50 protein-coding genes (1 of these 50 cut by a window edge) are annotated in these 56,115 nt (G+C 73.5%); 16 read left to right on the forward strand and 34 right to left on the reverse strand.

Going from position 1 to position 56,115, the window contains the following annotated elements:
• Positions 1-137: 137 nt before the first annotated feature.
• The 5 genes from moaA to HS045_RS22095 all read right to left on the reverse strand — a co-directional run bounded on the left by moaA (position 138) and on the right by HS045_RS22095 (position 5,066).
• On the reverse strand, positions 138-1,127 hold the full coding sequence (gene moaA, locus HS045_RS22075; RefSeq protein WP_196453336.1) for a GTP 3',8-cyclase MoaA: 990 nt from the start codon (positions 1,125-1,127) through the stop codon (positions 138-140).
• A gap of 109 nt (positions 1,128-1,236) precedes the next feature.
• On the reverse strand, positions 1,237-1,836 hold the full coding sequence (locus HS045_RS22080) for an NADAR family protein (RefSeq protein WP_196453337.1): 600 nt from the start codon (positions 1,834-1,836) through the stop codon (positions 1,237-1,239).
• Between the two features lie 225 nt (positions 1,837-2,061).
• Positions 2,062-2,328, reverse strand: coding sequence for a hypothetical protein (locus HS045_RS22085; protein WP_196453338.1), 267 nt, complete (start codon positions 2,326-2,328; stop codon positions 2,062-2,064).
• 482 nt (positions 2,329-2,810) lie between these two features.
• Complete coding sequence (locus tag HS045_RS22090; RefSeq protein WP_196453781.1) at positions 2,811-3,998, reverse strand: RtcB family protein; 1,188 nt, start codon at positions 3,996-3,998, stop codon at positions 2,811-2,813.
• 201 nt (positions 3,999-4,199) lie between these two features.
• Positions 4,200-5,066 carry a UbiA family prenyltransferase gene (locus HS045_RS22095; protein ID WP_307827644.1) on the reverse strand — a complete coding sequence of 289 codons (867 nt, stop codon included), beginning with the start codon at positions 5,064-5,066 and terminating at the stop codon, positions 4,200-4,202.
• A gap of 93 nt (positions 5,067-5,159) precedes the next feature.
• Between HS045_RS22095 and HS045_RS22100 the strand changes: the two genes are divergently transcribed.
• From HS045_RS22100 to HS045_RS22110, 3 genes are read left to right on the forward strand one after another with little or no spacing between them, the layout of a single operon-like run.
• Entirely contained in the window at positions 5,160-6,224 is a 1,065-nt protein-coding gene (locus HS045_RS22100) for a 3-oxoacyl-[acyl-carrier-protein] synthase III C-terminal domain-containing protein (protein ID WP_307827645.1), read from the forward strand.
• Positions 6,225-6,236: 12 nt separating this feature from the next.
• Positions 6,237-6,785, forward strand: coding sequence for an isoprenylcysteine carboxyl methyltransferase family protein (locus HS045_RS22105; protein ID WP_196453340.1), 549 nt, complete (start codon positions 6,237-6,239; stop codon positions 6,783-6,785).
• Positions 6,782-7,795, forward strand: a complete 1,014-nt coding sequence (locus tag HS045_RS22110; RefSeq protein ID WP_196453341.1) for an NAD(P)/FAD-dependent oxidoreductase — start codon at positions 6,782-6,784, stop codon at positions 7,793-7,795. Before HS045_RS22105 ends, HS045_RS22110 begins: the two co-directional genes overlap by 4 nt.
• Positions 7,796-7,888: 93 nt before the next feature.
• On the opposite strand, the gene HS045_RS22115 is transcribed toward HS045_RS22110, so the two are convergent.
• Together HS045_RS22115 and HS045_RS22120 are read right to left on the reverse strand one after the other, a co-directional pair.
• Positions 7,889-8,662 (reverse strand): hypothetical protein, encoded by a 774-nt coding sequence (locus HS045_RS22115; RefSeq protein ID WP_196453342.1) that lies wholly within the window; start codon positions 8,660-8,662, stop codon positions 7,889-7,891.
• A gap of 121 nt (positions 8,663-8,783) precedes the next feature.
• On the reverse strand, positions 8,784-10,622 hold the full coding sequence (locus HS045_RS22120; RefSeq protein WP_196453343.1) for a long-chain fatty acid--CoA ligase: 1,839 nt from the start codon (positions 10,620-10,622) through the stop codon (positions 8,784-8,786).
• 207 nt (positions 10,623-10,829) lie between these two features.
• Between HS045_RS22120 and HS045_RS22125 the strand changes: the two genes are divergently transcribed.
• Positions 10,830-11,444 carry a trimeric intracellular cation channel family protein gene (locus HS045_RS22125; protein ID WP_196453344.1) on the forward strand — a complete coding sequence of 205 codons (615 nt, stop codon included), beginning with the start codon at positions 10,830-10,832 and terminating at the stop codon, positions 11,442-11,444.
• Positions 11,445-11,471: 27 nt separating this feature from the next.
• Here HS045_RS22125 and HS045_RS22130 read toward each other — a convergent pair whose 3' ends face one another.
• Positions 11,472-12,902, reverse strand: coding sequence for a PLP-dependent aminotransferase family protein (locus tag HS045_RS22130; protein ID WP_196453345.1), 1,431 nt, complete (start codon positions 12,900-12,902; stop codon positions 11,472-11,474).
• Between the two features lie 75 nt (positions 12,903-12,977).
• Between HS045_RS22130 and HS045_RS22135 the strand changes: the two genes are divergently transcribed.
• The 4 genes from HS045_RS22135 (at position 12,978) to grpE (ending at position 17,090) form a co-directional block, all read left to right on the forward strand.
• On the forward strand, positions 12,978-13,610 hold the full coding sequence (locus HS045_RS22135; protein WP_230884531.1) for a YitT family protein: 633 nt from the start codon (positions 12,978-12,980) through the stop codon (positions 13,608-13,610).
• A gap of 126 nt (positions 13,611-13,736) precedes the next feature.
• Positions 13,737-15,497 carry a glycoside hydrolase family 15 protein gene (locus HS045_RS22140; protein ID WP_196453347.1) on the forward strand — a complete coding sequence of 587 codons (1,761 nt, stop codon included), beginning with the start codon at positions 13,737-13,739 and terminating at the stop codon, positions 15,495-15,497.
• Between the two features lie 176 nt (positions 15,498-15,673).
• Entirely contained in the window at positions 15,674-15,919 is a 246-nt protein-coding gene (locus HS045_RS22145; protein ID WP_196453348.1) for a hypothetical protein, read from the forward strand.
• A 166-nt stretch (positions 15,920-16,085) separates the two neighbouring features.
• Positions 16,086-17,090, forward strand: coding sequence for a nucleotide exchange factor GrpE (grpE, locus tag HS045_RS22150; RefSeq protein WP_196453349.1), 1,005 nt, complete (start codon positions 16,086-16,088; stop codon positions 17,088-17,090).
• A 98-nt stretch (positions 17,091-17,188) separates the two neighbouring features.
• Here grpE and HS045_RS22155 read toward each other — a convergent pair whose 3' ends face one another.
• Entirely contained in the window at positions 17,189-17,740 is a 552-nt protein-coding gene (locus HS045_RS22155; RefSeq protein WP_196453350.1) for an RNA polymerase sigma factor, read from the reverse strand.
• 200 nt (positions 17,741-17,940) lie between these two features.
• Here HS045_RS22155 and HS045_RS22160 point away from each other — a divergent pair, with 200 nt between their 5' ends.
• From HS045_RS22160 to HS045_RS22170, 3 genes are read left to right on the forward strand one after another with little or no spacing between them, the layout of a single operon-like run.
• Positions 17,941-18,222: a hypothetical protein gene (locus tag HS045_RS22160; RefSeq protein ID WP_196453351.1), complete on the forward strand. Its 282-nt coding sequence runs from the start codon at positions 17,941-17,943 to the stop codon at positions 18,220-18,222.
• Positions 18,219-20,072, forward strand: coding sequence for a dynamin family protein (locus tag HS045_RS22165; RefSeq protein WP_196453352.1), 1,854 nt, complete (start codon positions 18,219-18,221; stop codon positions 20,070-20,072). Before HS045_RS22160 ends, HS045_RS22165 begins: the two co-directional genes overlap by 4 nt.
• 10 nt (positions 20,073-20,082) lie before the next feature.
• Positions 20,083-22,011: a dynamin family protein gene (locus tag HS045_RS22170; RefSeq protein WP_196453353.1), complete on the forward strand. Its 1,929-nt coding sequence runs from the start codon at positions 20,083-20,085 to the stop codon at positions 22,009-22,011.
• Positions 22,012-22,160: 149 nt separating this feature from the next.
• Here HS045_RS22170 and HS045_RS22175 read toward each other — a convergent pair whose 3' ends face one another.
• Positions 22,161-22,325 (reverse strand): hypothetical protein, encoded by a 165-nt coding sequence (locus HS045_RS22175; protein ID WP_196453354.1) that lies wholly within the window; start codon positions 22,323-22,325, stop codon positions 22,161-22,163.
• Positions 22,326-22,424: 99 nt separating this feature from the next.
• Positions 22,425-23,096, reverse strand: coding sequence for a DUF4097 family beta strand repeat-containing protein (locus HS045_RS22180; RefSeq protein ID WP_196453355.1), 672 nt, complete (start codon positions 23,094-23,096; stop codon positions 22,425-22,427).
• A 256-nt stretch (positions 23,097-23,352) separates the two neighbouring features.
• On the opposite strand from HS045_RS22180, the gene HS045_RS22185 reads away from it, so the two are divergent.
• On the forward strand, positions 23,353-24,087 hold the full coding sequence (locus tag HS045_RS22185; RefSeq protein ID WP_196453783.1) for a helix-turn-helix domain-containing protein: 735 nt from the start codon (positions 23,353-23,355) through the stop codon (positions 24,085-24,087).
• A 166-nt stretch (positions 24,088-24,253) separates the two neighbouring features.
• On the opposite strand, the gene HS045_RS22190 is transcribed toward HS045_RS22185, so the two are convergent.
• The 3 genes from HS045_RS22190 to HS045_RS22200 form a co-directional block, all read right to left on the reverse strand.
• A complete protein-coding gene (locus HS045_RS22190; protein ID WP_196453356.1) occupies positions 24,254-26,848 on the reverse strand; it encodes an Hsp70 family protein in 2,595 nt (864 codons plus the stop codon).
• A 291-nt stretch (positions 26,849-27,139) separates the two neighbouring features.
• Entirely contained in the window at positions 27,140-28,180 is a 1,041-nt protein-coding gene (locus HS045_RS22195; protein WP_307827646.1) for a hypothetical protein, read from the reverse strand.
• A 40-nt stretch (positions 28,181-28,220) separates the two neighbouring features.
• A complete protein-coding gene (locus HS045_RS22200; protein WP_307827647.1) occupies positions 28,221-29,081 on the reverse strand; it encodes an LD-carboxypeptidase in 861 nt (286 codons plus the stop codon).
• A 261-nt stretch (positions 29,082-29,342) separates the two neighbouring features.
• Between HS045_RS22200 and HS045_RS22205 the strand changes: the two genes are divergently transcribed.
• Positions 29,343-30,224 (forward strand): sulfotransferase, encoded by an 882-nt coding sequence (locus HS045_RS22205; protein WP_196453357.1) that lies wholly within the window; start codon positions 29,343-29,345, stop codon positions 30,222-30,224.
• A 54-nt stretch (positions 30,225-30,278) separates the two neighbouring features.
• Here HS045_RS22205 and HS045_RS22210 read toward each other — a convergent pair whose 3' ends face one another.
• From HS045_RS22210 to HS045_RS22240, 7 genes are all read right to left on the reverse strand, one after another.
• Complete coding sequence (locus HS045_RS22210; protein ID WP_196453358.1) at positions 30,279-32,153, reverse strand: ABC transporter ATP-binding protein; 1,875 nt, start codon at positions 32,151-32,153, stop codon at positions 30,279-30,281.
• Positions 32,154-32,283: 130 nt separating this feature from the next.
• Positions 32,284-33,087 (reverse strand): enoyl-CoA hydratase/isomerase family protein, encoded by an 804-nt coding sequence (locus HS045_RS22215; protein ID WP_196453359.1) that lies wholly within the window; start codon positions 33,085-33,087, stop codon positions 32,284-32,286.
• Between the two features lie 130 nt (positions 33,088-33,217).
• A complete protein-coding gene (locus HS045_RS22220) occupies positions 33,218-33,433 on the reverse strand; it encodes a helix-turn-helix domain-containing protein (protein ID WP_068899248.1) in 216 nt (71 codons plus the stop codon).
• A 114-nt stretch (positions 33,434-33,547) separates the two neighbouring features.
• Positions 33,548-35,146, reverse strand: a complete 1,599-nt coding sequence (abc-f, locus tag HS045_RS22225) for a ribosomal protection-like ABC-F family protein (protein ID WP_196453360.1) — start codon at positions 35,144-35,146, stop codon at positions 33,548-33,550.
• A 242-nt stretch (positions 35,147-35,388) separates the two neighbouring features.
• Complete coding sequence (locus tag HS045_RS22230; RefSeq protein WP_196453361.1) at positions 35,389-36,045, reverse strand: acVLRF1 family peptidyl-tRNA hydrolase; 657 nt, start codon at positions 36,043-36,045, stop codon at positions 35,389-35,391.
• 19 nt (positions 36,046-36,064) lie between these two features.
• Positions 36,065-37,291 carry an EAL domain-containing protein gene (locus HS045_RS22235; protein WP_307827648.1) on the reverse strand — a complete coding sequence of 409 codons (1,227 nt, stop codon included), beginning with the start codon at positions 37,289-37,291 and terminating at the stop codon, positions 36,065-36,067.
• A 186-nt stretch (positions 37,292-37,477) separates the two neighbouring features.
• Positions 37,478-37,963, reverse strand: a complete 486-nt coding sequence (locus tag HS045_RS22240) for a DUF1772 domain-containing protein (protein WP_196453362.1) — start codon at positions 37,961-37,963, stop codon at positions 37,478-37,480.
• Between the two features lie 129 nt (positions 37,964-38,092).
• Between HS045_RS22240 and HS045_RS22245 the strand changes: the two genes are divergently transcribed.
• Entirely contained in the window at positions 38,093-39,070 is a 978-nt protein-coding gene (locus HS045_RS22245) for an AraC family transcriptional regulator (RefSeq protein WP_196453363.1), read from the forward strand.
• A 141-nt stretch (positions 39,071-39,211) separates the two neighbouring features.
• Positions 39,212-40,054: a siderophore-interacting protein gene (locus HS045_RS22250; RefSeq protein WP_196453364.1), complete on the forward strand. Its 843-nt coding sequence runs from the start codon at positions 39,212-39,214 to the stop codon at positions 40,052-40,054.
• A gap of 76 nt (positions 40,055-40,130) precedes the next feature.
• On the opposite strand, the gene hisG is transcribed toward HS045_RS22250, so the two are convergent.
• From hisG to HS045_RS22290, 8 genes are all read right to left on the reverse strand, one after another.
• Positions 40,131-40,976 (reverse strand): ATP phosphoribosyltransferase, encoded by an 846-nt coding sequence (hisG, locus tag HS045_RS22255; RefSeq protein WP_196453365.1) that lies wholly within the window; start codon positions 40,974-40,976, stop codon positions 40,131-40,133.
• A 62-nt stretch (positions 40,977-41,038) separates the two neighbouring features.
• Complete coding sequence (locus HS045_RS22260; RefSeq protein WP_012892448.1) at positions 41,039-41,302, reverse strand: phosphoribosyl-ATP diphosphatase; 264 nt, start codon at positions 41,300-41,302, stop codon at positions 41,039-41,041.
• Between the two features lie 117 nt (positions 41,303-41,419).
• Positions 41,420-43,849 (reverse strand): glycoside hydrolase family 2 protein, encoded by a 2,430-nt coding sequence (locus HS045_RS22265; protein ID WP_196453366.1) that lies wholly within the window; start codon positions 43,847-43,849, stop codon positions 41,420-41,422.
• 115 nt (positions 43,850-43,964) lie between these two features.
• Positions 43,965-44,846: an ATP-binding cassette domain-containing protein gene (locus HS045_RS22270; protein WP_196453787.1), complete on the reverse strand. Its 882-nt coding sequence runs from the start codon at positions 44,844-44,846 to the stop codon at positions 43,965-43,967.
• The gene (locus tag HS045_RS22275; protein WP_196453367.1) at positions 44,846-45,787 is read right to left on the reverse strand and encodes an ABC transporter ATP-binding protein; all 942 of its coding nucleotides are present in this window, start codon (positions 45,785-45,787) and stop codon (positions 44,846-44,848) included. The genes HS045_RS22270 and HS045_RS22275 overlap by 1 nt, the downstream gene beginning before the upstream one ends.
• Positions 45,784-46,680: an ABC transporter permease gene (locus HS045_RS22280; protein WP_196453368.1), complete on the reverse strand. Its 897-nt coding sequence runs from the start codon at positions 46,678-46,680 to the stop codon at positions 45,784-45,786. Before HS045_RS22280 ends, HS045_RS22275 begins: the two co-directional genes overlap by 4 nt.
• Positions 46,677-47,672 (reverse strand): ABC transporter permease, encoded by a 996-nt coding sequence (locus tag HS045_RS22285; protein ID WP_196453369.1) that lies wholly within the window; start codon positions 47,670-47,672, stop codon positions 46,677-46,679. Before HS045_RS22285 ends, HS045_RS22280 begins: the two co-directional genes overlap by 4 nt.
• Before the next feature lie 72 nt (positions 47,673-47,744).
• Positions 47,745-49,499 (reverse strand): ABC transporter substrate-binding protein, encoded by a 1,755-nt coding sequence (locus HS045_RS22290; protein ID WP_196453370.1) that lies wholly within the window; start codon positions 49,497-49,499, stop codon positions 47,745-47,747.
• Positions 49,500-49,960: 461 nt separating this feature from the next.
• Between HS045_RS22290 and HS045_RS22295 the strand changes: the two genes are divergently transcribed.
• Positions 49,961-50,980 (forward strand): LacI family DNA-binding transcriptional regulator, encoded by a 1,020-nt coding sequence (locus HS045_RS22295; protein WP_196453371.1) that lies wholly within the window; start codon positions 49,961-49,963, stop codon positions 50,978-50,980.
• Between the two features lie 128 nt (positions 50,981-51,108).
• On the opposite strand, the gene HS045_RS22300 is transcribed toward HS045_RS22295, so the two are convergent.
• The 5 genes from HS045_RS22300 to sufC form a co-directional block, all read right to left on the reverse strand.
• Complete coding sequence (locus HS045_RS22300) at positions 51,109-52,947, reverse strand: DEAD/DEAH box helicase (RefSeq protein ID WP_196453788.1); 1,839 nt, start codon at positions 52,945-52,947, stop codon at positions 51,109-51,111.
• Positions 52,948-53,322: 375 nt separating this feature from the next.
• Entirely contained in the window at positions 53,323-53,691 is a 369-nt protein-coding gene (locus tag HS045_RS22305) for a metal-sulfur cluster assembly factor (RefSeq protein ID WP_068899216.1), read from the reverse strand.
• Positions 53,692-53,755: 64 nt separating this feature from the next.
• Positions 53,756-54,190 (reverse strand): Fe-S cluster assembly sulfur transfer protein SufU, encoded by a 435-nt coding sequence (gene sufU, locus HS045_RS22310; protein WP_196453789.1) that lies wholly within the window; start codon positions 54,188-54,190, stop codon positions 53,756-53,758.
• A 73-nt stretch (positions 54,191-54,263) separates the two neighbouring features.
• Positions 54,264-55,568: a cysteine desulfurase gene (locus HS045_RS22315; protein WP_374191410.1), complete on the reverse strand. Its 1,305-nt coding sequence runs from the start codon at positions 55,566-55,568 to the stop codon at positions 54,264-54,266.
• Positions 55,569-55,619: 51 nt separating this feature from the next.
• Positions 55,620-56,115: the 3' portion of a Fe-S cluster assembly ATPase SufC gene (gene sufC / locus HS045_RS22320; RefSeq protein WP_196453791.1), read on the reverse strand. It continues 236 nt past the right edge of the window; 496 of the gene's 732 nt are visible here — the last part of the coding sequence; the start codon falls outside the window, past its right edge — the gene reads right to left on this strand; it ends in the stop codon at positions 55,620-55,622.

A 56,115-nucleotide genomic window follows, 5' to 3' on the forward strand; every position in this document is an offset into this window, starting at 1 on the left:
GGCCGGACCCGGACGCCGTCTCCGCACGGTGCCGGACCCGGACGCCGCCTCCGCACGGTGCCGGACCCGGACGCCGCCTTCCGCACGGGCGAGTCCGACGACCGCTTCCGTGCGGGGCGACTCCGAGACGCACGGCGTTACCCGCCGATGGCCGACATCGGGCGCGACGGCTGCAGGAAGGCGGGATCGTCGATGCCGTGCCCGGCCTTCTTGGTCCGGACCGCCGCCAGCCAGCGCTCGGCCAGCTCGTCGTCGGAGGCCCCGGAGCGCATCGCCGCCCGCAGGTCGGACTCGTCCGTCGCGAACAGGCAGTTGCGGATCTGGCCGTCGGCGGTGAGCCGTACCCGGTCGCAGGCCCCGCAGAACGGGCGGGTGACCGAGCCGATCACGCCGACCCGCGCCGGGCCGCCGTCGACGAGGAACAGTTCGGCGGGGGCGCTGCCCCGCTCGGCCGGGTCGGCGTCGGTCAGGCCGAAGGAGGCCTGCAGCGTCGCGAGGATCTCGTCGGCCGTGATCATGTTCTCCCGGCGCCAGCCGTGCTGGGCGTCCAGCGGCATCTGCTCGATGAAGCGCAGCTCGTAGCCCTTGTCGAGGCAGTAGCGCAGGAGCGGGACCGCCTCGTGGTCGTTGACGCCGCGCATCAGCACCGCGTTGATCTTCACCGGGCGCAGCCCGGCGGCCTCGGCCGCGGCCAGGCCCTCCAGTACGTCGGCCAGCCGGTCGCGGTGGGCGAGTTTGGCGAACGTCTCGCGGTCCAGGGTGTCCAGGGAGACGTTCACCCGGTCGAGGCCGGCCGCGGCGAGCGGCCCGGCGAGCCGGGCCAGCCCGATGCCGTTGGTGGTCAGCGAGACCTGCGGCCGGGGCGCGAGCGCGGTGGTGCGGGCCACGATGTCGACCAGCTCGCGGCGGAGCAGTGGCTCGCCGCCGGTGTAGCGGACCTCGGTGAGGCCGAGCCGCTCCACCCCGATGGCGACCAGCCGGACGATCTCTTCGGCGGTCAGCAGCTCGGGCTTGGGCAGCCAGTCGAGGCCCTCGGGCGGCATGCAGTACGAGCAGCGCAGGTTGCAGCGGTCCGTGAGGGACACCCGAAGATCGGTCGCCACTCGGCCGAACGAGTCGCGCAACACGGGCGCCACCCCTCCCCTTGTCATTCGAGCAAGGGGGCCAGCCTAAGGCCGCCCCCCTCCTCCGCCCAAAAACGGGCTCCATCGCCTGACAACGGCCGCGCCGTACGGATCATTCCCCGGTGCGCTTCCCGGGAGGGGCCAGGAGCCCGTCCCGCAGCGCCTGCCGTACCTGCATCAGCGCGAACCCCAGCAGGTTCAGCCCCCGCCACGTCTCGGGCCGGCCGGCCCGCTCGTCGCCGGCCGCGAGCCCGATCCCCCAGATCCGGTCCACCGGGCTCGCCTCGACCAGCACCCGGTCCCCCGTCCCCAGCAGGAACCCCCCCAGCTCCGGGTGCTGGGCGAACTTGGCCAGGTTGCCCCGGACGACCAGGTCGGAGCGGGCCGCCTGCCACGCCCGCTCGTCGAAGCCGCGCACCCTCCGCCCCAGGTCCTTGGCCCGCTTGGGGTGCCCGGCCGCCACGATCTCCGCCGCGGTCTCCTCATCGCCGAACAGCCGCGCCTTGCCCGCCATCATGAAGTGCTCCGCGGTGCGGTAGACCACCCCGTCCACGGTGAAGTCCGCCGGCCACCACTGCGACAGGCACCCGGCCCCGACCCCGCCGGAGCGCGGCGGCCGGTGCCCCCAGAACATCAGGTAGCGGACCTTCTCCCCCCGCGCCACCGCCGCCGTCAGAGCCGCCACGTCGCGCACGTCCATCGCCTCGGTCATGCCGTGCACCCTCGCAGATGCCCGCCGTCGGCGGCCAGCCGTTTCCCGGACGCCGGCGACCCGTCCGGGGCGCGCCGCACACCCGGGCGCGGCCGGGAGAGCGGACGGGGACCGAGCAGCGCGGCGACGTGAACCGGCGGGGGACGGAGCGGCTTGGCGGCCTCGGCGGAACGATCCGCCTCGGGCCGGGCGCGGCCCCGCCCGAGGCGGATCGTTCACCGGACTCTAGTAATAGAGGTAGAGGGCGAACTCCGAGCCGGCGAGCTCACACCGGAAACTCTGGACGATCCCGCCGCTGGTGACGGCTCTGAAACCGGTCCTGACGCACTGGTCCTTGTACGGGTAGGACCCGGCGAGGTGCCACGACGGGGCGGCCTGGGCGGAGACGTCCGCGACCGACGCGGCCGACGCGGCCGGGGCCGAGAGGGACACCGCACCGATGGCAAGCCCTCCGGCCGCCAACACCGCCGCCGCCGTACGACGAACCTTCATTCTTCTTCCTTTCGTGGATGCCACACCCGGGCTGCGGTTTCACTGGCGCACCCGGCCTCTTCGACACGACGCCTGCACGCGGAGGGAAGAACCGCTGCAGGCCGATCTCATGGTGGCCGTTTCCGGGCTTCCGGGTCGTCCCCCTTCCGAGGGAGCGCCGATCCGCCACACGAATTACCCTCGTGCCTCAATTCGCGATCGGTGAAATACAAAAACCGAATAGAAGGCGACCGAAAAAAAGGGGAGGGATGCGATGGGCGTTTTCCCGCCCGGAACCGCGGCCCCTGCCGATCAACCGCGGGACACGCGGCGCCGTCCCCCGGATGACGGCGGCGCAGTACCCGGCCGGCGCGCGGGGATCTGCGCCGGCGGGCGGCTCGCCGTCCTGCCGGGCCGCGCGCAGGAGCGATGAGGACCACCGAGGGCCCGCACCGCGGGTCAGCGGGGATGCCGCCGCCGCGGTGCGGGCCCGGAAGGCCGGGTCAGCCCTTGATGCAGATGAGCTGGCGCAGGTGGGCGACGACCTCGACCAGGTCGGACTGGGCGGCCATGACCGACTCGATGTCCTTGTAGGCGGCGGGGATCTCATCGATCACCCCGGTGTCCTTGCGGCACTCCACGCCCTCGGTCTGGGCCTTGAAGTCCGCCAGCGTGAAGGTCCTCTTGGCCTTGTTCCGGCTCATCCGGCGGCCGGCGCCGTGCGAGGCCGAGTTGAACGCCGAGGCGTTGCCCAGGCCCTTCACGATGTAGGTGCCGGTCGCCATCGAGCCGGGGATGATGCCGAACTCGCCGGATCCCGCACGGATCGCGCCCTTGCGGGTGACGAGCACGTCCACGCCGTCGTACCGCTCCTCCGCCACGTAGTTGTGGTGGCAGGAGATCGGCTGCTCGAAGGTGATGTTCGGAAGGTGGCGCCGGAGCACGTCGCAGGCCAGGGCCATCATGACCGCCCGGTTGCGGCGCGCGTAGTCCTGCGCCCAGAACAGGTCCCGCCGGTAGGCGTCCATCTGCGGCGTGCCCCCGACGAACACCGCGAGGTCCCGGTCCGGCAGGTCCTGGTTGTGCGGCAGGCTCCGCGCCTCGCCGATGTGGTGCTCGGCCAGTTCCTTGCCGATGTTGCGCGACCCGGAGTGCAGCACGACCCAGACCGCGCCCTCGTCGTCGGCGCAGACCTCCAGGAAGTGGTTCCCTCCCCCGAGGGTGCCCATCTGGACCTCGGCCCGCTCCCTCCGGCCCCGCACGGACGGGGCGAGCCGGTCGAAGTCCTTCCAGAAGTCCGCCCAGTCGGCGGTCTTGAAGCCGTGCAGCCGGGTCGGGTCGACCGGCCGCTTGTGGTGCCCGAACCCCACCGGCACCGCCTGCTCCAGCTTCGAGCGCAGGTAGGCCAAGTTGTCGGGCAGGCCGCTCGCCGTGTAGGAGGTCTTCACCGCGGTCATCCCGCACCCGATGTCGACGCCCACCGCCGCCGGCGAGACCGCGTCCCGCATGGCGATGACCGAGCCCACGGTGGCCCCCTTGCCGTGGTGCACGTCCGGCATCACCGCGACCCCCTGCACCCACGGCAGGTTGGCCACGTTGCGCAGCTGCTGCATGACGTTCGCCTCGACCTCGTCCGGGTCGGCCCACATGCGGATCGGCGCACGGCCGCCCTGCACCTCTCTGTACGTCATCCCCACGTCGCCTCCCTCCGGCGAGTCGCTTACGACCTTCATCGCGACCTTCATCGCGACCTTCATCGCGAACAAGGTCAATGACGCCAGAACCGGGTCACCGGCCGCAACCGGATTAACCGCCCTCCCCCGGATGAACGGCCGGAGCGGCGTGCGGTCTTCCCGTACGGCCCGCGGCGGGGCGGGTGGTCCCGGGCCGGTCTACGCGATCGCGGTGCCCTGGGAGAGCAGGAGCAGGACGTCGACCGCCGCGACGGCGACGGCCGCGGCGAACGGCGCCCGCGGTGAGCGGCGGCCCAGCAGCAGGCCGGCGCCCGCGAGCAGGGCGGCCCCGGCGAGGGCGGTCCAGCCGCCGGCGCCGGGCGGCCCCGGCGGGGCCAGGACGAGCAGGCAGGTGGCGGCCAGGAGCGGCACCGGGACCAGGGCGCGGACACGGTCCGGGCCGAGCCGCTGCGGCCAGCCGCGGACCCCGGTCGCCAGGTCGCCGGGGATGTCCGGCAGCACGTTGGCCAGGTGCGCCCCGCAGCCGAGCAGCGCCGCCGCGAGCACCGCCCACCAGGCGGGCCGGGGCTGTCCGGGCAGGCCGAGCGCGACGAAGGCCGGCAGCGAGCCGAACCCCACGGCGTAGGGGGCCCAGGACAGCACGGTGGCCTTCAGCCCGAGGTCGTAGCCCCAGGCCGCGGCGACCCCCGCGAGGTGGACGGCGCCGGCCGCCGTACCGGAGGCCAGGGAGAGCGGCACGCACGCCGCGAGGGCGGCGAACGCGGCGGTCCACACCGTCCGGGCGCCCACGGCGCCGTCGGCGACCGGTTTGCCGGTCCGCCCGGCGGCCCGGTCCCGCCCGGCGTCCACCGCGTCGTTGCACCAGCCGATCGAGAGCTGTCCGGCCAGCACGGCCGCGGCCACCAGGACGCACCCGGCCGCGTCGCGCCCGCTCGCCGCGGCCAGCACGGCCGTCAGCGCGGTGACCGCGGCGGTCGGCCCGGGGTGGCAGGCCCGCACCAGCCCGGACAGGAGCGCCGGGAGGCGGGGACGGCTCTGGCTGCGCGGCGTCCCGCTCGTCGTCACGGACGCGATCCTAGACGCCGGTGATCGGCTCGGCGAAGCATGGCGCCCGCCCGCGCGGGCAGAGATCGGAGAGTCCCCCTCAGCGAGCCGGGAGTGTCCAGATTGAGCCGTATCACCGCCGTTCACGGCGTGCTGCCCCCGAACCGCCACGCCCAGGACGAGATCACGGACGCGTTCGCGCGGCTGTGCCTGCCGGAGGGGGCCGACCGCGCGCTCCTGAACCGGTTCCACGCGAGCGCGGGGGTCGGCCACCGCCACCTGAGCCTGCCGCTCGACCGGTACGACAAGCTCGACGGTTTCGGGGCGGCCAACGACGTCTTCATCGACACCGCCCTCGAGCTGGGCGCCCGGGCGGTGAGCGGCGCGCTGGAGGAGGCGGGACTCGCCCCGGAGGACGTCGACCTGATCATGTTCACGTCCGTGACGGGCGTCGCCGCACCCTCGATCGAGGCCCGCCTGGCGGGCCGGCTGGGGCTGCGCCCCGACGTCAAGCGGGTGCCGGTCTTCGGCCTGGGCTGCGTCGCCGGAGCGGCCGGGATCGCCCGCGTCCACGACTACCTGCGCGGCTGGCCCGGCCACGTGGCCGTGCTGCTCTCGGTCGAGCTGTGCTCCCTGACCCTGCAGCGCGGGGACGCCTCGGTCGCCAACCTGGTGGCCTCGGCGCTGTTCGGGGACGGCGCGGCCGCGGTGGTGGCCTGCGGCGGCGATCGTGCGCCGCGGATGCGGGGACCCGAGGTGGTCGCCACCCGCAGCCGCCTGTACCCCGGCTCCGAGCGGGTGATGGGCTGGGAGGTCGGCGACACCGGCTTCCGGGTGGTCCTCGATGCGAGCGTCCCCGACGTGGTCAGGACCTACCTGGCCGACGACGTGCACGGCTTCCTGGCCGCCCACGGCCTGGCCGCGGGCGACGTCACGGCGTGGGTGTGCCACCCCGGAGGACCGAAGGTCCTGGAGGCCGTCTCCGCGGCGCTCCGGCTCCCGCCCGGCGCGCTCGACGTCACCCGGCGCTCCCTGGCCGACGTCGGGAACCTCTCCTCCTCCTCGGTGCTGCACGTCCTGCGGGACACGATCGCGCTGCGTCCGCCGCCGGGCACGCCGGGCCTGATCATCGCGATGGGCCCCGGTTTCTGCTCCGAACTCGTCCTGCTGCGCTGGTAGGGGGTGACCGGGATGTCGTGGCAGCTGTCGTCGTGGTACCTGCTGCTGGTGCTGCTCGTCGCCGTCGAGCGACTCGCCGAACTGGTCGTCGCCCGCCGCAACCTGCGGTGGAGCCTGGAGCGCGGCGGGGTGGTCTCCGGCCAGGGCCACTACCCGTGGATGGTGCTCCTGCACACGGGCCTGCTGGCCGCCTGCCTGGCGGAGGCGGGCCTGGCCGGCCGGCCCTTCGTCCCGGCGCTCGGCGGGACGATGCTGGCCCTGGTGCTCGCCGCGCAGGCGCTGCGCTGGTGGTGCATCGCCACCCTGGGACCGCAGTGGAACACCCAGGTGGTCGTGGTGCCGGGCCTGACGGCGGTCACCGGCGGTCCCTACCGCTTCCTGCGCCACCCCAACTACGTCGCGGTGGCGGTCGAGGGGGCGGCGCTCCCCCTGGTGCACGGGGCGTGGGTCACCGCCCTGGTCTTCACCGTCGGCAACGCCGTGCTGATGGCGGTCCGGATCCGGTGCGAGGAGGCCGCCCTGGCGGCGCTCGCCCCGGCGCCGGGGCGGGCGCCGGCATGATCGACGTGCTGGTGGCGGGCGGCGGGCCAGCCGGTCTGGCGACCGCCATCCACGCGGCGCGGGCCGGGATGGAGGCGGTGGTGGTCGAGCCCCGGCCCGGGCCGGTGGACAAGGCGTGCGGCGAGGGCCTGATGCCCACCGGCGCCGCGGTCCTGCGGTCCATGGGCGTCGAGCCGGCCGGCCGGCCGCTGCGCGGGATCCGCTACCTGGACGGGCGCCACCGGGCGCAGGCCGCCTTCCGCGGCGGGCTCGGGCTGGGGGTGCGGCGCACCGCGCTGCACGCGGCGCTCGCGCGGCGCGCGGCCGAGCTGGGGGTGCGGGTCGTCCCGGGGCGGGTGGCGGAGCTGCGCCAGTACGGCGACCACGTCGAGGCGGCCGGGTTCCGCGCCCGCTGGCTGGTGGCCGCCGACGGTCTGCACTCGCCGCTGCGGTCCCTGCTCGGGTTGGAACTTCCCGAGCAGGGACCGCGCCGGTACGGCCTGCGGCGGCACTACGCGACCGCCCCCTGGTCGGACTTCGTCGAGGTGCACTGGGCGGCGGGCGGCGAGGCGTACGTGACCCCGGTGGGCGACGGGCTGGTGGGCGTGGCGGTGCTGACCTCCCGGCGCGGCGGCTACGCCGAGCGGCTGAGCGAGTTCCCGGCGCTGCTGGAGCGGCTGGACTGCCCGGCCGCGACACCGGTGCGCGGTGCCGGGCCGCTGCGCCAGCGGGTCCGCGCCCGCGTCGCCGGGCGGGTGCTGCTGGTCGGTGACGCGGCCGGCTACACCGACGCGCTGACCGGCGAGGGCGTGTCGCTCGCGCTGCTGTCGGCGCAGGCCCTGGTGCGCTGTCTGCGCGCCGGCACGCCGCTGGCCTACGAGTCCGCCTGGCTGCGGCTGTCCCGGCGGCACCGGCTGCTCACCGGCGCCCTCCTGGCGGCCCGGCGGCACCGGGCGTCGGCCCGGCTGATCGTCCCGGCGGCGCAGCGCCTGCCCGCCGTGTTCGGCGCGGCGGTGCGGGCGCTGGCGTGAGAGGCCTCCGCCGGTGTGAGAGGCCTCCCCGGCCGAGCGCGGCCGACCGGAAGCCGCCCGCCGGAAGCCGCGCGGCGGGCGCCGTACGCGGGGTCAGGCGGACCGGCGCACGGTCTCGGTCTCCGGGGCGTGGCGGTTCGTCCCGGGGAAGCGCACCCGCCACTCCCCTCCGCGGTGCCCGCGCAGCTTGCGGACGAAGCGCCCTCCGCGGTCCGTCGTGGCCGTGGCCACCGTCGTCCACTCCTCCCCCCGCGCCGGCCGGTGCAGGATCTCCACCGGCTGTCGGGGGAAGGGGGCGTAGTCCAGGTAGCCCTCCGGGTCGAGCCGGTTCAGCACGCCTCTGATCTGCACGCCCCTGTCCGCCCGGCGGACCTGGAGCGCGCTGAAGTCGGTCGCGTGCCGGAGCCGGAACCCGGCGTGCCGGACGACCCGGGAGCCGTCCTGGCCCTTCGCGGTGGCGGTGACGGTCCAGAGCCCGGTGGGGTACCAGCGGTTCAGCCGCCGCTCCGGCAGGAACCGCCAGGTCCGCCAGCCCGGCTCCGGCAGCCGCTGCGCGCTCCCGGGCTCCGGCTGCCAGTCCTGCGGGGCGTCGGCCGGGGACGGGGAGTCCGCCGACGGCGGGGAGGCGGGCGGCGCGCCGGGCTCGACCTTGATCGTGACGCCGTCCCGGCCCGAGACCCCCCGGGCGACCACCTCGATGATCAGGCGTACCGGCCGGTCCGGGTGGACCACCGGCGCGGAGGGGCGCAGGGTGATCGAGCGGATCGCCACGTGGTCGTCCGCGGCGACCGGCGCGGCCGTGGCCACCAGCGCCGGCAGAGCGCACGCCCCGGCGGTCAGGGAGATGAGGAAAGCTCTGAAGGTCATGACCAGGAACGCTAGATATCGGCGGGCAACGGGCGTGGTGGCGACAGGCCCGCGAACGGCCAAGAGCCGGGAAAGCGCCCGCCCCCTCCCGGGGACGGGCGCTTTCCCGGCTCCGGCGCCGTCAGCCGGCGTACATCTCGTCGATGATCGCGGCGTACTTGGCGTGCACGACGCGGCGCTTCAGCTTCAGGCTCGGGGTGAGCTCCTCGCTCTCGGGCGTCCACTCCACCGGCAGCAGGCGCCAGCGCTTGACCTGCTGGACCCGGGCCAGCTTCTCGTTGGCGGCGGCGACGGCGGCCTCGACCGCCTTGAGGACGTCGGGGTGCTCGGCGAGCTCGGCCAGCGTGGCGGGCCCGATCCCGTGCGCCTGCGCCCAGCCGGGGGCGACCTCCCCGTCGAGGGTGAGGATCGCCACCGGGTACGGCCTGCCGTCGCCGTAGGCGAGCGCCTGCCCGATGAGCGGGTGCTCCTTGAGGTAGTTCTCGATGTTGGCCGGGGAGATGTTCTCCCCGCCGGCGGTGATGATGAGCTCCTTCTTGCGGTCGACGATCCGGACGAAGCCGTCCTCGTCGACGGAGCCCACGTCCCCGGTGTGCAGCCAGCCGTCGGAGTCGAGCAGTTCGGCGGTGGCCTCGGGGCGGTTCAGGTAGCCGCGGGTGTTGAGCGGGCTGCGGGTGAGGATCTCGCCGTCCTCGGCGATGCGGACCTCGACGCCGGGCTCGGCGCGGCCCACGGTGCCGAGCTTGTAGCTCTCGGGGCTGTTGGCGGTGAACGCCCCCGTCGTCTCGGTCATGCCGTACACGTCGAGGATCTTCAGGCCGAGGCCGGCGAAGAACCGCTGGACCTCCAGGGGCATCGGGGCCGCGGCGGTGGCCAGCCAGCGGGCGTTGTCGAACCCGATCATGGAGCGGATGATCGAGAGCAGCGCGGCGTCGGCGGCGTCGTAGGCCTGCTGGACCTCCGGTGTGACCGTCCGCCCGTGCTGGCCCGCCTCGACGTAGGCCAGGCCGGCCGCCATGGCCGTGCGCACGTTCTCCTGCTGCTCCTCCGGCTGGGTCGCCAGCAGCGACTGCAGGCGGGCCATCATCTTCTCCCACACGCGGGGGACGCCGAAGAACATCACCGGCTTGACCTGCCCGAGCGTCGCGCCCAGGTTCGCCAGGTCCGTGCAGAAGTGCACGTGCGAGACCTTGAACAGCGGCAGGTACAGGCTGAGCACCCGCTCGGCGATGTGCGCGTAGGTGAGGTAGGAGATCTGCGTGCCGTGGGTGGGCAGCGAGGTCATCCGGTCGGTGGCGCCGACCTCGAAGAGCACGTTGGCGTGGGTGAGCGGCACGCCCTTGGGGTTGCCGGTGGTCCCGGAGGTGTACAGGACCGTCAGGACGTCGTCGGGCCGGACGGCCTGCCAGCGGGCGTCGACCGCGGCCGGGTCGGCGGCCAGGCGCTCGCGGCCCAGTTCCAGGAAGTCGTCCCAGCTCAGGAAGCGGTCGTCGCCGGCCGGGACGTCACCCAGCATCACGATCCGGGACAGGCGGGGCAGCTCGCCGAGGATCGGCTCCCAGCGGGCCAGCTCGGCCGCGCCGCCCAGCACGGCGACCTTCGCACCGACGTTGCCGGCGACGAAGGCGACCTGGTCGGGGGCGAAGGTCGAGTAGACCGAGCACGACGCGGCCCCGGCGTGCACGGCGCCCAGATCGGCCAGCACGTGCTCGCTGCGGTTGATCATCATCAGCGCGACGGTGTCGCCGGACTCCACCCCGAGCGCGGCGAACCCGGCCGCGATCTGCAGGACCCGCTGACGGGCCTCGGCGTAGGTGAGGGTGGACCAGCCGCCCTCCACCGGATCGGAATAGGCGGGCGCGCCGGGGTTCTGCTCCGCCGTCTCCTTCAGCTGTGCGCAAACGGTACGGCCCGCGATCTCCCGCTCGATCGCGGCGCGCACCTCAAGGACCTCACCCATGACGCGCCTCCAGAAAGTGCTCACTTGCACGATTGGGTTGCATCGCACCACACCGGGTCGGCGCAGACAAGACCTCACGGGAATACGGAACCGGACCGTTCCCCGGCGAGGGCGGGAGCCGTCCTCGCGGCCTCACGGCACCGCCGCGGCCCGGCAGGCGGAACCCGGCCCCGCAGGTCATAGGGCCGGTCATGGGATCATTCCGGGGTGACCCAGGTGCTCGATCTCGTCGGGATCTTCGTCTTCGCGCTCTCCGGAGCGCTCGTCGGCGTGCGCAGGCGGCTGGACGTGGTCGGCATGGCCGTCCTCGCCTCGATGACCGCGCTGGGCGGCGGGATCCTGCGGGACCTGATCCTCAACGTCCGGCCCGCCGCCTTCTTCAGCGTCGGCTACGTGGTGGTGCCCCTGGCCGCCACGGTGATCGTGTTCTTCTGGCACCCGCACGTGCAGCGGGTGATGCCGGTGGTGAACGTGTTCGACGCGGCGGGCCTGGGCCTGTTCTGCGCCGTCGGCACGGAGAAGGCGCTGGTGGCCGGCCTCAGCCCGCTGCACTCCGTCCTGCTCGGGGTGACCACGGCGGTCGGCGGCGGCGTGCTGCGCGACATGCTCTCCGGCCAGATCCCCGTGCTGCTCTACGACCGCCAGTTCTACGCGGTGCCGGCCATGCTCGGCTCGACGGTGATGGCCGTGCTGTACGTCCTCGACCTGCACGGCTGGACGGCCACCCTCGCGGCGGCCGTCCTGGCCTTCGGCCTGCGGATCGCCGCCGTGCGCTTCCGGCTCCGCGCCCCGCTCGCCCGGGGGGTCGCCGCGCCGGACTGACCCGCGCCCCGCCCGCCCGCGGCGGCCTCAGACCCGGGTGAGCGGCTCGGCCGGGCGGACGCCGTACGGGCCCTTGACGCGCGCCTCGGCGATGCGCTCCACCGCCTCGGTGACGATCTGCGGCGGCTGGGTGAAGGGCAGGCGGAGGCGGCCCTCCAGGGCGCCGTCCAGACCGAACCAGGCGCCGGGGGCGAGCCGTACCCCGTGGCAGGCGGCGGCGTCGGCCAGCGCGGTGGCCGACGGACCTTCCAACCGGATCCAGAGCGACCCGCCGCCCTTCGGGACGGCGAAGGACCAGTCGGGCATGCGCCGCTCCAACGCCGCCGCCAGGGCGTCCCGGGAAGCTCCGAAGGTGCGGCGACGCTCGGCTCTGGTCTCCTCGACGTCCTCGAACAGCCGGGTCGTGACCAGCTGCTCGAAGAGCGGGCTGGCGATGTCCACCGCGGAACGGGCCACGGCCAGGCGGCGGACCATGGCCGCGGTGGTGCGGATCCAGCCGATGCGCAGGCCGCCCCACCAGAGCTTGGAGGCCGACCCGACGGAGATCACCCGGCTGTCGGTGTCGAACGCGGCCAGGGGCGCCGCCGGGGACGCCTCATCGATCGCCAGCTCGCTCCAGGTCTCGTCCACGACCAGCGTGGTGTCGCACGCGCGGGCCGCGCCGACCAGCCCGGCCCGGGTGGCGTCGTCCATCAGGTGCCCCGTCGGATTCTGGAAGTCCGGGATCACATAGGCCAGGCGGGCGGCCGACTGGCGCATCGCCGAGGTGAGCAGGTCCAGGTGCCAGCCGCCGGAGGGGACGCCGACCGGGACGATCCTGGCGCCGCGCAGCCGGGCCACGTCCAGGATGTGCGGGTAGGTGGGCGACTCGACCATCATCGGGTCGCCCGGCGACAGCAGCGTCATGACCAGCAGGTGGAGCGCGTGCTGGGCGCCGGTGGTGACGAGGATCTGCTCGGGCCGGGTGGCCAGCCCCCGGGCGGTGTAGCGGGCGGCGATCGCCTGGCGGAGCGGCGCGATCCCGGCCGGGTCGTAGCCCATGCCGAGCGCGTAGCGCGGGTAGTGCTCGCCCGCGTGGGCGATCGCCGCGGGCAGCGCCGAGGCGGCGTGCGGCGCGGCGCAGTGCATGGGCAGCAGGCCGTCGTCCCCCGCGGCGATCCACGGGTTCTCCGTGCCGAGCGCGCCGACGTCGGGCAGCGCGGTCCAGCTTCCGGCGCCCTGCCGGCTGTCCAGGTAGCCCTGCTCGCGGAGGCGGTCGTAGGCGGCGGTCACGGTGGTGCGGCTGACGCCCAGGGCCTCGGCGAGGTGCCGCTCGGCCGGGACGCGCACGCGCGCCGGGAGGCGCCCGTCGAGGATCAGCGCGCGCATCCGGTCGGCCAGGGCCCGGTAGTAGGGCCTGGTGCCGGGGTCGATCACGACGAGGCGGGCGAGCTGGGAGCCGCTCAGATACCGGTCCATGCGGGCCACTATAAGACCACTTTCGGTGATTGGCCCTTTGCCGGGACGGTGGCGGCCTGAATGATTCAGACCATCATGAGCGACCTCTCCCTGACCGCCCTCGGTTCCCTCCCCACCCGCCTGGCCCGCCTCTACGCCGGCCTGGCGCTCTACGGGGCCGGCGTCGCCCTGCAGATCGAGTCCCGGCTCGGCGGCAGCCCTTGGGACGTCTTCCACCAGGGGCTCTCCATCCACCTGGGCCTGTCCGTCGGGACCTGGATCATCCTGGTGGGCGCACTGGTGATGCTGCTGTGGATCCCGCTGCGGCAGCGGCCCGGCGTCGGCACGGTCAGCAACGTCGTCTTCCTCGGCCTGTTCGCCGACGCCGCGATGTGGCTGGCGCCCGCGCCCGACCCGCTCGCCGCCCGGTGGGCCTTCCTGCTGGCCGGCGTGGTGGCCACCGCCGCCGCGACGGCCCTGTACATCGGCGCCGGCCTGGGCCCCGGTCCCCGGGACGGGCTGATGACCGGCCTGGTCCGCCTGGGGCTGTCGATCCGCACCGCCCGCACGCTCATCGAGCTGACCGCGCTGGCGGCCGGCTGGCTGCTCGGCGGCACCGCGGGCGTCGGCACGGTCGTCTTCGCCCTCGCCGTGGGGCCCCTCACCCAGTTCTTCATGCCGCGGATGAGCTTCACCCGCCCGGAGCCGACCGGCCGACCGGCCGCCTGACCGCCTGACCGCCGTCCAGGACGGCGGGACGGCCCGCCGTGCGGAATCGCCGCGCGGAATCGCCGCGCGGAATCGGACCGGTTCCGGGGCCACCCGGACGCGGCCCGAGGTATTAGCGTCGGATGCATGCGCATCGAGGACTACGCCCTCATCGGCGACATGCAGTCGGCCGCCCTCGTCGGCCGGGACGGCTCCATCGACTGGCTCTGCCTGCCCCGCTTCGACTCTCCGTCGTGCTTCGGCGCGCTGCTCGGCGACGCCGACCACGGCCAGTGGTGGATCGGCCCGGCCGGCGCCGGGCGGCCCGCCGCCGCCCGGCGGCGCTACCGGGGCGACACCCTGGTGCTGGAGAGCGAGTGGGACCTGCCCGGCGGCACGGTCCGCGTGATCGACTTCATGCCTCCCCGGCAGGCCAACCCCGACGTGGTCCGGATCGTCGAAGGCGTCTCGGGCGCGGTGGAGATGTCCACCGAGCTGCGCGTCCGCTTCGACTACGGCCGGGTCGTGCCGTGGGTGCGCCGCCACGACGGGCACCTCCACGCCATCGGCGGCCCCGACTCGGTCTGGCTGCGCTCCCCGGTGCCGCTGCACAGCCGCGGCTACGCCCACCACGGCTCCTTCCGCGTCTCGGCGGGCGAGCGCCTGGCGTTCGTCTTCACCTGGCACCCCTCCCACGAGCCGCGCCCGACCGAGATCGACCCCTTCGAGCAGCTGACCGAGACCGAGGCGCTGTGGACCGACTGGGCGGACCGGTGCACCCACACCGGCCCGTGGCGGGACGCCGTGGTCCGCTCGCTCATCACGCTCAAGGCCCTGACCTACTCCCCCACCGGGGGCATCGTCGCGGCCCCCACCACCTCGCTCCCCGAGGACCTGGGCGGCGTCCGCAACTGGGACTACCGCTACTGCTGGCTGCGCGACGCCACCATGATCCTGGACGCCCTCATCGGCTCGGGCTACCTCCAGGAGGCCGCCGACTGGCGCGCGTGGCTGCTGCGCGCCATCGCGGGCCGCGCCGAGGACCTGCAGATCATGTACGGCGTGGCGGGGGAGCGCCGCCTGCCCGAGACGGAGCTGGACTGGCTGCCCGGTTACGAGGACTCCCGGCCGGTCCGCATCGGCAACGGCGCGGTCAACCAGCTCCAGCTCGACGTCTACGGCGAGGTCTCGAACTCCCTCTACCTGGCCCGCGCCTCGGGCCTGTCCCCGGACAACCGCGCCTGGACCATCCAGCGGAAGCTGATCGACTATTTGGAGGCCCACTGGGACGAGCCCGACGAGGGGTTGTGGGAGGTCCGCGGCCCCCGGCGCCACTTCACCCACTCCAAGGTGATGTGCTGGGTCGCGCTGGACCGGGTGATCAGAGCCGTGGAGGAGTTCGGCCGCATCGGTCCGGTGGAGCGGTGGAAGGCGCTGCGCGACCGCATCCACGCCGAGATCTGCGCCAAGGCCTTCGACCGCACGCGCAACACCTTCACGCAGTCGTACGGCTCGCACGAGCTGGACGCCGCCCTGCTGCTCATCCCGATCGTCGGCTTCCTGCCCGCGACCGACCCGCGCGTGATCGGCACCATCGAGGCCATCGAGCGCGAGCTGATGGTGGACGGGTTCGTGCTGCGCTACCCGGTGGCCAAGGACAACGACGTGGACGGCCTGCCCGGCGGCGAGGGCGCCTTCCTGGCGTGCAGCTTCTGGCTGGCCGAGGCCCGCGCGATGGTGGGCCGCAGGGACGAGGCGGTCGAGCTGTTCGAACGGCTGCTGTCCCTCCGCAACGACGTCGGGCTGCTCGCCGAAGAGTACGACCCCCGCTACGGCCGCCTGGTCGGCAACTTCCCGCAGGCCTTCAGCCACGTCCCGCTGATCCACGTGGCCCGCGCGCTCGGCTGACCCCGCGGCCCGCACGCCGACACGGGCGGGACCGGGACCGGCCGACCGAGGACGGGGGCCGCGGGGTCAGCCGAGCCGCTGCGGAGATCCCGCAGAAAAACATCCGATCCCGCTGTAACAAAACACCGCGGACCCGACTCTCATCCGGTGAACGGCACAACGAGAGGATCGGGACAATGAGCGACTTCGTCACCACCGAGTTCATCGACGGCGACGGCGACGGCCACACCGACGCCGAGCTGATCGACACCACCGGCGACGGCTACGCCGACGAGGCGCGTTACGACATCGACGGCGACGGCGTCACCGACGTCGTCGACTACGACCACAACGGCGACGGCGTCATCGACGAGACCCGCGTCGACCTCGACGGCGACGGCGTGTCCGACTACACCGAGACCTCGGGCCCCTTCTCGGCCTGACCCCCGATCCGGCCGGCTCCCGGGAGCCTCACCTCATCGGGAGGACCCGGACCCGGGAGCACGCCCGTGGGCCCCGCCCGCCTCCCGGCGGACACGGGCCCGGGTCCGGGTCCGGGCGGGCTCCGGGCCGCCCCGAGCCGCCCCGGGCCGCCGACGAAAGGTGATCATGAAAAACGCACGGGCGCTCCCCGCCCTGCTGCTCGCGGCCTTCCTGGCGCTGACCGGCTGCGCCCCGGTGGCGTCCGGCTCCGACGGGCGGTCCACGGGTCTCGGCAGGGTGTCCGCGGGTTCCGACGGAGCGGCCATCGCCTCTCCGCCGCCGGCCTCCGGCGGCGGCCGGGACGTGGACGCCCCGGTGAAGCCTCCGGGCCGCGAGGGCGCGCCCGGCCGGGCGGAGGGCGACGGCCCCACGGAGGTGGGGGAGGCGGGACCGCTGAGCGGAACCGGCCTGCCCCTTCCCCTGCCGCTGCTGCTCGCGCTGGCCGCCGGCGCCCTGCTCACGGTGGCCGCCGCGCTCTACCTGTGGCGGCGCGACCGGAGCGCCGCCTCCGCGCCCGGGCGGAGCGGACCGGGGGTGCCGGCGCCTCCGTTCCCGGCGAACCCTGCCGCGTCCGGCCCTGTGATCAGCCCTACGTCCGGCCCCGGCCCCGGCCCCTCCTCCGCACCCGTGACCGGACCCGTGACCGGACCCGTACCTGGACCTGTGACCGGACCCGGACCCGTGACCGGCCCCCTACCCGGACCCGCCCCCTCCCCCGCGGCGTCCGACCCGCTGGCGGACGCGCTGGCCGAGGTCGCCCGGAGCGGGATCAGCCCGGCCCTCGCCCAGCGGGTGGAGCGCCTGTTCGCCGACGGCCATCCGGGGCGGCAGGCGCTGCTCGACGCCTGCATCGACTGCCGGGACCAGATCGACGAGCGGCACCCCCGGCTGTCCGGTCTGCTGCTGGACGGGCTGAACCGGGCCGGCGTCCGGGAGATCGTCGCGGACGGGCGGCGCTTCGACCCGCGCCTGCACGAGGCGTTCGGCACCGAGCCGACCGAGCGGCCGGAACTGCACGACGTCGTCGCCGAGACCGTCAAGCGGGGCTACGCCGACGGCGAGCACGTCATCCGGGTGCCGCAGGTCGCCGTCTACCGCCACGGGCCGTCCGGGGACGGAACACCGCGATGAGCGCCCGTGCACTCCCTGCCCGTGCACTCCCCGCCCGTGCACTCCCCGCCCGCGCACTCCCCGCCCGCGCACTGGGCCGTGCGCTCCCGGCGGCCCCCTCACTCTCCGGCGAGCTCGGCCTGCAGGCGCTTCCTGGCTCGATGGATCCAGACCCGCACGGTGTTGAGCGGCACCGCGAGCGCGGCCGCCGTCTGCTCGTAGGTGAGCCCGCCCGCCCACAGCAGCAGCGCCTCGCGGTGGGACTCCGGCAGCGCGGTCAGCGCCCGGCGCAGGTCGGTCAGCTCGGCCACGGTGTCCTCGAACGGCCCGGTGACCACCGTCTCCTCCTCCACCTCGGAGAAGAGCGTCCCGCCGGGAGCGGCCCGGCGCCGGACCACCGCGTGGGCGGCGTTGCGCGCGATCGCGAGGACCCAGGCGCGGAAGGGCGCCCGGCCCGCGAAGGAGCCCAGTCCCCTCCACGCGGCCAGCTGCGTCTCCTGCAGCGCGTCCAGCGCGTCGGCGCGGTTGCCGGTCAGGTGGTAGCAGACCCCGAAGGCCTGGCGCTGCGCGGTCGCCCACAGCCCGGCGAAGGCGTGCTCGTCACCCGCCCGTGCCGCGGACAGGAGAAGACCTTCGTCCTCGACGACCCTGCTCAGGGACCCGCTCGTCATCGGTCACGCTTTCTCACGAGATGGAAACACCCCATGACAGCACGTCGCATGATTGTCCCGGTATGAGGTAGCGAGCCATGATATTGGACCGTAACAATACGGAAGCCGGATCATCGGGGAACGAGCCGGAGGACTTCGCTGAGCTGCGTCGACTCCTCTTCGGGACGGTCCCGGGGCCGACCGAGGAGGAGTCCCTCGACATGTTCGCGCAGACCTTCTCGTCGGAGGAGGCCGATCTGTCCCTGCTGCCCGAGCCGGACGTCTTCGAGCCGGACGTCTTCGAGCCGGGCGACGGCGGCCCGATCCCGGACGCCTCCGGCCCCGGCCCGTTCGGCGCGGCCGATCCGGAGGACCCGTGGGACCCGTACGGCTCCGACGCCGACGGCCACTCCCCCCACGACGACCCCCACGGCGATCCCCACGGCGATCCCCACGGCGACTCCCCCGACGGCTGGGATCCGCTCTTCGGCGGTGACGTGTGACCGCCTCCCCCACCTCCCCCGCCTCCCCCGCGGACCTGCTGCGCCGGCTGTGCGACGCCACTGCGGCCAGGCTCGCCGGGGCGGAGTTGCGCGAGCGGGTGGCGCAGGTGCGCGCCGGCCTCGACGCGCCGCTGCGGGTCGCGGTGGCGGGCGCGGTGAGCAGCGGGAAGTCCACGCTGGTCAACGCACTGCTGGGGCTGCCGGTCGCCCCGGTGGACGCGGGCGAGTGCACCTTCGTCGTCACCCAGTACGAGTACGGTCCCGACGACGGGCTCATCACGATCGAACTGACCGACGGCACCACGGCCCGCTCCCGGCTGCTGCCCGGTCACCGGCTCCCCGCCGACCTCGGGGTGGACACGGCCCGGATCCGCCGCCTGCGCGTCTCCCTGGACCTGCCCTCGCTGCGCACGGTCACCATCATCGACACCCCCGGCATGAACACGGTGACGGCCGTCAACGAGCGGGCCGCCCGCGGCATGCTGTTCGGCTCCGGCGAGGAGGACGACCGCGCGCAGGCGATGATCTATGTGCTGCGCTACGTCCAGAAATTCGACGACACCACCCTCGCCGAGTTCCGCGGCCTGACCGGCGCGTGCGGGCTGAGCTGCGTCAACACCCTCGCCGTCCTGGGCCAGATCGACCGGCGCGGCGACGAGGACGACCCCTGGCCGACCGCCCGCCGGCTGGCCGCCGGCGGCTACGCCGACCTGCGGACCTCCGTCTTCGACGTGGTCCCGGTGATCGGTCTGCTGGCCGAGACCGCGCGGGCCCGCCCGCTGGACGCCGAGGAGTTCGCGGCCCTGTCGGACCTGGCCGGCCTGGACCCCGACGACCTGGAGGACTACCTCCTCGACCTGGACGACTTCCGCACCGCGCCCGACCTGCCGGTCCCCTCCGGCGTACGGCACCGCCTGGTGGAGCGGCTGCACCGCTACGGCATCCGCACGGCGGCCGACGCGCTGCGCCGGGCCGAGGCGGCCGACCCCGCCACGCTCACCGCCTGGCTGCTGCAGCGCTCGGGGTACGCCTCCGCGGGTCGCGCCGCGACGGGTTCGGTGGCCGCGGGCATCGCCCACTTCGCCCGCCGCGCCGACCAGCTGAAGGCGCTCGACGCTCTGACCCGGCTCCGCGGGATCGCCCGTACGCCCGCGCTGGGCTCGGACCGCGCCACCCTGGACGCGCTGGCCGCGCAGCTCGACGAGAACCGGCCGATCGCCGCCGCCCTGGCGGGCCTGCGCATCTTCGCCGCGGCCGAGGCGCTCGGCCGCGGCACCCTGGTGCTGGGCGAGGAGATGGCCGGCGAGCTGCTCCGCCTGGCCCGCCACGACGACCCCGCCGAGCAGCTCGGCCTGCCCGCCGGGGCCCCGCCGGAGGAGGTCGCCGCCGCCGCCACCGCCGCGTCGACGCGCTGGCGCGCCCTGGCCATGATGAACGAGGGACGCACCGCCGGGCACCGGGCCCGGGACGTGCTGACCGTCCTGGAGGACCTGGTCATCGCGGCCCTGGACGCCCAGGCCGAGGCCGGAACCGGGAACGGGTCCGCAGGCGGGACCCCGCTGCCCCCGGTCCGGGTGGACGCCGCCGCGGTCGAGACCCTGCGTGCCTGCCCGGCGGTGCCGGCCGACGACCGGCGGGCGCTGGAGCTGCTGCTCACCGGGACCGAGCTCGCGGTCCAGCTGGGCGCACCGCCCGGCAGCCCGCCCGCCGAGCTCGCCGGCTACGCCGCCGCCTTCGGCGCCCGGTTCCGCGTCCTGACCCACCGGCCGCTCACCCTGCGGCAGCGCCGGGCCGCGGAGCGGATCTGCGACGCCTACGAGGACATCTGGGCGCGCCACCACGGCGCGTGAAAGGAGAATCATGACGACCCCCGACCCGAACGGCCCCGTGGCGCGGCTGCTGCGCTACGCCAACGAGGTCCACGCGCTGGCGGGCCGGTGCGGCAGGAAGGACCTGGCGGAGGTGCTGGCCGCCTGCGCCGCCCGCTGGAAGGACGAATGCACCGACATCGTGGTCGCCGGAGCGCAGAAGCGGGGCAAGAGCCGCCTGCTCAACACGCTCGTCGGCCACCCCGACCTGGTCCCGGTCGACGCCGACGTCGCCACCGACTGCTTCCTGTCCCTGCGGCGCGGCCCCCAGCTCACCGCCGTCGTGCACCGCAGCACCGACGCCGGGCCCGTGCAGCTCCCGATCAGCGTCGAGTCCATCCCCGACTACGCCTCGATGCGCGGCGACGCCGGCAAGCGGCGCGACGTCGTCAGCGTGGACATCACCCTGGACAACCCGCTCCTGGACGGCCTGCGGCTGCTCGACACGCCGGGCGTGGACAGCCTCACCGTGGGGCACCGGCAGGTGACCGTGGCCATGCTCCAGCGGGCGGACGCGCTGCTGTTCACGCTCAGCGCCCAGGACCAGCCGGTGCTCCGGCACGAGCTGGAGTTCCTCGCCGAGGCCGCCGAGCGGGTGCAGGCGATCGCGTTCGTGCTGACCAAGGTGGAGGACTCCGCCAACTGGCGGACCCTGATGGAGGAGAACCAGGCCCGGTTGAAGACCTTCGTCACCGAGGCCGTCGCGCAGGACCCGGCCCGTGCGGTGACCCTCACCCCGCTGCTGTCGGCCCCGTGGATCCCGGTGAGCGCCAAGCTCGCCGAGGCCGCCGAGGCCAAGCGGCGGGAGGGCCGCCTGGAGCGGGCGGACGCGCTGCGGGCGCGCAGCGGCATGGACGCGCTGGAGCGGCACCTGCGCGCCTTCGCCGAGGGCAGGGAGTCGGCGCGGGGCGCCACCGTGGTGGCCGCCGCGCTGTCGGTGCTGGGCTCGCTGTCGACCACGGCGCAGGACGACGTGGCCGCGGGCTCGGACGACGAGGGCGACGCGGCCGCCCGGCTCGCGCAGGTCGAGGCCGACCTGGAGGGCCTCACCGAGCTGGCCGCCCGCCGCCGGGCGGGTGCGGTGGCCAACACCTTCCTCGGCCGCGAGGTGGCGGGGATCGTGGCGGCCCGGGTGGCCGAGATCCGCCAGCCGTACGAGAACGCGATCGCCACGCTGAAGAAGCAGGAGCAGGTCGACCGGTACATGGCGGAGCTGCCGATGAGCGTGCAGCGCTCGCTGGAGGCGGCCTGGTCGCAGATCGTCTACGACGTGGAGACCCTGGCCCGCCGGACGCTCGACGCCTTCGCCCGCGACCTCGGCCTCGACCCCGTCGAGTTCGCCGCCGACCCGAACGCCATGCCCGGCCTCTCCCAGGTCCAGGTCAGGAAGGACGCCTCGGCGGACGCCCCGGGCGAGGTGGACATGGTCCGGGACGTGCTGCCGTCGGCCTCGATCGGGCTCTCCCTGGGCGGCTTCGCCGCGACCCTGCTCGGCCCGGTCGGCTTCCTGCTGGTCGCTCCGGCCATCGGGGCGGCCATCTTCATGGGGCGGCGGTCGATGGAGAAGGTGCAGCGCAACCAGGCGGCGATCCGAGGGGCGTTGCGCGACCAGTTCGCGGCGGTCTCCCGGGAGATGACGCTCGACCTGGAGCGCATGGTGGCGACCTGGCGGGTCGGTGTCGAGCAGGCCGCCGACGAGAGCCTGGTGAAGCGGCGCAAGGAGCTGGAGGGCCGGCGCGCCGAGCTGAAGGCCGCCTCCGCCCGCTCGGCCGCCGACCGCCGCAGGGCACGGGAGTCCGGTCAGGACCGGATCACCGCGATCGAGACCCTGACCAGGCGCGGCCAGGAGCTGCGCCGGGAGCTCGCGACCGCGGTGGCCGCGCTGGGCGCCGGACAGACCGCGCCCCCCGCCGCGTCCTGAGAAGGCGCGTGTCCCGCCGCCCGGTGCCACGGAGCGGCGGGCGCCGCACCGCGCAGGAGTCGCCCGTCGGTTCTACGGCTTGACGGTTCAGCGCTGCGGGACGTCTTCGGAAGTCCTGGGCCTGGATGGCGCTGACGATCCGCCGCCGCTCACCGGTGAAGGTCACGGCCATCCGGCACACGGACGAGGCGGCGTGCTCCGAGGCCGTGTTCGTCGTGCACGCGCAGCGTCACGCCGAGGAAACCGGAGTCGGTCATCCCGTCGAGGGTCTTGCGCAGGTGCGGGCGGGTCGGGGCGGGGTGGGTGGTGGACATGGTGGCGTGCTCCTTGAGGGCTGGTGCGGGATTCAGCTGGAGGGGATGGGACCGCTGCGCCCGGCGGGCCCAGGGTGCGGGCTCTGCGGGGCGCTTTTGCTACAGGCTGCGGGCGGTGATGTCGCCGTAGGCGGTGGTCGCGTGGATGGTCAGGCCGGCGGCGGCGCCGTCGGTGTTGGCCAGCGCGTTGCGGATGCGGCCGTAGGTGGTGCCGGCGTCCAGGGACGCGGAGGCTCCGCGGGCGGCGCCGACGGTGATGTCGCCGTGCTCGGTGCGCAGCGTGACGGTGCCGTGCACGGCCTCGGTGATGCGCAGGTCACCCTTTCGGGTGCTGATCCGGGCGGGGCCGCCCAGGCGGCCGACCGAGACGTCGCCGGCCTGGAGGTCCAGGTGGGCGCCGGCGGTCTCGTCGAGCGTGACGGTGGCCTGGGCGCCGGTGAAGGAGACGTCGCCGAGGCGTCCGACGCCGCGCAGTTCGGCGCCGGCGGCGGTGGCCTCGATGCGTGAGCCGGCGGGCAGCCGGACGGTGACCTCGATGGAGCCGGAGGGGCCGAAGAGGCGGTTCGCGGGGTCGGGGGTGTGGATGCGCAGGACGCCGTCGTCGTAGGTGACGGTGGTCTGCTGGGCGGTTTTGACGTCGCGGCTCCTGGCGGGGTCGGCGGGCAGGATCTCGACCGTGGTGTCGGTCCGGTCGGCGGCGATGAGGCGGATGGATCCGGCGGGGATGTGCAGGACCGTCGAGATGGGGGCGGGGGTGGTGAACGTCTGCATGGGGTGCTCCTTGGCCTGTGGTCGTGTGCTGTCGCCGGCGTGTTGTTTCCGACGAGGGAAAAGCTACGTTGCCTTCATGATATCGGCAACAGCGATATTGCATTGAAGCGTCATCTTTCCAGGTAAACACCAGATAATTGGTGCAACGGTTCTGAATCTAACGCAATGATCTCAAGCACTTCGTTGCAACCGATGGAAGGTGAACGCTATGGTGCAGGCAGTGCGGACCGCGAAGACGCTCATGAAGGAGATCCCGATGCCGGGCGGCAGACTCACCCAGCAGGAACGCCGGCAGATCGCGCTGGGACTGGCCGACGGCCTGGCCTACGCGGAGATCGCCCGACGCCTCGACCGGCCGACCTCGACCGTCACCCGCGAGGTGACGCGCAACGGCGGCCCCGCCGCCTACCGGGCCGACCTCGCCCACCGCGCCAGCCAGCACCGCGCCCACCGCCGCAGGAAGAGCCCGCCCCCGGCCCCCGGCACGCCCCCGCAGGCCCACGGACGCGACGCCGAAGCCGTACGCGCCTACGAGGAGACGTTCACCACCGTCTTCATGCAAACGGGCCTGCCCGCGATGACGGCCCGGATGCTGGCGGCCCTCTACACCACCGACACCGGCAGCCTGACCGCCGCCGAACTCGCCGCACACCTCCAGGTCAGCCCCGCGACCGTCTCCAAGGCGGTCGCGTTCCTCGACGGCCAGGGCCTCATCCGCCGCGAACGCGACGAACGCCGCCGCGAACGCTACGTCGTCGACGACGACGTCATGTACCAGTCCACGATGGCCGGCGCCCGATCCACCGCCCACCTCGGCCGGATCGCCCGCCAGGGCGTGGACGTCCTGGGCCCCGACACCCCGGCCGCCGCCCGCCTGGAGAACATCGCCCGCTTCGTCGACTTCGTCTCCGAGAGCATCGCCCGCGCCGCGGACCAGGCCCGGGAGATCCTCCACACGAAACCCGGAACGGCCCCGGACCGCGACGTCTGAGCCCCGTCCGGATCCCGGTGAGGGCGAGCGCGGGTACGGCGAACGCGACCACGACGACAGAGCGCGATCCGCTCGTTCTCCGTCTGCCGGGGCAAGACCGGTCCGCCTCCGAAGCAAGCGGCACGGCCCCCGTCGCGACCGAGGCGGGGGCCGTACCGGCGGCGCCTCACAGCGGCAGGTGCACCAGGGTGGCGGGGTGGTCGCGGGTGGCTCCGGTCGCGTCGGCGGGGCGGTGCAGGCAGAGCAGGCCCGTGGGGACCCGGACGACCGGCTCGAACGTGCCCGCCGCGCGGTGGACCTCCCGCGCGCCCTCGGGGGTGACGTGCACGAGCCTGCTCCGGCCGGCGTCGAGCATGGTCAGCCAGAGGGAGTCGCCGTCGGCCACCAGGCGCGGGCGCTCCCAGCGGTACCGGGAGGTGAGGTGGCCCGCCAGGGCCGCCGACTTCTTGCCCATCAGGAACCGCAGCGTGCCGGACCGCTCGTCCAGGACGCTCACCGACCAGCCCCTGGCGGGGCTCACCTGGTCCGTGCCGACCGCGTAGAGGCTGCCGCCCGCCGGGACCCAGCGCAGCGCTCCGGTGGGCGGGCGCGGCGCGACCAGCGCGGGCCGGCCGGCGGCGGTGTCCGCCTCCAGCCCCGCCGAACTGGCCGTGAACCACCTGCCGTTGTGCAGGACGACCTGGTGCAGCCGGCTGCGGCCCGGCTCCCGCACCGTCGGCCGGACCACGCCGCCGGGGTCGACCAGGCACAGCACCTGCCACGGCCGGAAGTCCTGGTGCCGGGTGGCGAACAGCGGTTTGTTGCTGCTGAACTGCCCGAGGACCACGGTGCAGCCGGGCGCCCCCACCGAGAGCGCCGGATCGGTGCCGCTGGGCGAGTCCTGGTCGATCAGCCGGCGCACCCGGTTGTCCTCGTTCACGAACCACCGGGCGTAGGGGCCCAGGTCGCGCGGCTGGGGCTCCTGGAAGAAGCCGCCGCCACCGCCCAGATCGACCTCGATCATCGCCAGCTGCCCGGTCTCCCCCCACGGCAGGCCCACCGCGGCGTCGACCGCGACGGTCTGCCGGGACTGGTAGAACACCCACCCCGTACGGCCGTGCGCCAGCACGGTGGGGTCGCCCCAGGTCTGCAGCGGATGGGTGGAGCGGATGCCCAGTTCGGGGGTGAGCGCGCGCACCAGGATCTGCGCCGGTCCGACCTGCTCCGTCGTGACGACACCCTCCCCCGAGGCGGCCCACTCCACCAGCCGCCCGAAGTGGAGCTCGCGGTCGTGGCGGCCCTCGACGCCGTCCAGCCTGCGCAGGAAGTGGCCGCCCTCGAACGCCTGGTGGACGAGGACCCGGCCGCCCGCGGCCCGCGCCTCCAGCACGTGGTCCATCACCTTCTCGACGCCCTCGACCGAGGGCCCGTCCACCGCCGGGGTGCTCCCCGTTCCGGCGGAGGGCGCCCGGTGCCCTGCGGGCACGTGCATCGGACCGGTGGACGCCCGGTGCCCGCCGGCCGGGCCCCCGGCCGGACCGGGAGCGGCGGGGGCCGGGGCGGGCGCGGCGGGGACCCGGCCGCCGGGGCCGCCGGGGCCGCCGGGGCCGCCGGGGACGGGGTGTCCGCCGGTCGGGCCGGCGGGCCGCAGCGGGGTCCCGCCGGCCGAGTGCGAGCCGGTCGCCCGGCCGGGCTCGCGGTGTTCGACCTTGAGCTTCCAGGCGAGCTGCGCGGCGCCGTACGCGACGACGATCTTCGGATCGTCGTAGGTGCGCACCTTGTCCCCGAAGCGGTCGCGCACGGCCTGCTGGACCGAGGGCATCCGGCTGCCTCCGCCGGTCATGAACACCGCGGCCAGCTCGTCCGGGCCGATCCCCGCACCGCGGATCGTCTCCTCCAGGATGTCGGCCGTCCTGGTGATCTCCTCGCCGATGAGACCGCCCAGCTCGGTCCGGTCGATCTGCACGTCCTCGTTGACGCCGACCACGTAGTGGGAGGAGGTCTCGAACTTCGACAGGGTCTCCTTCGCCTCCCTGGCCGTCTTCAGCAGGTCGGCGGCGTAGCTGACGTAGCGGCGCTCGGGATTGGTGGTCACCTGCGTCCACCACTCGGGGTCGATGCGCTCCAGCTGCGTGCCGAAGAAGGCGAAGACCTGTTCGTCGAAGCCCTCGCCGCCGATCTCGTCGCTGCCGCCCGGCTCCCCCACGACCTTGAAGTCGCTGCCGTCGGCGGTGAGCACGGCCGCGTCGAACGTGCCGCCGCCCAGGTCGTAGACGGCCAGATAGGAGCCGCTCGGCACCCGCCCGGAGGAGGCGAAGTAGCGGGCCGAGGCGACCGGCTCGTCGACGAAGGCGATCCGCACGCCCCGCACGACCTTCTTGGCCGCCGCCAGCAGCACCGCCTTGCGCTCGGCGCTCCAGGCCACCGGGTGGGTCAGCGCGATGCAGTCGGGGTCCGCCCCGTCGAACCGGCGCCGGCCCTCGCTGACGAACAGCTCCAGCAGCGCCGCCATGGCGTCGGTGACGTCCACCGGGACCCCGCCGAGCAGCATCCGGCCCCGGCCCACGTAACGCTTGGGGTTGCGCTCGACGCGCTCGGGGCTGACGCCGATGCCCCGCTGGGCGATCCGGCCGGCCACCAGCGTCCCGCGCTCGTCCAGCATGACGGCGGAGGGGATGCGCCGCTCCCCCTCGACCTCCAGGACGTCGAAGCGGCCTTCGGCGGCCATCACCCCGGCGGAGAAACTCGTCCCGAGATCGACACCGAGGCACCACTGCGCCATTTCTCACTCCTCGTCAGCACAGACCCGATCGGTCCGCCTCCGCCGGCCGCGGCCCGGTCGCGGCGGACGCGTGGGGAACGGTCCAGGACGGGCGAGAGGACCATCGGGCCGGGGGCGGGCCGGACATCATCTTCCTATGGTTTGTCGTGGCCGCATGACGTTTGGTTTGCCGGAGGAGCGCACTGTTCGCACCGGTTTTCCGGCCCGTCCGCGGCGCGGCCCTCAGGATCCCCCTCCACCGGTCCCCGGCGCGCCCCTCAGGTTCCCTCACGACCGGTCCCCGAACCGTCCTCAGGCCCTGTCGGTCCCGTCGCCGGGCCGCCCGGCCAGGGAGGCCAGGACGCGGGCGAACTCCTGCGGCGGCGCCACCACGAGCCGCGTCTGCCCGTCCTGGTCGACCAGGTCGGCCCTGATCAGGCGGAGGCGGCCCCGGTGCCACCAGTAGACCTGCGGGCTCAGCGGGTCGGCCGCGCGCTCGGACTCCCGCTGGGCGAACGTGCGCAGCCGCTCGATCGCGCGCACCACGTCCAGGCCCTCGACCGGGTGGACGACCAACGTCGCCGGGTCCGGCAGGACGACCAGCGCCCCGTCGGCGGGGACGGGGAAGTAGTCGTCCAGGTGGCGCAGGTGGGTGGCGGCGCACGCGGTCGAGCCGGTCAGCCGCCGGACGGCGACGCCGCCGAGGTCCTCCCGGGTCACCGAGAGCCGCTCGTCCTTGCGGGCGTTGTCGGCGGCCAGCTCCAGCGCCTGGGCGGGGGTGATCGGCCAGCAGCCGACCTCCTCCGGGCGGACCGGCCGGCCCGCGGGCCCGTAGCCGATCGTGAGCACCTCGACCAGGTCGGCGGCGAGGTGGCGGCCGACCACGCGGGCCGCGCCCAGGTCGTCGTCGAGCCGGATCCTGGTGCGCAGCAGGGGGCGGACCTGGGCGAGGTCGCAGGCGTCCAGCGGCTCGTCCAGCGTGGCCAGGGTGTGGGCCAGGTGCTCGGAGACGAGCGTCGGCCAGTCCTCGCGCGAGTGGCGTCCCGCCTCGGCGCGCAGCCCCGCCAGCCGCACCGTGACGGTGCGCGGACCGGGCGGCGTCTCCTGCGGCGTCGCGGCGGGGGTCCCCGCCGGCGTCCCGGACGGCGCCGCGGGCGAGGCCTCCTGCGGCGTCCCGGAGAGGGTCAGCGTGCCGCCGTCGGGGGCGAAGGAGCAGCTGTAGCCGAGGGAGCCGGCGACCAGGCCGAGCAGGGAGTCGAGGTCGACGTCCTCCACCGGGCGCGGCGGCGGCCCCGCCTGCCGGCCGGCCCGCCGGCCGCGATGCCGCCGGATCCGGAAGAGCCTCAGCCTCACGCGCGCGTCCCCTCTGCCGGGTTTCCTCTCTCTGGTCTCCTTAGAGTGCCCCGTCGGGATAGCGGATCGACCAGGTCAGGGAGCACGATTCAGCATCAATACCACCAAGTGCCCCCATAGGCACACTGAGCTGCGGTGTTCCGTGGCCGACCGGGAGCCCCGCCACCACCGGCACGCCGAGCCCTCCGAGCCGCTCCCGCAGGACCGGATGAGGGTCGCCGCAGCCCGTCCACGAACCCAGCGCGAACCCCGCCGCCCCGTCCAGCGCCCCGGTCCCCAGCAGCTGCGTGAGCATCCGGTCGATCCGGTACGGCGCCTCCCCCACGTCCTCCAGCAGGACGATCCGCCCCTCGGCCCGCAGCCGGTACGGCGTGCCGCACAGCGCCGCCAGCAGCGACAGGTTCCCCCCGGTGATCGGGCCCGCGGCGCTCCCGGGCGCGATCACCCGATCCCCGGTGACGGACTCCGCGCCGCCGAACAGGGCCGCCGCCAGCCGCTCCAGGCTCCGGGGCTCGGGACCGCCCGGATCGGCGAGCAACGGCGCGGCCGGCATGGGGCCGAACCAGGAGACCAGTCCCAGCCGGACCTCCAGCGCCCGGTGCAGGGCCGTGACGTCGCTGGAGCCGACCAGCGTCTTGGGCCCGGCCGCGCGCATGGCCGCCCAGTCGAGCAGGTCCAGGATCCGCGTCGCGCCGTAGCCGCCCCGCGCGCACAGCACCGCGGCGACCGCCGGATCGCACCAGGCCCGCTGCAGGTCGGCCGCCCGCGCCGCGTCGGACCCGGCCAGGTAGCGGTCGCGGTCGAGCACGTGGGCGCCCGTGACGACCTTCAGCCCCAGCCCGGCGAGCACGGCCGTGCCGCGGGCCAGCCGTACCGGGTCGACCGGCCCGGACGGGGCCACGACGGCCACCGTGTCCCCCGGCCGCAGGAGGGGCGGGACGGCGGCGGTCCTCGCACCGCCCGGACGCGGGACGGAGGCCGCCGCGAGGGCCTCCGCGGAGGGCCCCGCGGAAAGCCCCGCGGGAGGCCCCGCGGAGAGCCCCGCGGAGGACTCCGCGCCGCCCGGGCGCGGGGCGGCCGGGACCGCGGCGGAACCCGTCCCGGCGTGCCCGGGCGTGGCCGGTTCGTTCACTCCGCAAACGGTGCCACACTGGGGTCAGACATGCGACCTCCGCCCCACATCCTCGTGGTCAACGGCATCAAGGTCCGTCGGCCGGTGTTCGTGCTCGCCGCCCCGCACTCCGGCGCGGACCTGCTGGGCCGCGCCCTCAAACGCTCGCCCGGCTTCCACGTCACGATGGGCCGCGCCGCCGTGACCCACGTCGTGCACGCCTTCGCCCGGCGGCCCTCCATCGCCCGCCGGGGCCTGGGCGCCATCCGCGTGCTCCGCGACGCCATGGCCGAGTCCTGGCAGATCCTCCCCGGGGCGTGCCGCGAGTGCCCGGACGTCTGCCGGGAGGCGGGCGGGGTGACCGGGGCGGGCCCGTGCGCCACCGCCGGGACGGTCGCCCGGTTCGGCGACGCCAGTCCCGACCTCGTCTACAGCGCGCCCGTGCTGCTCCAGGCCTTCCCCGACGCCCGGTTCGTCCAGCTGGTCCGGGACGGCCGGGACGTGGCCGCCGACATGATGGCCGACCCGGCCGCCCTGTCGTGGTTCAAGCCGGTCCGGGTGAGCGACGACACCGAGTTCCCCAATCCCTTCCTCGGCGTCAAGTCCGCCGAGCACATCGACCGGTGGAAGGCGATGCCCACCGCGGGCAAGTGCGCGCTGCGCTGGCGCGGGGCGGTGCGCCTGGCCGCGGAGCTGCACCGCGAACTCCCCCGCGAGCAGCTGCTGACCCTGCGCTACGAGGAGCTGGCGGCCTCGCCCGGCGAGACGGTGGAGATCCTCTCCCGCTTCCTGGAGACCCGCGTCTCCAAGGTCGCGCTGTACGGCCGGAACGCCCCGCAGGTCGGCGCCTGGCGCACCCGCCTGCGCTCCGAGGACGCCGAGCTGGTGGAGAAGGTCGCCCGCGAGGAACTCGCCCGCCTGGGCTACCGGTGACCGCCCGCTCCGCCGGTCACGACCGGCCGCCCGCCGGACCGCCCGCTGCGCCGGTCACGACTGCGAGCTGAACTGCGTGCGGTAGAGCTCGGCGTAGGCGCCCCCGGCGGCCAGCAGCTCCTCGTGCCGGCCCCGTTCGACGACGCGGCCGTCGACGATCACCAGGATCTGGTCGGCCTCGCGGATCGTGGACAGGCGGTGCGCGATGACCAGGGAGGTCCGCCCCGCCAGCGCGCTCTTCAGCGCCCGCTGCACGGCGGCCTCCGACTCGGAGTCCAGGTGCGCGGTGGCCTCGTCCAGGACGACCACCCGGGGGGCCTTGAGCAGCAGCCTGGCCAGCGCCAGGCGCTGCTTCTCGCCGCCCGACAGCCGGTAGCCCCGGTCGCCCACCACGGTCTCCAGCCCCTCGGGCAGGGACGCGACCAGCTCGGCGATCTGCGCGGCGCGCAGGGCCTCCCAGACCTCCCCGTCGGTGGCGCCGGGCCGGGCGTAGCGCAGGTTGGCCCCGATGGTGTCGTGGAACAGGTGGGCGTCCTGCATGACGACGCCCACGGTCTCGCGCAGCGACTCCAGGGTGGCCTCGCGCACGTCGAGCCCGTTGACGCGGACCGCGCCCTCGCTCACGTCGTACAGCCGGGAGACCAGCGAGGTGATCGTCGTCTTGCCCGCGCCCGAGGGCCCGACCAGCGCGACCAGCTCGCCCGGCCGGGCGGTGAAGCCGATGCCGCGCAGCACCTCGCCGCTCTGCCCGGTGTCGGGGCGGGCCACCGCCTCCAGCGACGCCAGCGACACCTCCGAGGCCGCCGGGTAGTGGAAGCGCACGTCGTCGAACTCGACCGTCACCGGTCCGGCCGGGACGGGCCGCGCGCCGGGCCGCTCGGCCACCATCGGCTCCAGGTCGAGCACCTCGAAGACCCGGTCGAAGCTGACCAGCGCGGTCATCACGTCCACGTGCACGTTCGACAGGCTGGTCAGCGGGCCGTACAGCCGCATCAGCAGGGCGGTGAGCGCGACCAGGGTGCCGACCTGGAAGGCGCCGTTCACGGCCAGCACGCCGCCCACGCCGTACACCAGCGCGGTGGCCAGCGAGGCGACCAGGCCGAGGGCGACCCGGAAGACCGTCCCGTACATCCCGACGGTGACGCCCACGTCGCGCACCCGCCCGGCGCGGGCGGCGAAGGCGTCCGCGTCCTCGCCCGGCCGGCCGTACAGCTTGGCGACCATGGCGCCCGCCACGTTGAAGCGCTCGGTCATCATGGAGCTCATCTCGGCGTCGAGCTCCATCTGCTCGCGGGTGAGCCCGGACATCTTCCGCCCGACCCACTTGGCCGGCAGGACGAAGACCGGCAGCAGCACCAGCGCCACCAGGGTGATCTGCCAGGACAGCACGATCATGGTGCCGAGCACCAGCACCAGCATGACCACGTTGGACACGACCGACGACAGCGTGCTGGTCAGCGCGCGCTGCGCACCGATCACGTCGGTGTTCAGCCGGGAGACCAGCGCGCCGGTCTGCGTCCGCATGAAGAAGGCCACCGGCATGCGCTGGACGTGGTCGAAGACCTCGGTGCGCAGGTTGTAGATCAGGCCCTCGCCGACGCGGGCGGAGAACCAGCGCTGGGCCAGCCCGAGTGCGGCGTCCAGCACCGCCAGGCCGGCGATGGCCACCGCGAGCCCGACGACGAGCCCGGTGTCCCCCGCCTTGATGCCGTCGTCGATGATCGACCCCATCAGCAGCGGGTTGACCACCACGATGACCGAGCCGAGCACCACCAGCGCGAGGAAGGCGGCGATCTGCCGGGAGAACGGCCTGGAGTAGCGCACGATCCGCTTCACCGTGCCCGGCGCGAGCCGCTCCTTGGTCACCGAGCTGTCGCGCCGCAGCGAGCGCATCGCCTGGGGGCCGAAGCCCCCGCCCATCATCGCCATCTGGCCTCCTCTCCCGATCCGAGCGCCGGGAGAGGCGACGTGATTCCCGGATCAGCTCCGGGCGAACACTGCATCCGGCCTGGTCGCTCAGCCGAACAGGGCCGTGATCCGGGCCATCTGCTCGCGCCGCTCAGCCGAACAGGGCCGTGATCCGGGCCATCTGCTCGCGCCGCTCGGCCGCGCACTGCTCCTCCAGCGTGCGCCCCGAGGCGCCCTGGAGCAGCCGCTTGGTCGCCGTGGCGGCGTCGCGGTCGGTCGCCAGCAGCGCGGCCGCCAGGTCCCGTACGGCCTGCGCCAGGTCGCCGGGGGCGACGACCAGCTCGGCCAGACCGATCCTGGCCGCCTCCTCGGCGCCCACGGTGCGAGCGGTGAGGCAGATCTCCACGGCCCGCGACAGGCCGACGAGGTCGACCAGCGGCTTGGTCCCGGTCAGGTCGGGAACCAGGCCGAGCGCGGGCTCCTTCATGCACAGCCTGGCGTCGTCGGCCAGGATCCGCAGGTCGCAGGCGAGCGCCAGCTGGAAACCGGCGCCCACGGCGTGACCCTGGACCGCCGCGATGGAGACGATGTCCGGCCGCCGCAGCCACATGAAGCCCCGCTGGGCCTGCGCGATCCGCGCGTCGAAGGCCTCGCCCCCGAGCGTGGCGGTGCTCGCGAACGATCCCTGCCCCGGAACCCCCTCCGGAGTGAACATCCGCAGGTCGATGCCCGCCGAGAAGGACGGCCCCTCACCCTGGACCACGACGACCCTCACCTGCTGCGGCAGGTCGTCACCGATTCGGGCCAGCGCCGACCAGGTGCCGAACGTCTGCGCGTTCCGCTTTTCCGGCCGTGCCAGCGTGATCGTCGCGATCTCGCCGTCCACCTCGAAGCGCAGTCCGACCTCCGCGAGAGAGATCTCCTCCGCGTCCCCCTCGCGCACCGCTTCCGCCATCGCTCGTTCTCCTCCGCGTTCGCCGTCTGTCACGCCCGAGCCTACCGACTCTTCTAGAATGAGGTTCGGCAGACCCGGACGGACGGACGAGCTGAGGACGAGCGGCTGCGGTCGCGCGTTCCGAGGCGGCTCAGCGCTTGGTCTTGCCCCGGGTGGCGCCGCCGCGCCCGCGCAGAGTCACGCCGGACTCGCTCAGGATGCGGTGGATGAACCCGTACGACCGGCCGGTCGAAGCGGCCAGCGCACGGATGCTCTCACCCGAGCTGTAGCGCTTCTTGAGATCGGCGGCCAGTTTTTCACGGTCGGCCCCGGTCACCCGGGTGCCCTTCTTGAGAGTCTCGGCCACGAGCTACCTCCTGTAGTGCCAGACTTCCGCAGCGTTACTCCGCCATGATCAGTCATTTCTGCGGGATCGGCTACCTACTCCCAGGGAAAAGATCCGTACCCGCTCAAATTGAGATCAGGCAAGTGCCACAAGATCGGAAAATTCGTCGCTCCACGCGTCTTCAACTCCGTCCGGCAGCAAGATCACCCTATCCGGTCGCAGAGCGTCCACAGCACCCTCATCGTGCGTTACGAGGACAATCGCCCCAGAATAGGATCTCAGGGCCGTGAGGACCTGCTCCCGGCTGACCGGGTCGAGGTTGTTGGTGGGCTCGTCCAGGAGCAGGACGTTGGCCGCCGACAGCACCAGGGTGGCCAGGGCCAGCCGGGTCTTCTCGCCGCCGGAGAGCACCCCGGCGGGCTTGTCCACGTCGTCGCCGGTGAACAGGAAGGAGCCCAGGACCTTGCGCAGCTCGACGTCGGGCAGCTCGCCCCCGGCCGAGCGCATGTTCTCCAGCACCGTGCGCTCCGGGTCGATCGTCTCGTGCTCCTGGGCGTAGTAGCCCAGCTTGAGCCCGTGCCCCGGCCGGACCTCGCCCGTGTCGGGCTGCTCGATGCCGCCCAGGATGCGCAGCAGCGTGGTCTTGCCGGCGCCGTTCAGGCCCAGGATGACGACCCGGGAACCCCGGTCCACGGCCGCGTTGACGTCGGTGAAGACCTCCAGCGAGCCGTAGGACTTCGACAGGTCCGTCGCCGTGATCGGGGTCCGCCCGCACGGCGCCGGCTGGGGGAAGCGCAGCTTGGCGACCTTGTCGCTGCGCCGCTCCACCTCCAGGCCGGACAGCAGCCGCTCGGCGCGGCGCTGCATGTCCTGGGCCGCCTTGGCCTTGGTGGCCTTGGCGCGCATCTTGTCGGCCTGCGACATCAGCGCCGAGGCCTGCTTCTCGGCGTTGGCGCGCTCGCGCCTGCGGCGCTTCTCGTCGGTCTCCCGCTGGGCCAGGTAGGCCTTCCAGCCGACGTTGTAGGTGTCGATCACCATCCGGTTGGCGTCCAGGTGCAGGACCCGGTTTACCGTCGCTTCAAGGAGCGCCACGTCGTGGCTGATAATGATCAAACCACCTTGATGGGATCGTAAAAAGTCGCGGAGCCACGCGATCGAATCCGCGTCGAGGTGGTTTGTGGGCTCGTCCAGCAGGAGAGTCTCCGCTCCGCTGAACAGGATCCGGGCCAGCTCCACGCGTCGGCGCTGGCCTCCGGAGAGGGTCTCCAGCGGCTGGCCGAGCACCCGGTCGGGCAGCCCCAGGCTGGAGGCGATCGAGGCCGCCTCCGACTCCGCGGCGTACCCGCCCAGGACGTGCAGCCGGTCCTCCAGCCGCCCGTAGGCGCGCACCGCGCGGTCGCGGGTGCGCTCGTCGGCCGAGGACATGCCCAGCTCGGCCTGGCGCAGCTCGCGCAGGATCTCGTCCAGCCCGCGGGCGGACAGGATGCGGTCGCGGGCGATCACCTGGAGGTCGCCGGTGCGCGGGTCCTGCGGCAGGTAGCCCACCTCGCCCGTGGTGGTGACCGTGCCCGACGCCGGCAGCGCCTCACCCGCGAGCACCTTGGTCAGCGTCGTCTTCCCGGCGCCGTTGCGCCCGACGAGGCCGATCTTGTCTCCGGGGTTCACCCGGAACGACGCGCCCTCGATGAGCAGCCGGGCTCCGGCGCGGAGTTCGATGTCAGAAGCAATGATCATATTCGGGGGAACACTCCCAGGCTGGGGGATACACGGGCTCACCACGTCGCTGTGGCCGAGTCCGCCGCGCCCTGTCTCCCGGCTCTCGGCTCGGCCGTCCCGCCTCGTCGGCGGGCGGCGTCAGCCGGGAGTGCGCATACGGATCAGTGTACGGCGCGCGCGCACCTCCGCCCGCCCTGTTCCCCGCGCCGCACCCGGCCCGCACCTGGCCGGGCGCGCCACGCGGAGCCGGGCCGGACGGGTCAGGCGGGATCGACGATCCTGATCCTGACCGCGCGGAACAGGGCCGGGGTGCCGGCGAGCACCGCCAGCCGGGGATCGGGGACCGTCAGGAAGGGCTCGGCCTCCAGCGCGAAGACCGGAGCCAGCCTGCGGTCGGCCCGCAGCGCGTCCACCGCCCGCCGGTCGCCGCCCAGGATCACCGCCTCCAGCCCGCCGGTGTGCGGGCCGAGGATCCGCAGCGCCACCTCGGCCGCCGCCTCGTGCGCCTGGTCCACCTGCTTCTCCCTGCGCCGGGCGAAGCGCCGCTGCGACCAGCCGCCCGCCGCGCTGCGGCCGTGGACCTGCCGCGAGCCGACCTTGGAGGAGACCAGCTCGTCCCCCTGGAAGACCCCGGCCGCGTGGCCGCCGAGCCGTACCAGCAGCACGCCCACCCTGCGCTCCCGGCGCACGTGGGTGGTCAGCCGGGCCAGCGGACCGCCGCCGGCGGCCGTCAGCGGCGGGAAGGGCACCCGGCACTCGGCCACCGCCCCGTCGGCGCCCTCGATCCGGACGGCCTCGTCGGAGGCGGCGGCCTCCAGCGGGCCGTGCCGTTCGGCGAATCCGTCGATCCAGCGGCCGAGCCGCTCCGGCCCCACCGAGACCCAGCGGCCCCCGCCCGCGGCCGGTCGTGACGTCATGCCCGGACCCTACCCGGGTTCAGGGCAGCCGCGTCCCGTGCGTCATCGGAGCGGCCCGGTCCGCCTGCGTCCCGGGCATCCCCTGCATCGCCGCGACCTGGCGGATCAGGTCCGAGACCCGCACGATGCCCATGCACCGGCCCACCTCGTCGGTGACGACCAGGTCGTCGTAGACGCGCTCGGCGTCGCGGCCCGCGACCTGCATCGCGGCGATCGCGGGGGTGGTCTTCGGGACCGAGCGGACGGGGTCGGCCAGGCGGGCGGCGGGCTTCTTGCCGTGCAGCGCGTGGCCGTACCGGCTGGCGATGGCGAGCAGGAAGCGGCTGCGGTCCAGGCTGCCCTTGGGCCGCTGGTACTCGTCGACCAGGATCACGCTGCTGATCGAGGGCTCGCCGCTGAAGGTCTCCACGGCGTCCTCCGCGGTCGCCTCGTAGGGGAGCGTCACCGCCGGCAGCAGGAACTCCTGCACCCTCGGTCCCAGCAGGAGCTGGGCCGGCTCCGGCTCGACGACCGGCAGCGGCACGTGGACCCGGCCGGAGGGACCGGGCACCAGCAGCGGGCCCTGCGCCAGCCGCACCCCCCACCGGCGGACCGCGGCGAGCTGGGCCTCCTCGGCCACGCCCGGGGCCAGCACGTGGGCGCCCGTGTTCCGGGCCAGGGCCGCCAGCGACTCGGCCAGCGCCGTCCGGCGGGGGTCGCGCCCCACCCGCGCCATCAGCCCGGCCGAGAGCACCACCAGGTACGGCGAGACGTCGGCCAGCAGGTCCGGCGGAACGTGCGCGGTGCCCAGGTCCCCCACCGCCACCAGGTAGCCGATGGCGCGCAGTCCCTCCAGCCCCGCGAGCAGGGCCCGGCGGTCCTCCTCGGCGAAGCCGCCCCGGAGCACGAGGATGATCTCGCGGGGCCGCCGCCCGGAGATCCGCAGGGCCTCGTGGAGCGGCGCCAGGGCGGCCGAACCGCTGATCACCGCCCGCGCGGGCAGCGAGAGGACCAGCGGGAGCAGCGCCTCTCTCCGGGACACCTCCAGGACCGTCCCGGCCAGGACGACGACGTCCCCGTGGCCCGAACCGCCCTCCCCCAGGTCGCCGGCGGCGGCCTGGAGCGCGATGACGCCCCCGGTGTCGAGGTCGACGATCGGCGCGACGGCCGGGGCGGCCCCGGGAACGGGCCCTGGAAGGGAGGGCGCCGGTACGGTGAACGACGCCGCCGCGGCGGCCGGCGGCAGGAGGTGCGTGTGGGTCGGCACGTATCGAGGATGACCCCGTACCGGCTCTCACATAAGCAGCGTGCGGTGATGTTCACCGACATTTCGCCGTTCGTTGAGCGGCCGGCAGGCGTCCGCACCTGCCGGTTCACCTTCTTCTCTCCTCCCCCTCCCTGAAACAGGCCTCCACGCTCCCTGCAACAGGCCTCCACGGTCAGCGCAACAGGCCTACACGGTCAGCGCCCAGGACAGACAGGCCAGCGCGACCGTGCAGGCCAGCGCGCGGACCACGTTCCAGCGCACCCACACCGCCTCGAACCGCTCGCGCACCGCCCCGAGGTCGGGGATCCGGCCGGGCTCTCCCGCCGCGTCGAGCGCGTCGTTGAGCGGTACGTTCATCGAGAACGTGACCGCCAGCGCCACGCCGTACAGCACGAACGCAGCCCCGATCCAGGGCAGCGCGGGGCGGCCCAGGTGGAGCAGGCCGGCCGCAGCGGTCAGCAGCGCGGCCCCGGCGAAGGCGGCGGCGAACCAGCCGTTGAGGATCGCCGCGTTGATCCGCTGCATCGCCTCCACGAACGTCCGGTCGCCGGCCCGGCCCAGCCCCGGCATGACCGCCACCGCGAAGGCGTAGAACAGGCCCGCCATCAGCCCCGTCGACACGGTCGCCCCGATCAGGACCGCGACCCGCAACACGTGTGTGCTCTCCGTCATGCCCCCAGTCAACCGGCCGCCGGCGCCGGAGACCATGCGCGATGATCTCCGCTCCATGCGCGGCCGTCTACAATCGGCGGCGTCGAGGACCCCGGCCAGGATTCCGGGGTCTCACGCTGGAGGCGGTCGATGAGCGCGTTCGCGGACCTGCTGGACGGGCCGAGGGCCCGGGGGGCGTTCCTGCTCCGCAGCGTCCTGGAGCCGCCCTGGTCGCTGCGGATCGAGGACCGGGCGCCGCTCACCCTGGTCGCCGCAGTCCGCGGCGAGGCGTGGATCGCGCTCGGTGGCGCCGAGCCGGTACGGCTCCGCGCCGGGGACGTCGCGGTGGTGCGCGGCCCCGATCCCTACACCGTCGCCGACGACCCGGCCACCCCGCCCCAGGCCGTCGTCCGTTCCGGAGGCTGCGCCACGACACCGGAGGGCGAGGACCTGTGCGACGCGCTGGACCTGGGCGTGCGCACCTGGGGCGGCACGGCGGACGGCTCCACGACGCTGCTCACCGGGACGTACCGGATGCGCAGCGAGGTCGACCGGCGGCTGCTGACGGCACTGCCCCGGCTGCTCGCCCTGCCCTCGGACTCCTGGGACTCCCCGCTCGTCGCCCTGCTCCACGAGGAGATCGCCAGGGACGCGCCCGGCCAGGAGGCCGTGCTGGACCGCCTGCTGGACCTGCTGCTCGTCGCGGTCCTGCGTGCCTGGTTCTCCCGCCCGGAGGCCGAGGCCCCCGGCTGGTACCGGGCGCACGGCGACCCCGTCGTGGGCCCGGCGCTGCGCCTGCTGCACGAGCACCCGGCCCACCCCTGGACGGTGGCCGGCCTGGCGGCCAGGACGGGCGCCTCCCGCGCGGCGCTGGCCCGCCGCTTCACCGAGCTGGTGGGTGAGCCGCCCATGACCTACCTGACGAACCGGCGGCTGGCCCTCGCGGCCGATCTGCTGCGTGATCCCGGCGCGACGGTCGAGGCGGTGGCCGCGCAGGTCGGCTACGGCAGCCCCTTCGCGTTCAGCGCCGCCTTCAAACGCGTGTACGGCGTCAGCCCCCGCGACCACCGCTCCCCGTCGTCCGCCTCCGGGCAAGCCTCCTCCACACCCCCCGCCTTTACATCGTAGATTCTTAATCCCGCCCCGCACCGGGACCCGCCCCGCCCCGGGCCCGCCCTCGCACCGAGCCTGGCCCCGGTGCGGCGAACCCCTCGCTGCACGTATGCTATTAGTTAGGCATACCTAAGTTGATTACTTCGGGAGCGGCTCATGGCAGAAGGCAGGCCCGTGCGCAGGGCACGGCGCGGCGAGGTGGTGCGCACCGAGCGGCTCACCCCGCACATGATCCGGGTCGTGCTCGGCGGCGAGGGCCTGCGCGGCCTGCCCGTGGGCGAGTTCACCGACCACTACGTGAAACTGCTGTTCGCTCCCCCGGGGGTGACGTACCCGCGGCCGTTCGACCTGGAGGCGATCCGCCGCGACCTGCCCCGCGAGCAGCAGCCCACCACCCGGACCTACACGGTCCGGGCCTGGGACGCCGAGGCGGGTGAGCTCACCCTCGACTTCGTGCACCACGGCGACAGCGGCCTGGCCGGTCCGTGGGCCGCCCGGGTGCAGCCGGGTGAGGAGATCTGGTTCCTCGGCCCCGGCGGCGCTTACGCGCCCTCCGCCGAGGCGGACTGGCACCTGCTGGCCGGCGACGAGAGCGCGCTGCCGGCCATCGCGGCCTCCCTGGGGCGGCTGCCCGCCGGGGCCCCGGCCCATGTCCTCATCGAGGTGGCCGGTCCCGAGGAGGAGCAGCCGCTCGACTCCCCCGGCGACGTGAAGATCGTCTGGCTGCACCGGGGCGGCGCGCCGATCGGCGAGCGCCTGGTCGCGGCCGTGCGCGAACTGGACTTCCCCGAGGGCGTCCTGCACGCCTTCGTCCACGGCGAGGCCGGGTTCGTCAAGGAGCTCCGCCGCCACCTGCGCGCCGAGCGCGGCGTCCCGCTCTCGGCGCTGTCCATCTCCGGCTACTGGCGGATCGGCCGCGACGAGGACGGCTGGCAGTCCTCCAAGCGCGAGTGGAACCAGCGGATCGAGGAGGAGGAGGCCGCCCTCCTGCCCTCGTGAACCGCGGCACCCCGGGCGTCCGAAGCGGGGACCCCGGCGCCCCGGGAAGGGCGCCCGGGGCGCCGGGCGAGGAGCGTCAGAGGCGGCAGGCGTAGATGGCGGTGACCAGGATGGCCTTCGCGCCGAGCTCCCAGAGCTGGTCCATCACCTGCTGGTGCCCCTTGCGCGGCACCATGGCGCGCACCGCGACCCAGCCCTCCCGGTGCAGCGGGGAGACCGTGGGCCCCTCCATGCCGGGGGTGAGCGCGATGGCCTCCTCGATCCGCTCGGCGCGGATGTCGTAGTCCATCATCACGTAGTCGCGGGCCACCAGCACGCCCTGCAGCCGGCGCACCAGCTGGTCGAGCCCCTGGCTCTCCACGGCGTCCGGGCGCCGGATCAGCACCGCCTCGGAACGGGCGATCGGCTCGCCGAACACCTCCAGCCCGATGTTGCGCAGCGTGGTGCCGGTCTCCACGACGTCGGCGACGGCGTCGGCCACGCCCAGCCGGATGGCGGTCTCCACCGCGCCGTCCAGCTTGATCACCCTGGCCTCGACGCCCTGCTCGGCGAGGTGGCCCTCCAGCAGGCCCGCGTACGCGGTGGCGATCCGCCGGCCCTTCAGGTCGGCGACGGAGGCGAACGCCCCCGGGTCGGCCGCGAAGCGGAAGGTGGAGCGGCCGAAGCCGAGCGGCAGGATCTCCTCCACCCGCGCGCCCGAGTCGTGGAGCATGTCGCGGCCGGTGATCCCGGCGTCCAGGGTGCCCTCGCCGACGTAGACGGCGATGTCCTTGGGCCGCAGGAAGAACAGCTCGCAGGAGTTGTCGGGGTCGATGACCACGAGCTCCTTGCTGTCCTTGCGGACGCGGTATCCGGCCTCTTTGAGGATCGTCTGGGCGCCCTCGGCGAGGGCGCCCTTGTTGGGTACGGCGAGACGGAGCATGGCGGGAGGATTCCTTCTTCTCGGGCGGGGAGGGTCGTCGCACGGGAGCCGGGCACGCCGGCTCAGAGATGCTTGTAGACCTCGTCCAGCCCGATCCCCTTGGCGATCATGAGGACCTGCACGTGGTAGAGGAGCTGGGAGATCTCCTCCGCGGCCCGCTCGTTCGACTCGTGCTCGGCCGCCATCCAGCTCTCGGCGGCCTCCTCCACGACCTTCTTGCCGATGGCATGGACTCCGGCGTCCAGCGCGGCCACGGTCCCCGACCCCTCGGGGCGGGTCCGCGCCTTGTCGGACAGCTCGGCGTACAGCTCTTCGAAGGTCTTCATCGTCTCTCTCGGCGTCGTCCGGATAGGCGCACCCAGCCTAACGGCCCGCCCGGCGTGACCGCGCGCCCGTCCATCCACCGGACCCTCCCGCGGCCCCGGCCGGGGTCCGCCCCCGCCTCATCCGTGTCCCGGCCGGGCCTCGTTCACGCAGCGCAGCACCGGGAAGGCGAGCAGCGCCGCCGGGTCCAGCTCCCGCTCGGTGGCGACGTGGAAGACCGCGCTCTCGCCCGGCAGCAGCGTCACCAGCAGGTCGTCGACCGCGGCGTCCGGGTCCAGCCGGTCCGGGAACAGGGCCAGCTCGCGCAGGAGCGTGCGCGCGGTCACCGTCACCCGGTAGCCGCCCTCGGCGGGCTCGGCGTGGGCGTCGTAGGCCGCCTCGGGGAAGGCCACCACCGTGTCCTCGGCGTAGAAGGAGACCGTACGGCTCCCGCCCAGGGCGGCGACCAGCACCTCCCGTGCCGGGTCCCCCGGCGTGCGCACCGCCTCCGGCAGCGGCACCCGGACCACCGAGCGCGGCGCCGCCTCGACCCGGACGGCCTCGGCGGCCAGCGGCTCGCCGTCCAGGCCGTGCCGGACCAGCGACAGCTCGCCGGTCCACCGCTCGGGGGCGTCGTTGACCACCGCGAGCTCCCCGCCCTGGACGGTCAGCAGCCGGTCGGCGTAGACGCGGCGCAGCGCGTACCACAGCGGCTTGCGCCGGCCGTCGCCGTCGACCGCGGCCCAGGAGGTGACCGGCCAGCAGTCGTTGAGCTGCCAGACGATCGTGCCCATGCAGTGCGGCGCCAGCGCCCGGAACCGCTCGATGCCGAAGACCATCGCGCGGGCCTGGTTGAGCTGGGTCAGGTAGTGCCAGTCGTCGAAGGTCGCAGGGGGCGGCAGGTGGCCGCCCAGACCGCGCAGGAGCTTGGCGTTGCCGTCGATCGCCTTCTGGTGGTGCAGCACCAGGGGGGCGTCGGCGGCCAGCTCGCCGCTGACGGCGCGGCGCAGGGTGGCGTACGCCGGGGGCCCCTGGAAGCCGAACTCGGCCACGAACCGGGGCGTGTAGGCGGCGTAGCGGGTGTAGTCCTCGCGGTTCCACACGTCCCAGATGTGGATCGTGCCGCGGGAAGGGTCGTTGGGCGGCAGGTCCGGCGCGCCGGAGTACGGGCTGCCCGGCCAGTAGGGACGGGTCGGGTCGAGCTCGGCGACCACCGAGGGCAGCAGGTCGTAGTAGAAGGCCGAGCCCCAGCTCCGCCCGGCCAGCTCCTCCTGCCAGCCCCAGTCGGCGTGGCCCTCCAGGTTCTCGTTGTTGCCGCACCACAGCACCAGGCTCGCGTGGCCCGCCAGCCGGGCCACGTTCTGGCGCGCCTCGGCCTCCACCTCCGAGCGCAGCGGCTCCTCCTCCGGATAGGCCGCGCACGCGAACGGGAAGTCCTGCCAGACCAGCAGGCCCGTCTCGTCGGCCAGGCGGTAGAAGTCGTCGCTCTCGTACAGCCCGCCGCCCCACACCCGCAGCAGGTTGACGCCGGCCCCGGTCGCCTGGGCGAACCGGGCGGCCAGCCGGTCGCGGGTGACCCGGTTGGGGAAGCAGTCGTCGGGGATCCAGTTGACGCCGCGCACGAACACCGGCACGCCGTTGACGACCACGGTGAAGGCGCCGCCGTCGCGCTCCAGCTCGACCGTGCGGAAGCCGATCCGCCCGCTCCAGTCCCGCGCGCCCGAGGGGACCGCCGGCCCGCTCCCGCCCGGCCCGTCCAGGGAGACGGTCAGCTCGTGCAGCGGCTGCGCGCCGTACCCGCGCGGCCACCAGCGCTCCGGCTCCGGCACGGTCAGCTCCAGCACGGCCTCGCGCTCGCCCGGCGCCAGGTCCGCCCGCGCGCCGACGCCCGCGACGGCGGCGTGCACCGACAGCGGCGTCTCGGCGACGCGCTCGACGCGGACGTGCACCCGCACCCTGCCGTCGGCGCCGTCCATCGTCACCAGCGGGCGCACCTCGGCCAGCCGGGCGCCGCTCCAGGACTCCAGCCCGATCGGCCGCCAGATCCCGGCGGTGACCACGGTCGGCCCCCAGTCCCAGCCGAAGTTGCAGGCCATCTTCCGGATGAACTGGTACGGCTCGTCGTACGGGCTCGGCCGCTCGCCGAGGGCCGCCCGCTGCGCCTCGGCGTAGGCGTAGGCCGAGTCGAAGCGCACGGTCAGGGTGTTGGCGCCCTCGCGCAGCAGGTGCCGTACGGCGAAGCGGTAGGAGCGGTGCTGATTGGCGGTGGTGGCGACCTGGACGCCGTTGAGGATCACCGTGGCGACCGTGTCGAGGCCCTCGCAGACCAGGTCGGTCCGCTCGTGGCCGTCGCCGGTCCAGTCGAAGGTGGTCTGGTAGACCCAGTCGGTCCGGCCGATCCAGGCCAGCCGGGTCTCGTTGTCGTCCAGGTAGGGGTCGTCGATGATCCCGGCGGCGAGCAGGTCGGTGTGCACGCAGCCGGGGACGGTCGCGGTCACGCCCGCCACCTCGACGTCCTGCGAGACGGCCGTGAGGGTCCAGCCGTCGTGCAGCGGGCGGTACGAACTCAAGTAGATCTCTCCTTAGCGGTCGTGGGGACGCCGGGTGGGGCGTCCCGCACGACGTCCGATGGGACGCCTGGTGCGGCGTCCGGTGAACCGTCCCCGGGCCTGCCCCCGGCGCCCGTCACGGGGGGCAGCCGTCGAGCCGGGCGCACGCCACGAAGTGGCCCGCCTCCGCCTCGAACAGCGCGCCGGAGGCCCCGCCCGCGTGGTAGCGGCAGGCGTCCGTCGGCGCGGCGTCCTCCCAGGGGGCGTTCAGCCGGGGCACGGCGGCCAGCAGCTTGCGGGTGTAGGGGTGCAGCGGGTCGCCGAAGACCTTGTCGGTCAGCCCCATCTCGACCACCGCGCCGTTGCGCAGCACGACGGTGCGCTCGGCCAGGTAGTTGCCGAGCGACAGGTCGTGGGTGACGTACAGCACGCCCAGGCCGCGCTCCTTGAGCTCGGCCAGCAGGTTGAGCACGTCGATGCGGGTCGAGGCGTCGAGCATGCTGGTGATCTCGTCGGCGACCAGCAGCTTGATGTCCAGCAGCAGCGCCCGCGCGATGAGCAGGCGCTGGAGCTGGCCGCCGCTGAGCTGGTGGGGGTACCGGCCGAGGACCTGGCCGGGGTCGAGCCGGACGTCCTCGATGGCCGAGCGCACGCGCCCGTCCCACTCGGCGGCGGAGACCTGCGGGTAGTAGGACTCCTTGATCAGCTGGAAGACGCGGTCGGCCTTGAACACCGGGTTGTAGCAGCTGAAGGGGTCCTGGAAGACGCCCTGCACGTGCCGGTAGTACTCCTTGGCGGCCTTGACCGGCGCGCCGTCGACGGTGATCGAGCCGGCGGTGACCGGGGTGAGGCCGAGGATCATCTTGCCGATCGTGCTCTTGCCGCTGCCGCTCTCCCCGATGAGGGAGACGACCTCGCCGGAGCGCACGTCGAAGCTCACGCCGTCCACGGCGGCGAAGGTCCTCCCGCCGAACGCGCCGACCTTGTAGACCTTCGTGACGTTGTCGAGTTGCAGCATCATGCCTTCCAGCACGCGACGAAGTGGCCGGGCTCGACCTCGGCCACGGGCGGTTCCTGCGCGCACTCGTCGCCGGCGACCGGGCAGCGGGCCCGGAAGCGGCAGCCGGCCGGCGGGTCGAGCAGCGAGGGCGGGCTGCCGGCGATGCCGGACAGCTTCTTGTCGGCGTGGCGCACGCCGACCTCGGGCAGCGAGTTGATCAGGAGCCTGGTGTACGGGTGGCGCGGCGCCGTGACCATCGCCGCGGAGGGCGCCTTCTCGGCAAGTTTCCCCGCGTACATGACCATGACCGTGTCGGCGATGTGGGACGTCAGCGCGAGGTCGTGGGTGACGAAGATCATGCTCTTGACGAACCCGGCGTCGCGGAAGCCGATCAGGGCCTTGGCGACCGCCTTCTGGGTGGACACGTCGAGCGCGGAGGTGACCTCGTCGGCGATGAGCAGCGACGGGTTGAGCAGGGTGGAGATGACCATGACCATCCGCTGCTTCATGCCGCCGGACAGCTCGATGGGGTAGTTGTCCAGCACCGTGCGCGGCAGCTCGACCAGCTCCAGGCGGGACTCCAGCTCGGCCCGGTCGAGCGCGACGCCCCGGGACCGGAGCAGCTCGCCCACCATCTTCCCGATCTTGCGGGTCGGGTTCATCGCGCTCATCGAGTACTGCGGGATGAGGGAGACCTCGTGGAAGCGGAACGCGTTCATCCGCCGGTCGTCGCCGATGGGCAGCTCGCGGCCGTCGAGCTCCACCGTGCCGCCCACGTGCCGCATCCGGCCGTCCAGCCGGATGAGGCTCTTGCCCAGGGTCGTCTTGCCGCAGCCCGACTCCCCCGCCAGGCCGAGGATCTCCCCGTCCCGCATCGTGAAGGAGACGTCGTCGAGCGCCTTCACGTCGCCCTTGAGGGTGCGGTAGTACACCCTCAGCTCGCTGACCCGCAGACTCATGTCTCCCTCAGTTTCGGGTTGAAGACCTCGTCGAGCCCGACGTTGGCCACGTACAGGGCCCCGACGACCGCGGTGATCCCGGCGCCCGGGGGCAGGAACCACCACCACATGCCCAGCTGCATCGCGCTCCACTGGTTGGCGTTCTGCAGCATCAGGCCGAGCGAGATGCCCTCGGTGGGACCGAGCCCGATGAAGTCGAGCGAGGACGCGATCAGGATCGAGCCGCCGAACAGCAGGATGAACGTCATGAACAGGTAGGAGCTCATGTTCGGCGCGATCTCGCGCATGATGATCTTCCGCGTGCTGGAGCCGCTGAGCCGGGCCAGCGCCACGAAGTCCCGGGTGCGCAGCGAGAACGTCTGCGCCCGGATCGCCCGCGCCGCCCACGGCCAGGAGGTGAGCCCGATGAACAGGGCCTGGGCGGGGACGCTGCGCACGCCCAGGTAGGCGTTGATGATCAGCAGCACGGCCAGCGTCGGGATGACCAGGACGATGTTGGTCAGCATGGTGAGGACCTCGTCGACCAGGCCGCCCCGGTAGCCGGCGGTGAAGCCGACCGCCATCGCGATGACCGCCGCGATGCCGCCGCCGAGCGCGCCCACGATGAAGGTGGTCCGCAGGCCGTGCACGAACTGCGAGAACACGTCCTGGCCGAACGTCGTCGTGCCGAACCAGTGCTCGCCCGAGGGCGGCGACATGGGCGTCGTGCCGTAGGCGTTCGGGTCGGCGGCCTCCAGCAGCGCCGGGCCGGCGAAGCCGAGCAGGAAGAGGGCGAGCACGATGCCGAAGCCGGCCAGCAGCTTGCCGTTGCGCACCGCGAAGTACAGCGCCTCGCGGCGCACCCCGGCGCCGGCGGCGGCGCCCGTGGCGGGGGTCTCCTGGATCGCCGTCATGCCTGCGCACCCGCCATTCCGGCCCGCGTCCGGGGATCGACCACGACGTAGACGATGTCGATGATGAAGTTGGCGATCAGCACGCCGAGGACGATGAACATGAAGGTCCCCTGGAGCAGGAAGAAGTCCTGGTTCTGGATGGCCTTGAGGATGAGGCTGCCCAGCCCGGGGTACGAGAAGACGATCTCGGTGACCAGGGCGCCCGCCACCAGCACGCCCAGTTGCAGGGCCAGGCCGGTGATCTGGGGCAGCACCGCGTTGCGGAAGGCGTAGCGGCGGATCAGCCGCTGCGGGGCCCCCAGCGCGGACAGGTAGGTGGAGTAGTCCGACTCCAGCTCATAGATGATCATGTTGCGCATGCCGATCGCCCAGCCGCCGAGCGCGACGAGGAAGAGCGAGAGGAACGGCAGCACCCAGTGGTGCAGCAGGTCCGCGACGAACTCCCACGACAGGCTGGGCTGCAGCGAGAAGCTGTAGCCGCCCGCGACCGGGAAGACCCCCGCCACGACCCCCAGCCCCCAGGCCAGCAGCACCGCCAGCCACATGTACGGCATGGCCGTCAGGACGTAGCCGACCGGCAGCACCGTGTTGTCCAGCAGCCTGCGCCGCGCGGCCAGGGCGCCGGCCCAGTTGCCCACCACCCAGCTCAGCAGCACCGAGGGGACCATCAGCCCCAGGGTGTACGGCACCGCGCCCATGATGACCTCGCTCACCGGCGTGGGGAACACCCAGATGCTGATGCCGAAGTCGCCCTGGAGCAGCGCTCCCCAGAAGTTCGCGTACTGCTTCCACAGCGGCTGGTCGAAGCCGAACAGGCCGGTGTAGTAGGCGCGCATGGTCTCCACCGCGCCGGGGTTGCTCACCCCCGCCCGGGCCACCATGCTCGAGACCGGGTCGCCGGGCATGAAGCGCGGGACCATCCAGTTGATCGTGACGGCGACGAAGAACGTCAGGCCGTAGACCAGCAGTTTCCGACCGAAGTATTGACGCAAGGGGAAACCCTCCCACAGGGCCCCCTCCCCCGCGCCGCCCGGCGGGGAGGGAGGGGGCCGGTGCTCATCCGGTCAGGAGGCCGGCTTGATCTGCGTGAGCGTCTCGAAGCCGCCCAGCTCCAGCCAGTTGCGCCACATCGTCGGCGGCGTCTTGGGCGTGGCGCCGACCGAGGAGGGCCAGTTGGTCCAGGAGGCGTTGCTGACCTGCGACCACAGGCCGTTGTACCAGAGCGGGATGATCGGCAGCTCGTCCAGGTGGATCTTCTGGATCTCGGAGGCCACCTTCTTCATGCCCTCGGCGTCGTCGGTCTTGACCTGGTCGAGCTGCTGCACGAGCTTCCAGACGTCCTTGTTCTCGTACCGGCCGAAGTTGACGGTGTTCTGCGTCTTCTGGACCGGGAGCTGGAACATGTAGTCGTAGTAGGTCCAGGGGGTGTTCGACAGCTGCCGCTCGTTGTTGATCAGCAGGTCGAAGTCGCCCTTGCCCCGCTTGTCGACCAGGGCGTTGAAGTCGGGGAAGTCGGGGGTGATGTTGATCCCGGCCTCCTTGGCGCTGGCCGCGATGACCCGGACGGACTCCATCCAGTCGGTCCAGCCGGAGGGCACGATGATGTCCAGCTCGATCTTCGAGCCGTCCTTGTTCTCCACGAACCCGTCGCCGTCGGCGTCCTTGTAGCCGGCGTCGGCCAGCAGCTTCTTGGCCTTGGCGGTGTCGAAGGAGAAGCCCTTGTCTGCGACGACCTGCTGGTCGATGTACTGCTCCCACTGCGGCAGCAGGCCGGTGGGGCTGGCCGCCTTGACCAGGTTGCCGTAGACGCCCTCGACGATCTTCTTGGTGTCGATCGCGTTGGCGAGCGCCTTGCGGAAGGCCGGGTCGTCCATCGGCTTCTTGGTGGTGTTCAGCACCAGGAAGGCGGTGTTGGCCGAGAGCATGTACGGCGGCTCGGGGTAGTAGGTGGTGATGCCGAAGTTGCCCTTGACCAGGTTGGCCGCGCCGGGCAGGAAGTTGTTGCTGAGGTCCATGCCCTTCTGCAGCAGCAGGCCCATCGCCACCTCGTTGCTGGAGTTGACGATGTCGACGATGTACTTCGGCTTGGGCTCCATGTTGAGCGCGGTCTTGCCCCACCAGTCGTCGCGGCGCTGCCAGACGACGCGGTCCTGGTCGTGGCTCTTGTAGGTGTAGGCGCCGGTGCCGACGGGGTTCTCGTTCTTGCCGTCCAGCACCTCCTGCTCGGAGCGGCCCTGCCAGACGTGCTGCGGGACGATCGCCCGGCTGTACATCTGGAAGTCCCACTCCTGGTAGTTGGCCTTGGAGAAGGTGAACTTCACCGTCTGGTCGTCGACCGCCTCGGCCTTCTGGAGCCACTCCCAGATGTTGTGGTAGGGCACCGTCTCCATCTTGCCGAGCTCGAAGGTGAAGGCGACGTCCTTGGCGGTGAACGGCTTGCCGTCCGACCAGGTGACGCCCTGGCGGAGCTTCAGCTCGTAGGTCGTGTCGTCGGTCCAGGTGCCGCTCTGGGCCAGCCACGGGACCAGCTTGCCCGCGGTGCCGTCGAAGTGGAACAGGTGCTCGTAGACCAGGCCCTCGGTTCCGGTGGCGTAGTCCCACTCGCGCAGGGGGTTGAAGTTCGCCGGCGGACCCCACTGCGTGCCGCTGGTGTACAGCGTCTCGTTGCGGGGCAGCGCACCGCCGTTCCCCGGGGCGGCGGCGGGCGCGCTCCCCGCCTGGGAACCCTGCGGGGCCGGTGTGGTCCCTCCGCCCGAACACGCGGCGGCGGCCAGGCCGGCCGCCAGGAGCGGAACCACGATCCGCATCCGGTTTCGCATTGCGTTTCTCCTTCCCCCGCCGGGACGGCGGAGGTCCGAACGTCGTCACAGACCCCGATAGAGAAGTCCGGAGGGCCGTGGCCCTCCGGACCTGGGAGCGCTCCCAATTCATCTGCGGGGCAGGCGCGCCCCGCTCCCGAACCGGCCGCCGCCGGCGTTCCGCGGCGCGCCGTACCGGCCCACCCGGCCCGTCGCGCCCCGATCCGCCAGATTCAACTGAACCGGATAAGTACCGCGAACGTAAATTCCACGTAACCCTGGCGTCAATAGCCGTGACGCGTTCGATATGCACGACTCCGCGCCCCCGCCGGGAAAGGCGGCGCGGACCTCCTCCGATTCACCGGAACCGGCACGGGGGCACCGGACGCCGCCTCCGGTCGCGGGATCGGCGGCACCCCACGTTCACGCAGGCGGTAAGGTCGGCTCGACACAATGGCTAACCGGTTCAATCAGGGGGCTGGGTGAAGCGACCGACGATCGCCGACATCGCCCGTCAGGCGGGCGTCTCCAAAGTGGCGGTCTCCTACGCGCTGAACGACCGGCCGGGGGTGTCCGAGGCGAAACGGGCCCTCATCAAGGCCATCGCCGAGGAGATCGGCTGGCGGCCCAACAGCGCGGCGCGGGCGCTCAACGGCGCGCGGGCCAACAGCGTCGGCCTGACCGTCTGCCGCCCGGCCCGCGTCCTGGGCATGGAACCGTTCTTCATGGAGTTGATCAGCGGGATCGAGGGCGAGCTCTCCGCCCGGTCCTACGCGCTGATGCTCCAGGTGGTGGCCGATCCCGGGCAGGAGATGGAGATCTACCGCCGCTGGTGGGGCGAGCGCCGGGTGGACGGCGCGATCCTGGTCGACCTGCGCTTCGCCGACCCGCGCATCACCGAGCTGGAGGAGCTGGGCCTGCCGGCCGTGGTGGTCGGCCACCCGTCGGAGGCGGGCTCGCTGGTGCCCGTCTGGTCCGACGACACCGCCGCCGTCCGCGAGGCCGTCGAGTACCTCGTGGCGCTCGGGCACCGCAGGATCGCCCGGGTCGCGGGGCTGCCCGAGCTGGTCCACACCGTCCTGCGCGACCAGGCGTTCACCGGCGCCTGCCAGGAGCTCGGCGTGATCGGGTACACCATCACGCACACCGACTACACCGGAGAGGAGGGCGCGCGCGCCACCCGGCGCCTGATCGGCTCCCCCGCCCGGCCGACCGCGATCGTCTACGACAACGACATAATGGCCGTGGCCGGCCTGTCGGTGGCCCAGGAGATGCGGCTCGACGTGCCGCGGGACCTGTCCGTCGTGGCCTGGGACGACTCGCCGCTCTCCCAGGTCGTGCGGCCCGCCCTGACCGCGCTGACCCGCGACATCCCCTCCTACGGCGCCCGCGCCGCCCGGACCCTGCTGGCGCTGATCGCCGGTGAGGAGACCGCGGCCTTCGAGGACGAGGCGGCCCGGCTCGTCCCCCGGGGCAGCACCGCTCCGCCCCCGCCGGGCTGAGCCCCCCTCCCCGGCACGCGCGAGGCCGCGGGCGATGGGTCCGCCGTCGGGAGCGGCGGACCCCCTCCCCGGCACGCGGAAGGCCGGTACGGCATCGCCGTACCGGCCCTCACGGGATCAGGCGGTGATCAGCGGCCGTACCGCGAACCGCCGGAGTGGTCGCCGCGCCCGCCGCGGTAGCCGCCGCCGGGACGCTCCGAGCGGCGCTCGCCGCCGCGGAACTCGCCCTGGCCCGCGGAACGGTCCGAACGGAACGGCTCGCCGCGGTAGCCGCCGGAGGGGCGGTCGCCGCCGCGGAACGGCTCGCCGCGGTGGCCGCCCTCGGCCGGGCGGTCGGAGCGGAACGGCTCGCGCCGCTCGCCGCCGCGGTAGCCGCCGGAGGGGCGGTCGCCGCGGAAGGAGTCGCGCTCGCCCGCCGGACGCTCGCCGCGGTAGCCGCCGGAAGGACGGTCGCCGCCGCGGTAGCCGCCGGAAGGACGGTCGCCGCCGCGGTAGCCGCCGGAGGGGCGGTCGCCGCGGAAGGAGTCGCGCTCGCCCGCCGGACGCTCGCCGCGGTAGCCGCCGGAAGGACGGTCGCCGCCGCGGTTGTCGTCACCGAAGGAGCGCTCGCGGGCCGGGCGGCCCTCGCCCTCGAACCGGTCGCGGAACCGGCGCGGGCCGCGGCCCCCTCCGCCGCCGAAGCCCTCACGGCGCTGGCGCTGCTTGGCCGCGGGGGCCGCGGGCTCCCAGACCGGGATCGGCTCGCCGCTGGGCCGCCGGGCCCCGGCGATCTCCTCCAGGCGCGGGTGGCCGGGGGTGGCCTTGAGGCGGAACGGCTTGATGCCCGCGCGGCGGGTCATCGCGTCGGTGGAGCGGCGCTCGTTGGGGAGCACCAGCGTCAGGACGGTGCCCTTCTCCCCGGCGCGGGCCGTGCGGCCGCCGCGGTGCAGGTAGCTCTTGTGGTCCTGCGGCGGGTCGACGTGCAGCACGAGGCTGATGTTGTCGACGTGGATGCCGCGGGCCGCGACGTCGGTGCAGACCAGGACGTTGATCGCGCCTTCCTTGAACTCCGCCAGGATGCGGGTGCGCTGGTTCTGGCGCTTGCCGCCGTGCAGGCCGCCGGCCTTGATGCCGACCTGGGCGAGCTGCTTGCACAGGCGGTCCACGCCGTGCTGGGTGCGGACGAAGATGATCGTCCGGCCCTCGCGGTTGGCGATCTCGGCGGTCACCGGGAACTTGTCGTCGCGGTGCACCTCCAGGACGTGGTGCTCCATGGTGTCCACCGAGGAGGCCGCCGGGGCCATCGAGTGGGTGACCGGGTCGGTCAGGAAGCGCCGGACGAGCTTGTCCACGTCGCCGTCGAGGGTGGCGGAGAACAGCAGGCGCTGGCTGTCGGCCGGGGTCTGCTGCAGGATCGCGCTGACCACGGGGAAGAAGCCGAGGTCGCACATGTGGTCGGCCTCGTCCAGGATGCTCACCTGGACCTCGTCCAGGGTGCACTCGCCCTGCTGGATCAGGTCGGTCAGCCGGCCGGGCGTCGCCACGACGACCTCGACGCCGCGGCGCAGCGCCTCGATCTGGCGGCCCATGGACATGCCGCCGACGACGGTCTTCATCCGCAGCGACAGGCCCCGGCCGAGCGGCTCCAGCGCGTCGGTGACCTGCATGGCCAGCTCACGGGTCGGCACCAGGACGACGGCGAGCGGGTGGCCCGGACGGGCCTTGCGCCCGGCGATGCGGGCCATCATCGGCAGGCCGAAGGCCAGCGTCTTGCCGGACCCGGTCTGGCCGCGACCGAGCACGTCGATCCCGGACAGGATGTCGGGGATGGTGGCGCGCTGGATCGGGAAGGGGCTGTCGATGCCCTGCCGGGACAGGCCGGTCACCAGGGGCTTCGGCAGGCCGAGGAGGGTGAACTCGGAGACGCCGTCGGGGATCTCGGGGACGTCGATGACATCGATGTTCTCGGGCAGGGCAGCGTCGAGCATGGTCACGAAGACTCGTGCCTTTCGGTAGAAGAACGGGGCACGTCACTTCTGCGAAAGGACGAGCCTGGAGCGCGCGGCCGTGAGGCCGCGCTCGGTCGACGCCCACTTCGGAGGGGCGGTGGTGCGGTGCAAGTCGAGGCGCACCGCACGGGGCGGGTGTAGCTTACCCGCACGCAGTCAAACCACGATCAAGCATTCCCGGCGTTCGCAGTGCCGGGTCGGTCGGGGCGCACGCCGTTGAGGGGCGGACGCTTGTCCGTCGATGGAGACAACGCTCCGCACCGGGCGTTTCTTCCCGGCGCATGGCATTCTCTCACACATTCCGGTACGGCCCGCAACCCGAAAAGCCGCGAGCCGTACCGGAGACGAGGGTGCTCAGACGTTGAAACCGAGCATCCGCAGCTGGTCGCGGCCCTCATCGGTGATCTTGTCGGGCCCCCACGGCGGGAGCCAGACCCAGTTGATCTTCACGTCGGAGACCATGCCGTCCAGCGCCGAGTGCGCCTGCTCCTCGATGACGTCGGTCAGCGGGCAGGCCGCGCTGGTCAGCGTCATGTCGATGGTCGCCACCGGCGGCGCCCCGGCCTCCGCGGGGTCGAGGTTGACCCCGTAGATCAGGCCGAGGTCCACCACGTTGATGCCGAGCTCGGGGTCGACGACGTCCTTGAGGGCCTCCATGACCTCGTCAAGGGTCGTCTCCCCGTCGTACGACGCCCCGGTGGGCGTCTCCACGGGCCTGCTCATCGGGCCTCCTTCTCCGGTGTCCGAAAGAGACGGACTCCCCTGTTCGTGACCGGTTCGCTCATCGTCACGCGCTCCTCGCGACCGCGTCCTTGTAGGCCATCCAGGCCAGCAGCGCGCACTTGACCCGGGCCGGGAACTTGGCGACCCCGGCGAACGCCACCGCGTCGCCCAGCACGTCCTCGTCGGCCTCCACCTTGCCCCTGCCCTGCATCAGTCGGGTGAACTCGTCCACCACCGCCAGCGTCTCCGGCACGGTCGACCCGGTGGCCAGCTCGTGCAGGACCGAGGCGGCGGCCTGGCTGATCGAGCAGCCCTGGCCGTCGTAGGAGACGTCCTCGACCGTGCCGCCGTCGCCCAGCTTCACCCGCATGGTGATCTCGTCGCCGCAGGTCGGGTTGACGTGGTGGACCTCGGCGTCGAAGGGGTCGCGCAGACCGCGCCCCTGCGGATGCTTGTAGTGCTCCAGGATCAGCTCCTGGTACATGGACTCGGCGATCATCGGGTCGCGCTCACCTTCTCGTTCGCTGCGCACGACAGGCCGCCGGTCCACCGGTTCGACTGCGCCGGCATGACTAGGCGAACACCTTCTGCACGTGGTGGAGGCCGCGGACCAGGGCGTCGATCTCGGCCGTTGTGGTGTACAGGTAGAAGGACGCCCGCGTCGTGGCGGGGATCCCGAACCTCAGGTGGAGGGGGCGGGCGCAGTGGTGCCCCACGCGCACGGCCACGCCGAACTCGTCGTCCAGGATCTGGCCGACGTCGTGCGGGTGGACGCCCCGCAGGGTGAAGGAGACCGTGCCGCCCCGGTCCTGCAGGTCCTGCGGCCCGATCACCTTCAGGCCGGGCAGCTCGCCCAGCGCCTGGAGGGCGTACGCCGTCAGCTCGCGCTCGTGGCGGGCCACCGCGTCCAGGCCGACCGCCGACAGGTAGTCCACCGCGGCGCCGAGGCCGACGGCCTCGACGATCGGCGGGGTGCCCGCCTCGAACTTGTGCGGCGCGGGCGCGTAGGTCGAGCGGTCCATCCAGACCGCCTCGATCATCTCGCCGCCGCCCAGGAACGGGGGCATGGCCTCCAGCAGTTCCGCGCGGGCCCACAGCACGCCGATCCCGGAGGGTCCGACGGCCTTGTGCCCGGTGAACGCCAGGAAGTCGACGCCCAGCGCGGCCACGTCGACCGGCTTGTGCGGGACCGACTGGGAGGCGTCCAGCATGAGCAGGGCGCCGACCTGCCGGACCCGGGCGAGGATCGGCTCGACGGGGTTGACCGTGCCGAGCACGTTCGACTGGTGCGCGACCGACACGATCTTCGTGCGCTCGGTGACCAGCTCCTCGATGCCCGACAGGTCCAGGCGGCCCTCGTCGGTGACGGGGAACCACTTCAGGGTCGCGCCGGTGCGCGCCGCCAGCATCTGCCAGGGCACGATGTTGGAGTGGTGCTCCATCTCCGAGACGACGATCTCGTCGCCGGGCCCCAGGGTGAACCTGGGGTCGGAGTTGGTGGGGTTGCCGAAGGCGTAGGCCACCAGGTTGAGCGCCTCGGAGGCGTTCTTGGTGAAGACGACCTCGTCGCGGCTCGGCGCGCCGACGAAGGCGGCGACCTTGTCCCGGGCGTCCTCGTAGGCCTCGGTGGACTCGGCGCCCAGGGCGTGCATGGCGCGGCCCACGTTGCCGTAGTGCACCGCCAGGTGCTCGCGCATGGCCTCGATCACCTGGGTGGGCTTCTGCGAGGAGTTGCCCGAGTCGAGGTAGACCAGCGGCCGACCGCCGGGCAGCTCGCGGGAGAGGATCGGGAAGTCCTTCCTGATCCTGTCCACGTCGAACGCAGGAGTGCTCACCGGCCGCTCACCGCTCCCTGCCGTCGTCGTCACCGTCGTCACCGCCGTCGTCGTCACGTCGTCACCGCCGCGTCCCCGCCCGTCCGAGCGGTCTCACGCGGAGGCCTTGGTGTACGCCTCGTAGCCCTCCGCCTCCAGCTTGTCGGCGAGCTCGGGACCGCCCTCCTCGACGACCCGGCCGGCGGCGAAGACGTGGACGAAGTCCGGCTTCACGTAGCGCAGGATGCGGGTGTAGTGGGTGATCAACAGCACGCCGGTCTCACCGGAGGCGCGGAAGCGGTTGATGCCCTCGGAGACGACGCGCAGGGCGTCGACGTCCAGGCCGGAGTCGGTCTCGTCGAGGACGGCGATCTTCGGCTTGAGCAGCTCCAGCTGGAGGATCTCGTGACGCTTCTTCTCGCCGCCGGAGAAGCCCTCGTTCAGGTTGCGCTGGGCGAAGGCGGCGTCGATGGACAGGGCGTCCATGCCGGCCTTCAGGTCCTTGGCGAACTGGCGGAGCTTGGGGGCCTCGCCGTTGACCGCGGTGACCGCCGAGCGCAGGAAGTTGGAGACGGAGACGCCGGGGACCTCGACGGGGTACTGCATGGCG

It is taken from the genome of Planomonospora sp. ID82291 (genome assembly GCF_015711645.1).
Lineage (GTDB): Bacteria > Actinomycetota > Actinomycetes > Streptosporangiales > Streptosporangiaceae > Planomonospora.

Bases quoted from the DNA above. Each gene is read 5' to 3' on its own strand.
- HS045_RS22080 (WP_196453337.1), bottom strand. From the start codon at position 1,836: ATGACCGAGGCGATGGACGTGCGCGACGTGGCGGCTCTGACGGCGGCG.
- HS045_RS22085 (WP_196453338.1), bottom strand. From the start codon at position 2,328: ATGAAGGTTCGTCGTACGGCGGCGGCGGTGTTGGCGGCCGGAGGGCTT.
- HS045_RS22090 (WP_196453781.1), bottom strand. From the start codon at position 3,998: ATGACGTACAGAGAGGTGCAGGGCGGCCGTGCGCCGATCCGCATGTGG.
- HS045_RS22105 (WP_196453340.1), top strand. From the start codon at position 6,237: ATGTCGTGGCAGCTGTCGTCGTGGTACCTGCTGCTGGTGCTGCTCGTC.
- HS045_RS22110 (WP_196453341.1), top strand. From the start codon at position 6,782: ATGATCGACGTGCTGGTGGCGGGCGGCGGGCCAGCCGGTCTGGCGACC.
- HS045_RS22115 (WP_196453342.1), bottom strand. From the start codon at position 8,662: ATGACCTTCAGAGCTTTCCTCATCTCCCTGACCGCCGGGGCGTGCGCT.
- HS045_RS22120 (WP_196453343.1), bottom strand. From the start codon at position 10,622: ATGGGTGAGGTCCTTGAGGTGCGCGCCGCGATCGAGCGGGAGATCGCG.
- HS045_RS22130 (WP_196453345.1), bottom strand. From the start codon at position 12,902: ATGGACCGGTATCTGAGCGGCTCCCAGCTCGCCCGCCTCGTCGTGATC.
- HS045_RS22135 (WP_230884531.1), top strand. From the start codon at position 12,978: ATGAGCGACCTCTCCCTGACCGCCCTCGGTTCCCTCCCCACCCGCCTG.
- HS045_RS22140 (WP_196453347.1), top strand. From the start codon at position 13,737: ATGCGCATCGAGGACTACGCCCTCATCGGCGACATGCAGTCGGCCGCC.
- HS045_RS22145 (WP_196453348.1), top strand. From the start codon at position 15,674: ATGAGCGACTTCGTCACCACCGAGTTCATCGACGGCGACGGCGACGGC.
- grpE (WP_196453349.1), top strand. From the start codon at position 16,086: ATGAAAAACGCACGGGCGCTCCCCGCCCTGCTGCTCGCGGCCTTCCTG.
- HS045_RS22155 (WP_196453350.1), bottom strand. From the start codon at position 17,740: ATGACGAGCGGGTCCCTGAGCAGGGTCGTCGAGGACGAAGGTCTTCTC.
- HS045_RS22160 (WP_196453351.1), top strand. From the start codon at position 17,941: ATGTTCGCGCAGACCTTCTCGTCGGAGGAGGCCGATCTGTCCCTGCTG.
- HS045_RS22170 (WP_196453353.1), top strand. From the start codon at position 20,083: ATGACGACCCCCGACCCGAACGGCCCCGTGGCGCGGCTGCTGCGCTAC.
- HS045_RS22175 (WP_196453354.1), bottom strand. From the start codon at position 22,325: ATGTCCACCACCCACCCCGCCCCGACCCGCCCGCACCTGCGCAAGACC.
- HS045_RS22180 (WP_196453355.1), bottom strand. From the start codon at position 23,096: ATGCAGACGTTCACCACCCCCGCCCCCATCTCGACGGTCCTGCACATC.
- HS045_RS22185 (WP_196453783.1), top strand. From the start codon at position 23,353: ATGCCGGGCGGCAGACTCACCCAGCAGGAACGCCGGCAGATCGCGCTG.
- HS045_RS22190 (WP_196453356.1), bottom strand. From the start codon at position 26,848: ATGGCGCAGTGGTGCCTCGGTGTCGATCTCGGGACGAGTTTCTCCGCC.
- HS045_RS22205 (WP_196453357.1), top strand. From the start codon at position 29,343: ATGCGACCTCCGCCCCACATCCTCGTGGTCAACGGCATCAAGGTCCGT.
- HS045_RS22210 (WP_196453358.1), bottom strand. From the start codon at position 32,153: ATGGCGATGATGGGCGGGGGCTTCGGCCCCCAGGCGATGCGCTCGCTG.
- HS045_RS22215 (WP_196453359.1), bottom strand. From the start codon at position 33,087: ATGGCGGAAGCGGTGCGCGAGGGGGACGCGGAGGAGATCTCTCTCGCG.
- abc-f (WP_196453360.1), bottom strand. From the start codon at position 35,146: ATGATCATTGCTTCTGACATCGAACTCCGCGCCGGAGCCCGGCTGCTC.
- HS045_RS22230 (WP_196453361.1), bottom strand. From the start codon at position 36,045: ATGACGTCACGACCGGCCGCGGGCGGGGGCCGCTGGGTCTCGGTGGGG.
- HS045_RS22240 (WP_196453362.1), bottom strand. From the start codon at position 37,963: ATGACGGAGAGCACACACGTGTTGCGGGTCGCGGTCCTGATCGGGGCG.
- HS045_RS22245 (WP_196453363.1), top strand. From the start codon at position 38,093: ATGAGCGCGTTCGCGGACCTGCTGGACGGGCCGAGGGCCCGGGGGGCG.
- HS045_RS22250 (WP_196453364.1), top strand. From the start codon at position 39,212: ATGGCAGAAGGCAGGCCCGTGCGCAGGGCACGGCGCGGCGAGGTGGTG.
- hisG (WP_196453365.1), bottom strand. From the start codon at position 40,976: ATGCTCCGTCTCGCCGTACCCAACAAGGGCGCCCTCGCCGAGGGCGCC.
- HS045_RS22260 (WP_012892448.1), bottom strand. From the start codon at position 41,302: ATGAAGACCTTCGAAGAGCTGTACGCCGAGCTGTCCGACAAGGCGCGG.
- HS045_RS22270 (WP_196453787.1), bottom strand. From the start codon at position 44,846: ATGCTGCAACTCGACAACGTCACGAAGGTCTACAAGGTCGGCGCGTTC.
- HS045_RS22275 (WP_196453367.1), bottom strand. From the start codon at position 45,787: ATGAGTCTGCGGGTCAGCGAGCTGAGGGTGTACTACCGCACCCTCAAG.
- HS045_RS22280 (WP_196453368.1), bottom strand. From the start codon at position 46,680: ATGACGGCGATCCAGGAGACCCCCGCCACGGGCGCCGCCGCCGGCGCC.
- HS045_RS22290 (WP_196453370.1), bottom strand. From the start codon at position 49,499: ATGCGAAACCGGATGCGGATCGTGGTTCCGCTCCTGGCGGCCGGCCTG.
- HS045_RS22300 (WP_196453788.1), bottom strand. From the start codon at position 52,947: ATGCTCGACGCTGCCCTGCCCGAGAACATCGATGTCATCGACGTCCCC.
- HS045_RS22305 (WP_068899216.1), bottom strand. From the start codon at position 53,691: ATGAGCAGGCCCGTGGAGACGCCCACCGGGGCGTCGTACGACGGGGAG.
- sufU (WP_196453789.1), bottom strand. From the start codon at position 54,190: ATGATCGCCGAGTCCATGTACCAGGAGCTGATCCTGGAGCACTACAAG.